The organism is Acinetobacter sp. ATCC 27244 (genome assembly GCF_000156555.1).
Taxonomy (GTDB): Bacteria; Pseudomonadota; Gammaproteobacteria; order Pseudomonadales; family Moraxellaceae; genus Acinetobacter; species Acinetobacter haemolyticus.
Genome location: NZ_GG665962.1, coordinates 196577 through 253548 on the forward strand (window position 1 = coordinate 196577; position 56972 = coordinate 253548).

Here is a 56972-nt window from a genome sequence, read left to right on the forward strand (position 1 = left end):
ATTGTTTAATCGTTGGGTGTGTTTTCCAACGTTGCATTTCCATGAATGGATACATATGTGGGTTTTCGTAAGATAAGTCTACGATCATACCCAAAGTCACTTGGTTGTTTTCAGCGTGATATAACCACCAACCGCCTGCAGAACCTGTCTCAGACAATGGCCAACCTGCACCGTGCATCACAAGACCAGGTTTGTGTTTCGCTGGATCGATTTCCCAAAGCTCTTTGATCCCGATACCGTAGTGTTGTGGATCAGCATCACGATCAAGTGCAAAACCAGCAATCAGGCGTTTACCTAGATGTCCACGGCAACCTTCTGCAAATAAAGTATATTTAGCATGCAATTCGTAGCCTGGAGCAAAGTTATGCGTTGGTTGACCATCTTTGCCGATACCCATATCACCAGTTTGAATCCCTTTTACCGTACCATCTTCATGGTAAAGGATTTCTGATGCGGTGAAGCCAGGGAAGATTGATACTTCTAATTCTTCTGCTTTTTGACCTAACCAACGAACTACGTTACCTAAAGAGATAACATAGTTGCCTTCGTTATGCATAGATTTTGGAACCATCCAATACGGCATTTTTTGTGCTTTCGTATCAGACAATAAGAAATAAGTTTCGTCTTCAGTAACAGGTACATTGAGCGGTGCACCTTCTTCTTTCCAATTCGGAAAGAGTTCATTCATGGCACGTGGTTCAAGTACAGCACCAGATAGGATATGCGCACCTACTTCAGAGCCTTTTTCAACAACACACACAGAAAGGTCAGGTAGGTTGTTTTCAATCGCTAGTTGACGAATTTTAATCGCAGCAGATAAACCCGCAGGGCCTGCGCCTACGATCACTACGTCAAACTCCATCGCTTCACGTTCGATGTGTTCCATGTAGGACTCCTCATATTTTATAGGGTGGCAACCGTAATGATGTAATTCGGTGCTGCCATGAGTATTCTCAATTACCAAACACAAATGCGACTAGTGTGCTTGCAAGTATTTGGGATAGTATAGTTTTAAACCTTGATCCCGCCAATTGGCTGAGCGGTCATATTTTTTCGTCAGCAAGGCATAAACTATGATAAATGAAAATGATTCTTCACAGAATACAGGAAAAATCGTGTTTTCTGATGATAAAAACTTAATGAACATTGCACAATACTTAAAAGATGTACAGCAAAGTCACAAAAGGTCAATTCCTCCGTTAGAGCAGTGGCATCCAAAGCATTGTGGCAAAATGGATTTGAAGATAAAAGCCAACGGTGAGTGGTGGCACGAAGGTCAATTGATTAAGCGACAGTCGCTACTTGACCTATTTAGTAAAGTACTCTGGAAAGAGGATGGAAAATTTTATTTAAAAACCCCTGTTGAGCAGATTGAAATTGAGGTTGAAGATGAGCCACTTTTGATTAACCAAGCTGATCAGGTCGAGATTGAAGGGAAGACCTATTTACAGCTTACGACAAGCAATCAAGATGTGGTGATTGTGGATGAACAGCATCCTATTTTTATGCGTGAGTTTGCGGGCGAATTACGTCCTTATGTTCATGTGCGATTTGGAATGAATGCATTAATTCAGCGACAAAGTTTTTATCATCTCGTTAACTATGGCAACTTGTCTGAAAATCAGCAAGGTGACACGGTTTTAACATTAAAAAGTGGTGATTTGGTCTTGCATTTAAGCACCTGAGGTTTAAGCTTGAAAGAGCAAATAAACCTATGTTCGTGTGTATGACAGCAGTGCAATTTTTAGCTCAATTACGTGACCCAATGCCGCAAGCATCAGCAGATGCACCGATTGGCATTTTTGACTCAGGGATCGGCGGACTATCGATAGCACAAGAAATTGCTCTGCATCTACCCAATGAGCGTATTCTTTATTATGCGGATACTGCACACGTACCGTATGGTGCGCGTTCAGATCAGGAGATACGGAATTTAACCGCACAAGCAATCGAATGGCTTTATCGGCAGGGATGTAAGGTTGCTGTAGTCGCGTGTAATACGGCTTCTGCATTTAGTTTGGACTATTTGCGAGATCATTACGGTGAGCGCTTTCCGATTATTGGATTAGTTCCAGCATTGAAACCCGCGGTGATTCAGACACAAACTAAGGTTGTAGCGGTATTGGCAACACCTGCGACATTTCGCGGGCGCTTGATTAAAGATGTCATGTTAAATTTTGCTGAACCTGCAGGGGTAAAAGTACTCACGGTGACCAATTTGGCATTGGTGCCTTTTGTTGAAGCTGGGGAGCAAATGAGCGAGGCATGTAAAGCGGTACTCAAACAGATCCTACAACCTGTCATAGAGCAGGGTGCTGATTTTTTAGTACTTGGTTGCACACACTATCCATTTCTCAAACCCGCAATTCGTCAGGTTTTTGATGAAAAGTTGAAATTAATTGATTCTGGACAAGCAGTTGCGAGACAAACAGCGTATATTTTGATTAAAAATGGGTTATTATTTGACAAAATACGTCATAATGTTTCACGTATTGAATGTTTTGTCAGCGGTAACAATGCTGCCGTACTAGAACCTGTACTTCAGCACCTTATACCCAAACAACTAACATGGACGATTCATAATTTGGGCGATGAAATACGTGAAAAAACGTAGTCAATCGAACTCTATATTTTACAGTTTATCGGGGTTGTCTTTTAATAAAAATCAAGATTAGAACTTGATGCTATTGATAAATAAATTGGGGCTTCGCCTATGCAAGATACTCGTTATCAAGTCTTTATTTCTACCTCTGGCAATGAAATGCAACCAGAGAGAGCGGTTTTAGCACAAACTTTAGTTGGTATGGGTTTTTTCTCTTGGGGGTTGGAGCAACGTACGCCATTAAGTACTTCGATTGCACGTCGTCAGATTGATGATTGTGATTATGTGGTGATCTTATTGGGTAGTCAGTATGGCGAGCAATCTGTTTCAGGTGTGGGTTATATGCATTTAGAGTATATCTATGCAATGACCAAGCAAAAACCTGTAATTGTATTTATGCATGAAGATCCAGAGTCTCGTGAAGCCAAATTGCATGATCATAAAGCCGAACTTAAAGAGAAATTCAAAGAGTTTAGAAAGCAGTTACAACATGAAGTCGATCAGGTTTTTTGTTACCGTAGCTTAAGAGATTTAGAGCTCGCAGTACGTTCAAGTATGCCGCAAATGTTAGAGCGCTACCCTGTGGTGGGTTGGGTACGTCCACAAAATACCCAAGTATTACGTGATGAGATAGACAACTTACGTGCCAAAGTCAAACAACTTGAGACAGAGTTGGGGAGCCGTGAGGCAGATCCTCTCACCAGTTTGCCTAAAGTTTCAATGTATGAGCTTTATTCTTTTGAATATCGTATGCATGCTTATCAAGATGGGAATTTTAAAGAGATTAAGCCACATCGTAAAATGACGTGGGCACAGTTATTACATGTCCTCGGTGCGACTTTTGTGGTTCCTACGCCTGAAGAATATTTTTCTAAACGTATGAATGAATATTTGAATGAAACGGGTTTGGATGATGCACGCAAAGAAATGCCCAGAGCACATGCGGTGTCGCGTGCGCAAGTGAATATTCGAGCTTTGCATGAAATCAAATTACAAATGCGTCAGAATGAATGGATTATCCCAACCGGCCGTGATGATCGTCAACGCATGTTATGGCAATTAACCGCAAAAGGTCAGAAACTTTTAGAGAGTAATGTTTTGGATAGTCATCGTGTTTTTCAGTTTAAGACGATGCATTAATTCAATTTAAAAAAGGGTGTGAAAACTGCTAAAGTAATTTAATAAATTCAGCTATAGCGGATGCGGTCTATGTCAGCGACACCAAAACCCAAAGTGACTGTGGTTCTGGCAAATCTAGGTACGCCAGATGAAGCCACTGCGCCAGCAGTACGTCGTTTCCTTAAGCAGTTTTTATCTGATACGCGTGTCATTGAAATTCCCAAATTGCTTTGGTGGATCATTCTAAATTTATTCGTGTTGCCATTTCGCCCAAAACGCGTTGCAGAAGCCTATGCTTCGGTTTGGTCAAATGACTCCCCAATGCGTGAAATCGTACTTGAGCAAACGCGCTTGATCAAACAACGTTTAGAAGATGAAAATCATCATTTTGATCTGACCGTTGTTCCTGCGATGACTTATGGGCAACCCAGCATATATGGGGTTTTGTCCCAACTTGAAAAATCACCACAAGAACATGTGATTTTGTTACCTCTGTTTCCGCAATATTCTGCAACTTCTACAGCACCGCTTTATGATGCCTTTGCTAGATGGATTCCAAAACAACGTCATTTGCCCGGTCTCACCATTATGAAGGACTATCACCAACATCCGATGTTTATTCAGGCATTGGCAGATAGTGTGTTGAATTATCAATCCCAGCACGGTAAAGCTGAAAAGTTATTGATGTCTTTTCATGGGATTCCACAGCCTTATGCAGATAAAGGTGACCCCTATGCGGACCGTTGTCGAGTGACGGCACGTCTAGTGGCAGAAGCGTTGCATTTAAATGAAGATGAATGGGTAATTAGTTTCCAATCCCGCTTTGGTAAACAAGAATGGGTGAAACCATATACCGATGTACTGCTTGAGCAATGGGGGAAAGCTGGTGTGAAATCGGTGCAGGTATTAAGCCCCGCATTTTCAGCAGATTGTTTGGAAACGCTCGAAGAGTTAGCGATACAGAATAAAGAAATCTTTCAACATGCGGGTGGTGGCGAATACGCCTATATCCCTGCTTTGAATACAGATCAAGCACATATAGATTTGCTTGCGAGTCTGGTTCAGGCTAATCTTGATGGCTTAACTCATACCTTAGCCCACCGTTAACTGCGTTTTAGCCAGAGGTTTTTATGCTGCAAGTCAAAATTGTTCCTGTTACTGCTTTCGCCCAGAATTGTTCCATCTTATGGGACAGTGAAACCAAAGAAGCGATTTTGATTGATGCGGGCGGTGATGCTGCTGTACTTAAAAAAGAAGTCGAGGATCTAGGCTTAAAGGTAAAAGCTTTATGGCTTACGCATGGCCACCTTGATCATGCTGGCGCAGTGGGTGAGCTTGCTGAAGCGTGGAAAATTCCAGTGATTGGCCCACACAAAGAAGATCAGTTCTGGTTAGACATGATTCAAGAAGTCTCAGCACGTTATGGCTTTCCGATTCCACAACCTGTCAAAGTAAATCAGTGGTTAGAAGGTGGTGAAGTACTGAAACTGGGTGAAGATGAGTTTGAAGTCCGTTTTGCTCCCGGACATACGCCAGGTCATGTGATGTTCTATAACAAGAAACATGGCTTGCTTTGGACAGGAGATGTACTGTTCAAAGGTTCAATCGGACGTACTGATTTTCCGAGAGGAAATCATCAGCAACTTTTAGATTCGATTCAACGTGAGTGCTTTAGCTTACCTGATGAGACTCAATTTATTTCAGGTCATGGTCCAATCAGTACCATTGGATATGAAAAACAATTCAACCCTTTTGTGGCGAGTAAAGCTGGTTAATGGGTTGAGTTATGCTTCTGTATCATCTCTATACAGAAGCATATCGATTGGTCAAATTGTTTCTAGCCATTTCTGATTGGCAAGACTCAAATCAAAATTCAAACTATTACAGATAGTTTGCAAGTCAAAAGATGCCCTATCTTCTGGAATCTCAATCAAAATCGGTAAGCGCGTGATTCCATTATCACCTGTTGGGAAGGCGTAGTGACGTTCTTTGTGATTGACCGAAATAAGTGATTCAAATTCTAAATAGACGATCAAGGAAGGGAATCGTCGTTGCATCCGAATAATTTCCTGATGAGCATTTCTCTTAATTTGAATCGTTTTTTCTTTTAACTTGATAATATTATCTTTAATTTTTTGCGGTTTATTTAACAACTTATTCAAAAATGAAACACTTTGCTTTAATAGGCGTTGATTTTCCTTAAGTTCAGAAAAGGCGTCTTTGTATTCCTGAAGAGAATTAAGACTAAGGTCTTTTAGGAGATTGGTGGGTTCTAATGCTTCGGCATGGTGTTGTTTCCATGCTTCATAGGAAAACACAGTGAAAATATCAGTATGTCTTTTTTGTAATAGGGTCGCGTAAGATTTTAGTCTAGCAATAAACAAGTGAACTTGTTTATTGAAAATAATGGATGGCTGGGATTGAAATTCCATAAAGTGTCGAATTAAATCATCCAGTATTTGTTTAATATTGATATATAAATAATGACACTCATCAGTGTGATGCACAGAATGTTTTAATGCATCTGCAATGGGTTCAAGTACATGATTAGATAGTTTTTGCTCAAAATCGATGAGCCGTTGATCTACTAACTTTTCAATAAAAATCCCCCTCGGATTGAGCGGTGCCATAAGAAAAGGAATCAACTCTTTGTGGCAATATAATTCGATATTACGCACGATATCAGATACATATTGGTTCACTTGTTTATCAATGGTTATGATGTGATTGATCTGCCATTCAAAGTGTTGCTGATGGACAGGATCATCTATTTTTTCAAGTATTAAGATCGCTGCATTGATGTAAATATTTTCACAGGCTTCGAATTTTTCTTCTTGTAAGAATCGTCGGATTGAAAACGTATTCACCATCCCTTCGGAGCTTGGAGCTAGTGCAAAAATATATTTGGATGTTTTTACAATATCGAGCTGTCTGGTTTTCTGTTGTTTATAAAGGAAATATTTAAGGATATGATTCTTTTCTTCTCTGAGTTGTTGCGAACGTAGGATATTAAAACTGTATTTCAAAAGTTGTTGTTTTAAGAATACTTCAGTAATAAAAGTTTTGATTACATCATTATTAATGTGACGGTGATTGATCGGTAAGGCAATATGATCTTTTTCAAGAATGATTTGTGCTGCCGCATAAATAAACTCTTTCAGAATCCTTTGCTTTTGTGCCTGTAAGTCAAGATCATCTTCAGTATCAATTTGATTGATTTGACCTAAAATATTTTCTAAATAATCAGATATTTGATAGATCTCATTATAGGTTTTCAATTTATCTAATGAGTCCGCAATTTGTTTGATTAAAATTTTGGTATAGGGAGAGAGCGTTTTTTCAATCAGTGAGTGAAAGTCATGTTGAGCAAGGTAGCAGAACGTATTCTCTTTTCTATTCCAGTGGATTTTCTTTTGTTGCAGAATATGTTGACAAATGATTTCACGCTGGTGAGGTTGTATTTCTGCAAATAAGCGTTGCAAGGTGATCTGCCAATTTTGATCTAAATTTGGATCAACTTGGGTTGCCAATAATTTTAGAGGGTAAGGAATATCATTATTCATTTTAACATCCTGTTGAATCTAAATATTTTTATTAAGGCTGATCGAAAATAATGATGATTGAATCAGCTGAATACTTTGGTTGTTATGCATTATCTGAAAGCTTAGTGACAGATAAAATTGTTTGAATAAGATTTGCACAACATCATGGAAAAGTAAATTACTGTGATGTAAGTCACACATTTAAAATATGTAAATTTTTATTAAATTTGAGTTGCGATTGAGTTTTGTTGATCAATGCTAAAAGTATGCTTTGTTAAATACTAAAATTTAGACAAAAATCACAATTATCGAACAATATCTTCAGTAGATACGGTCTACAAAGCTGAGTTTTTTATTTAGAATGAATTTTTGAATGCTTTATTTAAGTTGAATCAGGTGTTTAATCTCAGACGATAAATACTGATTGGAGACGATTTTATGCAATGGACGAAACCCGCTTTTACTGATGTTCGGATTGGTTTTGAAGTGACAATGTACTTTGAAGCACGTTAATTATTCACATTTTCATTTGTCATAAGCCCTAGTTATTTCTAGGGCTTATCTCTTTCTAATAAGAACTTCATTTTTATGCATATTTATATTTTAGGTTCAGCTGCTGGGGGCGGATTTCCTCAGTGGAATTGTAATTGTCCTAACTGTCATGGTGTACGTACAGGCACGATGAATGCCAAAGCTCGCACACAATCTTCGATTGCGATTTCTGAAAATGGAATGGATTGGGTTTTACTCAATGCTTCCCCAGATATTCGCCAGCAATTGTTTGATTTCAAGGCTGCACAACCTGCTCGACAGTTAAGAGATACAGGGATTCGCAGTGTTATCTTAATGGATAGCCAACTTGACCATACCACAGGGCTCTTGACTCTACGTGAAGGTTGCCCAATGGATGTGTGGTGTACTGACATGGTTTATCAAGATCTCACCACAGGTTTTCCAGTATTCAATATGCTGAAACACTGGAATGGTGGTCTTCAGTATCATCCTATTGATCCTAAAAAAGCGTTTAAAATTGATGGCTTTGGTTGTTTGGAATTTATCCCTTTTATTATTCAAAGTGCTGCACCGCCATATTCACCCCATCGCCACGATCCGCATGAAGGTGACAACATTGCCTTAATCATCAAAGATCATAAAACACAGAAACAGTTGTTCTATGCACCAGGGCTTGGAAAGATTGATGATCAAGTTATGCAGATTATGCAAAATTCTGACTGTGTCATGATTGATGGCACACTTTGGACGGATGATGAAATGCAGCAAACCGGTGTAGGTAAAAAAACTGGTCGTGAAATGGGGCATTTATATATTAGTGGTGAAGGTGGTTCGCTGTCTTATTTGAACCAACTCAGTACACCGAAGAAAGTACTGATTCATATTAACAACACCAATCCGATTTTAAATGAAGACTCTGCTCAATTTGCTGAATTAAAAGCAAATGGTGTAGAGGTTGCCTATGATGGCATGCAGATTGAACTCTAAGGTGAAACATGACTCAAACACCTGAAGCTTTAACAACTGAGCAATTCAAGCAGGCTATTATTGATAAGGGTCAGTACTATCATATCTATCATCCATTTCATGTAATGATGTATGAAGGGAAAGCTACTCAACAACAAATTCAGGCTTGGGTTGCCAACCGCTACTATTATCAGATCAATATTCCGTTAAAAGATGCTGCGATCATGGCAAATTGTCCTGATCAGCGTGTGCGTCAGGAATGGATTCAGCGCATGATTGATCAGGATGGTGAGTATCCTGATGGCGGTGGCCGAGAAGCATGGTTACGATTGGCAGAAGCAGTTGGGCTTAGCCGTGAACAGGTTATCTCTGAAGAATTAGTTTTGCCGGGTGTTCGCTTTGCGGTAGATGCTTATGTCAATTTTGCACGCCGTGCCTCATGGCGTGAGGCAGCGAGTAGCTCTTTAACCGAACTATTTGCACCTCAAATTCATCAGTCCCGTCTTGAATCGTGGCCACAACATTATCCTTGGATTGATGACAAGGGCTATGAATATTTTCGTTCTCGTTTAAGTCAGGCACGCCGAGATGTTGAACATGGTTTAACAATTACCCTTGATTCATTTACCACACATGAACAACAACAAAGAATGCTGGAAATATTACAGTTTAAACTGGATATTTTATGGAGCATTTTAGATGCGTTAACACTGGCATATGTACACAATCAAGCACCATATCACAGCGTGACCCAAGAACGTGTATGGCACAAAGGACTATTCAAATGAATAAAGAACAATTTGATGTAAATCTTGTGCCGACATGGCGACAAGGTTATCGCTTTCAATTTGAACCTACTCAAAATGGTTTTGTGATTTTATATCCTGAAGGCATGATTACTTTGAATGAAAGTGCAGGGGCCATTGGACAGTATATTGATGGAAAAAATAATGTTTCCGACATTATTACCCAGCTCAAACAGCAATTTGGCGATATAGCTGAAATTGACAATGATGTCATTGATTACATGTTAGTTGCCCAGCAACAACATTGGATTGATTTTAGATGACCCATGGTGTTGGTTTGCCTCTATGGCTATTAGCGGAGTTAACGTATCGGTGTCCGCTACAATGTCCATATTGCTCAAATCCTTTAGACTACGCACAACACAAAAATGAACTGACCACGCAAGAGTGGTTTGAGGTTCTTGATCAGGCACGTCAAATGGGGGCTGTCCAACTAGGGTTCTCTGGCGGTGAGCCTTTGGTGCGTCAGGATTTGGAACAACTGGTTGCACATGCACACCAACTTGGGTTCTACACTAACTTGATTACCTCTGGCATGGGACTTACCCAGCAGCGTATTTCTCATTTAAAACACGTTGGTCTAGATCATATTCAAATTAGCTTTCAAGCGAGTGATCCAGTCGTCAATGATGCTTTGGCAGGTTCAAAGCATGCTTTTGAACAAAAGTATGAAATGTGCCAACTGGTGAAGAAATATGATTATCCAATGGTCCTTAATTTTGTGATTCATCGGCATAATATTGACCAGATTGATAAAATTATCGAACTTTGCCTTGAACTTAATGCAGATACAGTCGAGTTAGCAATTTGTCAGTTTTATGGATGGGCTTTTTTAAACCGCCAAGGTTTATTACCGACACAAGAGCAATTGATCCGTGCTGAACGTATTACCAATGAATATCGGGAAAAGTTAAAAGCACAAAATCATCCTTGTAAACTTATTTTTGTGGTGCCTGATTATTACGAGGAAAGACCAAAGGCCTGTATGAATGGCTGGGGAAAAATCTTCTTTACGGTCGCTCCAGATGGTCTGGCGCTGCCTTGTCATGCAGCAAGACAATTACCGATTTCTTTCCCGAATGTTCGTGAGCAGAGCCTCTCTAAAATTTGGTATGAATCGACCGGTTTTAACCACTTCCGTGGCGATGCATGGATGCCAGAAGGTTGTCGTAGTTGCCCTGATAAAGATCGTGATTTTGGTGGCTGTCGTTGCCAAGCCTATATGTTAACCGGCGATGCAAGCAATGCAGACCCTGTCTGTGGCAAATCGCCGTATCATCAAGTGATTGAACAGGCACGTGCCGAGAGTGAACTTGATTCAACGCTAGAGAAATTGGTGTTCCGTAATACTAAAAATTCAAAGCAATTTACGGTTCAACAAAACATTCCTGTTCAAAATATTGCAGATGAATAGCGGTGAGAACGCAAATATGAACCATGGCACGTTTCCTGTTTTTGATGGCCATAACGATGTACTCACGCGTTTGTGGTTAAGCGATCATAGCAATCCTGCCCAAGCTTTTATCCACGATCGTTTAGCAGGACATCTTGATTTAACACGTTGCCAACAAGCAGGTTTTGTTGGCGGCATGTTTGCGATTTTCTTACCTCCATACAGCTATGTTCAGCAGCAGCATCCCAACAAACTATTTGACCAAACTGCCTCAGACTTTACACAACAGCAAATTGAACACATTTGTCTGGAACAACTCGATTTAGCAAAACAACTTGCTCAGTATTCTAACAATATCCAAATTTGCACAACGGTTCAGGATATTCAGCACTGCTTAACACAACAAAAGTTAGCAATTGTATTACACATGGAAGGTGCCGAAGCACTTCAGCTCAATCCAGATTTACTCGATGTATTTTATGAGGCTGGGCTTCGTAGTATTGGTCCACTTTGGAATAGACCTAGTCGTTTTGGACATGGTTTAAATGCCAAGTTCCCTCATTCACCGGATACAGGAGCAGGTCTTACTCACGAGGGCAAAGCATTTATAAAACGCTGTGCTGATAAAAAAATGGTGGTTGATGTTTCTCACATGAACGAACGTGCTTTTGGGGATACAGTTGACATTCTCCAACAACCAATCGTCGCGACCCATTCGAATGTCCATGCTTTATGTCCACAAGCGAGAAACTTAACAGACGCTCAGCTCAGTGCAATTCGAGATTCTAAAGGCATCGTCGGTGTAAATTTTGACGTCGCATTTTTGCGTAAAGATGGACAGCGGGATGCGAACACGCCCATTGATGTACTTTTAGAGCATCTCGAATATTTAATAGATCGAATGGGGGAGGATCATGTCGGTTTCGGCTCTGACTTCGATGGCGCACTGATTAGCACTGAAATTGAAGATGTTACTGGTCTACACGGACTTATCGAGCGAATGCAGGAACGTCGTTATTCAACAGAATTGATTACCAAAATTTGTTGGCATAACTGGTTGAATGTGTTGAATCGAATTTGGATGTAATCAAATGAGGACATTTAGTCCTCATAATCATCTTCACCACGTTTTAAATCCGCTTGAGGTGCATCTTGGGTTGGCAGTTTATATTCATCACTGGCCCAAGCACCTAGATCAATTAATTTGCAGCGTTCTGAGCAAAAAGGGCGAAATTCATTGCCTTCCCAAGTGCTGTTTTCGCCACAACGTGGGCAGGGGAATGTACGAGGCATAGAAAATTCCTAAAACATAAAACAAATAGATTAGGCAAAAGTAAGGTGAGTTGTTAGACTTATGCCGATTTAGAGATAGTTTGATGTGAATATGTCGATTCGTCAATTTCAAGCCCACCGAATGCAGGCACCTCGAGATTTTGTTGTGATTCCCAATACGCCGATTTGCGTTGAAATCGGTGCTGGAAAAGGTAAACATGCATTGTTGTTTACAGGGCTGAATCCACAAACAACACTGTATGCAATTGAACGAACCAAAGAAAAATTTTTAGCGATGCAAAAACAGCATCAGCTCGAAGTACGTGAACACCTATATCCGATTCATGCGGATGCTTTGCCTTGGATCGTACACGCATTATTCCCTGCTCAAGTAGAACAGTTTTTCATTCTTTATCCAAATCCAGAGCCGCATAACCCCGCACAGCGTTGGTTGAATATGCCTTTTTTTGAGTTTTTACTTTCGCGTCTTCGACCGAATGGTACGATTACCTTAGCGAGTAATATTCCTTCATATATTGATGAGGCGGAACAGCAGTTAATTCATGTATGGAAATTACCCTATGAGAAACAAAAAATTGCAGCGGATTCTGCAAGAACACATTTTGAAATTAAATATTTGGAACGTGGGGAACCTTGCCAACAGTTAGTCATCACAAAACCTGTTGCCTACTCAACCCGATTTGATGATTTTGCACCCTTACAAGGGCAAAATGAGCAAGAGCAACATGAAGTCTAAGCGTATTGCCATTATTGGAGCTGGGCCTGCAGGTTTAATGGCTGCGGAAGTTCTTAGTCAATATGGTTATGAAGTTGATGTGTTTGAACAAAAACCTTCAGCTGCTCGAAAATTTTTAATGGCGGGTAAAACAGGACTTAATATTTCTCATGCTGAGCCTATAAAGGCATTCATCCAACGTTATGACCGTGCTGAATGGCTAAGCCCTTGGATAACGCAATGGGATGCAAAGTGGATTCAAGACTGGATGAAAGGTTTGGGAATTGAATCTTATATCGGTAGTTCTGGGCGGGTATTTCCAATAGAGATGAAAGCAGCGCCGTTACTTCGCGCATGGTTAAAACGATTAGCTGTAGATGGGGTTAAATTTTATTACAGGCATCGCTGTGTGGGTTTATCTCAGAATCAACTGACCATCGAAAACCAAAGCCAACGCTTTACTGCAACTTATGATGCGATTGTACTAGCTTGTGGTGCTGTGTCGTGGACGCAATTGGGGAGTGATGGAGCGTGGCAGCAATGGCTGTCGAAAGATGAGATTACCCCCTTCCAAGCAAGTAATGTTGGTGTATTGAAAACATGGTCGCCATTTATGCAGGATTGTTTGGGGCAAGCGCTTAAACGTGTTGATGCTTGGGTTATACCTGAACGTAAGACACATGGCGATATTGTGATTACTCACTATGGTTTTGAAAGTGGCGTGATTTATAAATTAGGGCGTGATCTGAGATCGCAGCTTGCTCAAGATCAAAACTTGCAGCTTCATTTAGACTTATTACCTGATATCAGCCTTGATCAATTAACTAAAAAGTTACAAGGCAATAAGAAGCAGTCACTTACCAATCTTTGGCGAAAAGCAGGTTTGGATCATGTGAAAATTAATTTAATTCGCGAAGTGGTTGAGAAAAATTTATGGTCAGATGCGCATCAAATGGCAGAGCACATCAAAGGACTTATAATTCCTCTCAGTGGGTTTCGTCCAATTGAGGAAGCCATTAGTTGTGCTGGCGGAATTCAGCAAGCGGCATTGTCACCACGGTTACAATTACAGTCAAATCCTTATGTGTTCTGTTGTGGTGAAATGTTGGACTGGGATGCACCAACTGGGGGGTATTTATTGACCGCTTGTTTTGCAACAGGACGTGCCGTGGGTGAAGGGATACATCATCTATTGGCTTAGTTTTATTTAAGATGATGTTTTCTAAAGTATTGCTTATTTTTTATTTATTTTTCATGTTCTAAATATCCTTTATTTTTATTTGTTGGCGAGTTTTTTGCACTGTTGAGATTTATCTATTTATTGATGAATTTACAATGTGGCAAAAACTCAAATCCAGTTTATTTCTTCAGGTCGTTCTTGCATTAGTCCTTGGTATTATTATCGGGATTAGCTTTCATGATTTTTCTTTAGCATTGAAACCATTGGGTGATGGTTTTATTTCACTGATCAAGATGTTGATCGCACCGATTGTTTTCTGCGTGGTGGTACTTGGGCTGTATGGTGCCAATGACATCAAGAAAATGGGAAAGGTGGGGGCAAAAACAATTTTATACTTTGAGATAGTGACTAGTGTTGCGCTGATCTTGGGAATAATTGTTGCCTATGTATTCAAGCCTGGTGTGGGCATGAATATTGATATCACGAAACTAGACGGAAAGGATTTAAATGTCTATACGGAACGTGCCAACACAATGGATTCAGGCTCAGATTTTCTTCTACATATTATTCCAAAAACTTTTGTAGATGCATTTGCTAGTGGGGACATTTTACAAGTTTTACTGATTGCAATCCTATTTGGCATTGCTTTATTGCTGATCCCAAAACATATGGGGGATTTGGTTTGTCAGGCGCTCGAAGCATTTTCTGAAGTGTTCTTTAAAATGATGGGATTAATCATACGGCTAGCACCGATTGGCGTCTTGGGGTCTGTTGCCTATACCACCGCAAAATTTGGCTTGGACTCATTGATTCAATTGGGTTACTTAGTTTTGCTGTTTTATGTGACTTGTATCTTATTTGTGTTGATTATTTTAGGTGGGATTCTTCAAATCTCTGGCCTAAACATTTTTAAATTCTTAAATTATTTTAAAGCAGAACTGTCCATTGTGTTGGGTACAGCATCTTCTGATTCTGTGTTACCTCAAATTATGAAAAAGCTTAAAAATTTAGGTATCAAAGATTCCACCGTTGGCTTAGTCATTCCTACAGGCTACTCGTTTAATTTAGATGGTTTTTCTATTTACTTAACACTCGGCGTTATTTTTATTGCTCAGGCCTGCAATATTGATTTATCGATGCATGATCTTCTCGCAATTTTATTGGTGTCATTAATCACCTCAAAAGGTGCTCATGGTATTCCAGGCTCTGCATTGGTGATCTTGGCGGCGACATTATCAGTTATCCCAAGCCTGCCAATGATTGGGCTGGTTTTACTATTGTCTGTCGATTGGTTTATTGGAATTGTACGTGCCTGTACCAATCTAATCGGAAACTGCGTGGCAACAGTTGCGATCGCACATTGGGAAAAAGATATTGATCATGAACGCGCACGTGCCGTATTGGATCAGCGGATTTAGGTCATGATTCTTCTGTTGGAGGATTGCTTTCGTAAATTGAAAAGCGCGATCCAAATGCGATTCACAATTTGCGTGTTGTACAGATCTAGCCTATATTTTTATGTGAAAATTCATGAAAGGAATTAACAATGTCTCAGACTTCACCTGTATATCATGGTAGTTATTTATGTGATGGAATTCATTATGAGATTCATGGCGAAATAGGCGAGATCATTCAATGTCATTGTCAACGCTGCCGTAAAGCAAATGGAAGCGCTTTTGCCACGAATGCACCGATTAAAATAGCTGATTTTAAAATTACGAAGGGCGAACATTTACTAAAAAAATTTCAGTCTACTGACACGACACAACGTTGTTTTTGTATGGAATGTGGCTCCCCAATTATGAGTATAAAAACCGATACACCTGAGCATTATCGGTTGAGGATCGGCACCTTAGATACACCATTACAACAGAAACCAAGTCTGCACATTTTTACGACGTCTAAAGCGGAATGGGACAGCATCACTGATGATTTACCACAATACGCTGAGCGTCCTTAAAGTAGTCTTTAATTATGATTTTTGAAACAGCAAATTTACAAGCAAATGAAATCTATCGTTTGTTAAATGGCGGGGTTACGCCTCGTCCGATTGCTTGGATTAGTACCTTATCTGTGGATGGTGTAGCGAATCTGGCACCTTATTCCTTTTTCAATGTGGCAAGCTGCAACCCACCGATCCTTTGGTACTCACAAGTAAATCCGAGAACAGGGCAGGACAAAGATACTTTGCGGAATTTAATTGAAACCAAAGAATGTGTGGTGCATATCGTAAATACTCAGTTACTTGAGAAAATGAACTTGTCATGCGCGGCACTGCCATCCGAACAAAGTGAATTTGATTTTGCTGAAATTGAATCTTGTCCAAGTCATGGCGTAAAACCTTTATCGGTTAAAGGTTCTATGATTCGGTATGAATGTCATTTGCGAGAGGTGATTCAACTCAGCTCCTTGCCATCTGGTGGAACGGTTGTCTTGTTAGATGTGAAATCTATTTATGTCGATGATCGATTGTGGCAAGCCGATACAGGCATGATTGATCAACAGCAATTGGATAGTGTGGGAAGAATGGGGGGAGAGTTTTATAGCTTCACCACGGAATTACAAGCCCTCAAGCGACCATAAAATCAGATAGAAACAATAGGAGGTAAAATACCTCCTATTTTATTATTTTGCGACTAGTGCCTCACCTTCAAATTTCACACCATCCCAACCATTTTGCATAAATTGACGAATGTTTTGGTGGTCCGTTCCTTCTGGTGTTGCAAGCACAGAAGCGTAATGCTCAGCAAATAAACTTAAGGTATCTTCAGCATTTAAGCCTTCAATTTTAGCAAAAGAAAAAACTTTGGCACTGCCTTGATTTTCCGTTGCAGCATTAAATTGTGCGCCATTTTGAAAAGCAGTTGGGGTGTGTTGATAGCGTGCTTCAATAAATGCCAACACATCTGAAAATTTTGCTGAGCCATCTTTTAATTGTGCGAGTAAGCTTTGTGCCATGAGGACTTTCCCTTGTTATTTCGTCAGCGGACAATCATAACATGATGTATCTGTGGATAACTTTGCCTTTATACACAGATTAAAAGATTCATTGAGTTGTTTAAAAATTATGTTATTTTAGGGCAAAGGAGATGGCATTCCTCCTGTAACAAACCGCCATTGTGGCTAATGATGCCTACGTTACTCTAAACAGGGGCGTAGGATCGTGCGTGCTCTGTTCTTTATTTAGAGGGCTCGCAGATGCATACTATCGATAAAAAAATTGATCACACCATGTCTTATCTTTGTTGTACTCCACATTTGGTTTTGGAGTAATTATGTATTATTCCTTGATTTCAATTGCATTAGGTTCTGTGCTCGGCGCATGGTTACGTTGGTTTATTGGCTTAAAACTCAATCCAATTTTTCCGCATATTCCACTCGGGACCGTAAGTGTTAATTTGGTTGGTGGTTTTATGATTGGTTTTGCGATTTCATATTTTTCGCAAAGTGCTTTAAGTCCAAATTATAAGCTATTTGTGATTACTGGATTTTGTGGGGCACTCACCACCTTCTCAACCTTTTCCGCTGAGATTATTGCTCTGTTGCAAAGTGGTAAATTGGAATACGCAGCACTGACTATTTTGATCCATGTATTGGGATCATTGTTGTTTACGATTTTGGGTATGAGTCTACATCAATGGTTGAATGCTGCTTAGTCTGGGAGGGTTAGATCGATGAATGGATTTTTAATTAGCTTTTATACTGCGCAAAGTCGTCAGTATGATGGACAATCAATCGTTGACTGGTTGCTAGCGATTGCAAAGCAAATGGATCTACGTGGTGCGACAGTGATGAATGCCAGTCAAGGGTTGGATCATCGAGGGCAATTTCATTCAGCGGGTTTCTTTGAGTTAGCGGATCAGCCCGTACAGATCCAGTTTGCAGTCACTGAACAACAGGCCACAGCCTTACTTGACTATCTCAAGACTCAAGATATTTCATTATTCTATGTCAAAAGCCCTATTGAATTTGGCTTTATTGGCACTGCTTCTGCTTCGGATTAAACAATAATAATAAGTTTCAGACATAAAAAAAGAAGCCTAAGAGGAGGAGATTAGAGCCTTAGACTTCGAATTTTTTTACTTTAACTGCTCAACCTTAAAATAAGATTAAGCCTTACGACTAAAACGACCAAAACGTTTGTTAAAGCTTGCAACACGGCCTTCATTACTCGCCTGACGTTGCTCACCTGTATAAAACGGATGTGAAGCACTTGAAATATCAAGCGTCACATAAGGGTAAACTTGACCTTGATATTCTTTGGTCTGTTTGGTTTGAATGGTGCTACCAATCAAGAAATACGCATCTGCATTGGTATCATGAAAAAGTACTTTTTGATAAACAGGGTGGATATCTTTACGCATATTGAATACTCCTATGAATGATTGAAATGTTATAACATAACTTCAATTCCGTCAATCAGAGTACACTGTGTGTTGAGTTGTCAAAGCCTTTTCACGGCATGGGTACTAACTCTTCAAATAGATCATTTAGATTGTCATGTACCTTGAGATGAATAAGATTCCAGTAGTGACCAGAAATGGTACGGTTGACCATTAAGGTATCTGGCGATGGTTTAAAGACATCCCAATATTTCAATGATTTTTTAACCAGACGCATCCCATCATGATGTGAGGAGTTTTCTTCAAAGTCATAGTGCGTACTTAAAGGACGAAGCAGAATTTCGATCCATTGCAGATACAACTCACTTGGGAATTTCTGTTTTTCTGCAATTGAATGGAGTTCGACCAATAAATCTTCAACTTGATCAATGTCTTCTTGGCGAGCAGCATTCACCAGTGCTTTAAAGTGTTGAATAATTTCAGGTGAAAGGGTTTTGACGCTACCATAATCGTAGATGATGACACTTCCGTCGTTACGGAAGGCAAAATTTCCAGGATGCGGATCGCAGTGGAAACGTTTCAGGAAGAACATTTCCTGCCCTAAAGCACGAATCAAGCGACGACCGATCTGATTGCGAATATCAACTGACCACGTACTTGCCGTTTCAATCGATTCACCTTGTTCAAGACTTAAGGTCAATACGCGCCGTGAAGAGTATTCTTTATATACTGTTGGGATAATGATTTGGTCATCCAATTTTTCATGGAAGGTTTTAAAAACTTCGAGATTCAGTGCCTCGATTTCATAGTTTAATTCTGCTGATAAACTGTCTTGGATTTCTTGGAATAATTGGTCTTGTAGTTTTTTATCAATTTTGAGCACGCCCATCAGGCGTAAAGCAAGACGGACTTGTTTAAGATCACTCTCACATGCATCATCCACTCCAGGGTACTGAACTTTGACTACCACAGCTTGACCATTTGGAAGTACTGCACGGTGAACCTGTCCAATTGAGGCTGCTGCAAAAGGTTCTGCTTCAAATGAGCTAAAAATTTGATTTAAAGGCTTGCCGAGTTCTTTTTCAACTTGTTGTTGAATGGCTGAGAAAGGCATAGCGGGTGCTTGGCGTTGTAACTTGGCAATCGCTTTTGCAACTTCAGGCGGGAAAATGTCTTTGTATTGTGAGGCGATTTGCCCAACTTTCATGACTGCGCCTTTCATTTCTCCTAGTGTGTCAGCGATTTGCAAGCCAATGTCTTGGAACAGTTGGCTACGTGCTGCATTTTTTTGCTCTTCGTCAGCAGTGAAGTTGCGAATGGAGTTGGCGACACTTTTACTGGCAATGCTTGCGGTCATGCCAGCCAGTTTTAAAAAACGTTTACTGGGTGAGCTTGCATGTTTTGCCATTTTGCTTGACCTCGGGTGATCCGCTGTTATCGTGATACTTTGATCATAGGCGACAAAGCTTAAATTGCCTATAACAAAATGTTAAGTCCTGTAAGTATTAAGCCTTGCTGCCTTCATGATCATCATGAAACGTAATTTATGTGATCTCTGCTAAACGTTTATTATTTAAGTATAAGCGCCCAATTAAGAGTACACAGGCAATGCTTAAACCAATAATCAAACCGAGCCAAACGCCTGCGACGCCCCAAATGGTATAACGTGCTAAATATAAGCCAATCGGAAAAGCAATGACCCAATAAGCCATGAGGGTAATCCACATCGGTGCTTGGGTGTCTTGCATGCCACGTAGACAACCTGCTGCACCGACTTGCCAAGCATCCATGAGCTGATAAGCCATCGCAAACCAGAGTAAATACATCGCTACAGGAATAACATGAGGGTCTGTTGTATAGATCGCAACGATATATGGACGTGCAACTGCAATCAACAGCATGGTACAGATTGCAAAGAAAGTCGCACTCATTAGTCCGATTTTCTGAACTTGACGCATGGCATGCCAGTTTTTCTCTCCATAGTACATTCCAACACGAATCGTAAGTGCAATCGCGAGAGATAACGGAATCATAAATAAGACAGAGGTTACAGAGATTGCAATTTGATGTGCAGCAATCGCATTTTCCCCTAATGGACTTAATACCAATGCACCTGTGCTGAAGATACTCACCTCAAAGAAAATCGCCAAACCAATCGGCAGACCTAGCATCAAGATGCGCTTTGCCCACATTGGGTCAAGTTTTTCCCATGTCGTGAAGATCGGAGTTTTTTGATAGGCTTTGGCTTTAGAAATATAAATGGCCAAGGTGATAAACATCAACCATTGTAGAATTGCTGTTGCGAAACCACAGCCTGCACTCCCTAAAGCAGGAATCGGCCCAAAACCATACATGAAAATTAGGTTCAGTGGGATCAGTATCACAAGCGCGGCTAAACTAATGACGGTGACTGGACGAGGATGCCCCAATGCCTCTGAGTAACTGCGTAATGCGGCATACATCATCACTGCAGGCATCCCAAAACCAATTGCATGCAAGAATAAGCTTGCCTTGGGCAATAAGCTTTCAGGTACGCCAAACAATGGCAATAATAGTGGCATTACTTGCAAAATGAGCATAGCGATTACACCGAGAATGGCAGCAACCCACAATGATTGGCGTGCAATGGTGGGAATCTTCTCGGGTGTCTTGGCACCTCGTGCTTCGGCAACGAGAGGTGTCGTTGCAATCATAATGCCTGCAAAGAGCAGCATAATGGGCATCCACAATCCAACCCCAACGGCAATTGCCGCAAGATCACCTGCGGATAGATGCCCCGCCATAATGGTATCTATCAAGCCAAAACCAGCTTGAGCAAATTGGGTGATCAAAATAGGGAGCATTAAATGAGACAGTTGTTTGAGTTCAAACCGTGTGTTGGTAACGTGAGCCACTAAATATACTCTTCAAAAATTAACGCTGTAGTGTGAGTAAAACACCAATAAAAATGACAATACTGCCGAGTAGGCGTTGCCAATTCACGGGGATTTTTTCTGTGCCTAACCAACCAAAATGATCTAATAAAATTGAGATGGTGAGCTGACCAAAAATTACAAGACCTGAAAAAGTCAGAAATCCGAGTTTAGGCGCAGTATAGATACTCATACTGATGGCATAAACCCCAAGAAAGCCGCCAATCCATAGAAACCATGGAATTTGTGAAAGTTCACCTAAACTAGGTTTGGCTGTGCTTTGAAAGTAAACCAATAACGCCAAGATAATTGTACCAACTAAAAAAGATAAAAAGGCTGCTTGTAAGGGGGAATGAAGATGCTCTCTGAGTTGAGCGTTAATTGCAGTTTGAAATGCCATTGCCACGCCAACGCCGAGCGCTAGAGGAAGCATCAGAAGCAATTGGCTTGAAATTTTCATCATATGATTTGGTCTAATTGTTCTTTATTTTTACAGTCTAACTGAATCCAAGCATGATGATAAGCAATAGCATTGTTGCAACATGCAACCGACTTAAAGGGAGTCATGATAAAATAGAGGGGTTCTTTTATTGAGCCGCTATTTTGAGTCCGTTAAATCCAGCAAATATTCCTTTATCCTTATACATTCACATGCCTTGGTGTGTGCGTAAATGTCCTTACTGTGATTTTAATTCACATGCTGTTCCTGATGGGCATTTGTCTATGGATTTGGAACAGCAATATCTTGCAGCCTTAGTGGCTGATTTTGAGACGCAAATTGAAATGGCACAAGGGCGATCAATTCATAGCGTGTTTATAGGTGGGGGAACGCCATCGCTGATTTCGGCTCAAGGTTATCAGTGGTTATTTGAACAACTGAAAGCACGGTTGGGTTTTGAAGCTGATTGTGAAATTACCCTCGAAGCCAATCCCGGTACGGTTGAGCATGATCCATTTGCAGATTATCTTGCGGTTGGTATTAATCGATTATCGCTTGGTGTGCAAAGTTTCGATACAGAGCATTTGCAGCGTTTGGGACGTATTCATACCGCCAGCAATGCACTGGATGCGATTCATCAAGCACGTCAAGCAGGTTTTGAGCGCGTGAATGTTGATCTGATGCACGGTTTACCCCAGCAAACCGAACAACAGGCTTTAGCTGACCTCCAATTAGCTGTAGAGCATGGTGCGACGCATATTAGTTGGTATCAATTGACCATTGAGCCGAATACGGTATTTTTTAGAACTCAGCCTGTATTGCCGCAAGATGAAGTCTTAGAACACATCCAAGCGGAGGGTGAGGCATACTTAAAAGCCAATGGCTATGTAAATTATGAAGTTTCCGCATGGCGAAAGGAAAAGCCATCAGCACATAATTTGAATTATTGGCAATTTGGCGATTACCTCGCGATTGGAGCGGGCGCACATGGAAAGGTGACACATCCTGAAGGCGTCTATCGGTTTCAAAAAACCCGCTTGCCGAAAGATTATTTAGCTAAAGTTCCTGCTGAACATGTGCAAATGAAACGTATTGAAGCAGATGAGTTAGCATTTGAATTTATGATGAATGCTCTACGTCTCAATGATGGTGTTGAAGCGACTTTATATGAACAACGTACTGGTTTAAGTTTGGCGGAGTTAACGCCTATTTTGAACACATTGCGCGAGAAGAAACTTTTGGTGGCTGCTGCAGATCGTATTGCTTGTACCGAACAGGGTCATATCTTCTTAAATACGGTATTAGAAGCGTTTTTATAAATTATAATCTCGGGAAGGGAATCCCGAAGTTATGACATAGCTCTTGTCATCTTTTGGAAAGATATTCCATACAAAATAAAAAACCTCATCATAAATGATGAGGTTTTTTAGAATCTGGTGGGTCGTCCGCGACTCGAACGCGGGACCAACGGATTAAAAGTCCGCTGCTCTACCAACTGAGCTAACGACCCTGAAATAATTTTAGAGTAACACTCTAAAATTCTTGCAAGACAAGCGAAGCGCGTAGTCTTACAAATCTTGATAACTTTCGGTTATCAATCCTTTTCAGGAGTATCAAAACTTAAAGTGGTGGGTCGTCCGCGACTCGAACGCGGGACCAACGGATTAAAAGTCCGCTGCTCTACCAACTGAGCTAACGACCCTAAGCAAGTGTTTAAACATGCTACGCAAGAAAAACTAATCAGTTCTAAGTGCGTCTTCGTTTTGATGTTGCGTATTCTAGCAACTTATTCAGCTAACACAAGAGGAAATTTAAAAACATGTGCATGATTGTTTATAAAAAGCACGATTTCCTCTTGTTTAGTTAAAAAATAAACTAGAAACGGTATTGATAACTTTGAATATTATCAAATATCTCAGTGTTTACATCACAATAGCTTGATGCACCAGGTAATAAAACCAGTAAACGTTCAGAAGTTTTGCTTGGATCAAATGAATCTTCTTTCAGCTTATTTTTCTGGTATTTAAATGTACCTGTAGTTTCAACTTTCTCTTGTACACGTAAGAACACTGGAATTGCATAAGATGGTAGGCATTTTTTAAATACATTGACCATTTCGCTAAGATCGGTTTCAGTGAGTTCCTGTCCATCAACTAAGGTGATCGCTGCCATACCTGCGCGACCATTGGTATTTGGAATTTCTACACCATAAACAACTGCTTCTGCGATTTTTTCATATTCGCAGACCATGTTTTCAACTTCGGTGGTTGAAACATTCTCACCTTTCCAACGGAAAGTATCACCTAAGCGATCCACAAACTGTGCATGACGGAAACCGATATCACGAACTAAATCACCTGTGTTGAAGTATGAGTCGCCTTTTGTGAAGACATCTTTCAATATAACAGATTTGTTTTTTTCAGGATCAGTGTAGCCATCAAAAGGGGAGCGGCTGGTAATCTTCCCTACCAGTAAGCCAACTTCACCTGTTTTTACTTTCTTGCAATAGCCTTTGCTATCACGTACCAGTTCATTTTTCTCTTTGTCATATTCAACGATTGCATAAGGTGTTGGAGAAAAGCCAACGGTGTTGTCAAAGTTAAAGATATTACTAAAACCAACGTTACCTTCACTTGATGCATAAAGTTCAAGGACTTCTTGCACACCAAAGCGTTCTTTAAACTTGCCCCAAATATTTGGACGCATACCGTTACCAATCATTTTAGTGACACGATGTGCGCGATCAAGCTCAGTAACAGGTGCATCCATGAGGTAGCGACACAATTCACCAACATAGCCGATTGCTGATGCATTGAACTTTTGTACGTCTTTCCAGAATGCGCTGGTTGAGTATTTACGGCGTACCGCCAGTGTTGCGCTACCTGCAATCACACCACACCAACACACGACTACACCTGTGGCGTGGTAAAGCGGTAAAGTCACATACATGACATCATCTTTACCTAGATTGAGGATATGGCCATAGGTACCGTAAGCCAGTGTCCAGCGGCTATGTGTAAAGATCACAGCCTTTGGTAGACCTGTTGTACCTGAGGTATAAATGTAAAATAAACCATCTTTGCCTGTTACTGTACGTGTGGTCGATGGATTGAATTTTGGAAATTGATCAATTTGTTCGGCTAGATTGACGTAGTCCTGAGGCGCAGTCCCCGCATTCTTGCGTGTCTCTTGATCAGCAAACCAATGAAAACGGTCTGGCGCGACGGTTAAGTCTTGACGAATTTCATCAATTACAGCGCGAACTTCTTCACCAGCAATCACTGCAATTGGATTGACTAGATTAATACTATGCGCGAGTACTTTACCAATTTGTGAAGTATTAACGAGTGCAATGGTTACCCCTATTTTTGCCAAAGCAACAATCGTTGCAATAAGCTCAGGACGATTCTCAACCATTACCGCAATTACATCACCTTTTTTTGCGCCGATTGAAAGGTAGTAGTGCGCAATTTGGTTGGCCCATTCATTGAGTGCCTGATAGCTATAGCTTTGCTCTTCAAATAATAGTGCTGTGCCTTGAGGATTACGTTTTACAGCTTTTTCAAAAGCGATGCCTAAACCTGCTGGTGAAGTCGGAGTGCGTATATACGCCTGCTTAAGTCCATTGAGGATATGAGGTACTTTGGTGATGAAGTTCGGGAGTCGAGTCGCGACATCACTTAGGGTAATAATATCGGTTTGTGTAGTTTGGCTCATATCAATCCTATTTATTTTTTGATCAATCCAAAATGGTTATCTATTGGAACACAACCATTTACATCACTGTTGTTGATGCTGTTTTTAATGGTAAGTTCCTAGAGCAATCAACCTAATTTTGACAAAATAACAAAAAAGCCCAGTCATCGAAATGACTAGGCTTTTGTTTATTGTGCGCAATTTAGCAAATTATTCATTGCCAGGCGTACTTTTCTTCGGCGGACGTCCACGCGGGCGGCGCGGGCGACTTGATTTTTCTTTTTCAATTTTAGCAGCTTCGTCTTCCTCAGCTTCAGTTGCTTCCGTTTTTTCTACAGCTTCAGCTTTTTCAGTCACTTTTTCTGCTTTGGTTGCTTTTTCTACAACCTCTTTCGCAGGCTTAGGCGCTGGTTGTTGAGGTTCTGGTTGCGTTTCTTCAACAACGGCTGTAACTGTTTCTGTTTCAGCGGCTTCTACTGCTGTAGCTGCAAGTTCCAAAGGTTGTTGCTCTGGTACTGGTGTTGCCTCTACTGAAGGTTCTTCAAGAGGTGCGGTTTCTTTCACCTCTTCAGCAGCGACTTCAGTGTTCTCTACAACAGCAGGTGTGGCATTTGAAGCAAGATGTGCTTCTTTTGCTTGTTCTGCAGCAAGTTTTGCTAAACGGCGACGCTCACGAGGATCGTTTGCGACACGAGCAGCGGATGCTTTAGGCGGTGTTAGGTCTAACACTGGCGCAGGTTCTGCTTCTTCCATTGCCTTTTGAGTTGGAAGTTCTGCATCTCGTGTTACAGGACGCTTTTCTTCAACAACTGTATTTTCCACAACAAGTGTGCTTGCATATTGTTCAGTGAACTTTTGCAAAGCACGATTGAAAGTGGTGATTAAACCAAACTGCTCAATCAAGATTTTGCAATCTTCACCGTATACATGACGGATTAAGCTGCCAAGCGTGTATTGTCCCAATGTTGGGATTTGTGACGGCGCTATTTTAACGGAAGCTTCTTTAGCAACAGCTTGACCACCACGTTGGCGACGGCGTGAACGTGGATCATTGCTGGCACGTTTCGCTGGAGTTTGAGTTGCTTCAGTCTCAGCTTCTTGTTCAATAACTACTGGCTCGGCTTCGGCAGTTGGAGTCACCTCAGCTTTTTCCACAACAGCAGGTACAGCTTCAACTTTAGTTGCTGGTGTCGTTTTTTGTTGCGGATTCAGTGCAATAATTTCACTTTGTCCTTGATCGATATTAACGACCAATGCAGTGTTCATCGGTTCAGTGCGAGGAGCATCGATCACATCTACTTTGACCTGTTGAGGGTTAACCGCAGTTTCAGTGACAACTGGTGCTTCATTTAAAACGCTTTGATCGCGGTGGCGATTTGGGCGATTTGGACGCTGTTGATTACGCTCACGACGTGGAACAGGAGCAGACTCATTGCCTTGTGCAGCATCGTGATGCTGTTGCTGGTTTTGAGGCTCTTGTGTTTGCTGACGTTTTTGTTGACGTTTTAGCTCACGTTGCTCATGGCGTTGTTCTTGGCGCGATAGTTGTACAACTTCTTCATGCACTTGATTTTGTTGTTCATGGGCATGTGCATGTTGTTCACGTTGCTCTTTATGCTTGCGCTTCTTCTGGTTTTGATTTGGACGATGTGTTTTTTCGTCTTTTTCAAAGCTTTCGCGCGCTTCATGTTTCACAGGGTTTTGTGAAATATAGGCATTGTTCGTTGTTGACGCAGGTGCTGGTGTTTCAGTGACAACAGGGGTGTTGACTTGACCAAATTGACCGCGGCTGACAGCACCACCATTGACCAATTGCTCAATCGCTGCTGCCGCATTTTGTGCAGAACGAGATTGATCAATCGTCTGTGCTTGTTTTTGAACAAATAGATTTTCTAACCAAGCACAAGGACTTGCTGACTTCTGTGCAGGCACTTGTGCTTGCTTCGGTTGAGCAGCCTGTGGCTGAGCAGTTTTTTTCTGTGGAGCGGCAGTTTGAGCTTGTGCTGGAGCAGCATGAACGTGTTCTGCATCTTCTAAATGCCATTCAGATGACTCATAGCCCAGTTCTTTTTCACTTGAACGTGTTGCTTCGGTACGTTCATAGCTTGAAGGTGCAAAGCCTGCTGGATTGTATTGGATTTGGTAATGTGGTGTTTCTAAATGCGGATGAGGCAATACAGTGACACGTACATTTGAAGTTTGTTCAAGATAAACAAGGCTATGACGTTTTTCATTCAATAAGAAGGCTGCGATTTCTACAGGAACTTCAACTTGAACTTCACCTTGGCGCTCACGTAATGCAATTTCCTCGACCTTACGCATGATCGATAGTGAAAGTGAACGTAAGTCACGTACCATACCTGTACCATGGCAACGAGGGCATACATAACCAGTTGCCTCTTCTAAGGAAGGGCGTAAGCGTTGACGACTCATTTCCATGAGGCCAAAACGTGACAGTTGACCAAACTGGATACGTGCACGATCGCTTTGTGTTGCTTCACGAAGTTTCGCTTCAACCATGCGTTGATTACGGTCTTTGGTCATGTCGATGAAATCGATCACAACCAAGCCACCAATATCACGTAAACGAAGTTGACGTGCAATTTCTTCAGCTGCTTCTAAGTTGGTATTTAAAGCGGTTTCTTCAACATCATGACCACGTGTTGATTTTGCTGAGTTGATATCGATTGAAACCAATGCTTCAGTTTGGTCAATCACGATAGAACCACCAGACGGAAGTTTTACTTCACGTTCATAAGCGGTTTGGATTTGGCTTTCAATACCAAAATGAGCGAATAACGGTTCATTTAAAGTATAGGTTTTTAATTTGTCGAGTTGACGTGGCATTACTGCTTTAACAAAGTTATACGCTTCGTTATAAGCTTGTTCGCTATCAATTAAAATTTCACCCACATCATCGCGTAAATAGTCACGAATCGCGCGCGTAACAACACCAGCTTCTTGATGAACGAGCATTGGTGAAGGACCCGTGCTTGCAGAGCTTTGGATTTGTGCCCAAAGGTCAAGTAAGTGTTGTAGGTCGAGTTGTAACTCTTCTTGCGTACGCCCGATACCTGCAGTACGAACGATGACGCTCATGCCACGAGGGATGTTTAGTGTCGCTAAAATTTCTTTAAGCTCTTCACGGACTGAACCCGAAATTTGACGACTAATACCGCCACCTTTCGGATTGTTTGGCATAAGAACTAAATAACGACCAGCAAGTGAAATAAATGTCGAAAGCGCAGCACCTTTGTTGCCGCGCTCTTCTTTTTCAACTTGAACTAATAATTCAGTGCCTTCAGTAATGAGTTCACGAATATTAGAAGTTTGGCGAGGATCCGCTTTGAAATATGAGTTTGCGATTTCTCGCATAGACAAAAAGCCTTGACGCTGTGCGCCGTACTCAACAAAAACCGCCTCTAAAGATGGCTCAACGCGAGTGACATGGCCTTTATAGATATTTGATTTTTTTTGTTCACGAGTACGATTTTCTAAATCGAAATCGTAAAGACGATTACCAGTGATAAGTGCAACGCGGACTTCTTCTGCGTGGGTTGCATTAATCAACATACGTTTCATGGGTGTGACACCTAATAGTGATGCACACAAACAACTGGCCCAATATTTTTGAGCAAACATCAAATTGGCGCGATCAAGACTCAGAAGCAACTATATTTCGGATGCTCTGAAACCACTGACTGTAAATCCAGCTTGGGCTTTGATACGGTTGTTTCGATGTCAGCAATACTGCTTTAATCTTCGATCTATTGACATTTCATTCATGTCTTACATCTGTGAAATATCACTAGATCCGACATAATCAAAGTTTCCTGTACGCTTCACTGGCGGGTGAGCGGTGCATTGGATGGTGACTTTCACTGTCATTAAGCATTGAAGTCGATCCATCTGGAAGTCTTGATACGGAATGATCATCGTATCTCTGCTTAGCAGTTCCAATGCATCAACGCTTTAGCCTGAATGCGACATCAGGGAGCAAATTGTCTGATGTGGATCAGTTTACGTTTAATAACCAACAAGAGTTGGCGACATATTTTTTCTGAACAAACTGTATGTGCAGATGCACAATTAAACGCAACAGTTTGTCATTTTGCCGATATAATAAGCCTTCGGCGTCGGCATAATTCTTTAGGACCTATCCGAGCTGTTGGTGAATATCTCATCGATTTAAAATTTTATCTAAATAAAATTTTTGATTTGATGCTCACTTACGGTGGTATCCGTGCGCTGAATATATCAAACCTTGTGGCATCTGCCTATGGGCTAAGTTTAGGTTTCTTGTGAAATAACTTAGCTAAATGATCATTTTTTAATCATATTTAGCAAATCTTGGATAAATCGAGCGTATGAATTCTACACAACAATGGCAAAGTGTCACTTGGTTTGACGTGGATGAGCATCAAGACGGGCAGCGAATAGACAACTTTTTATTTACCCGATTAAAAGGTGTCCCAAAAAGTCGAATCTATCGTTTGATTCGTGAAGGACAAGTACGTGTCAATAAAAAAAGAATAAAAGCAGAAACACGGTTGCAGATTGGTGACCAGATTCGTGTTGCACCGATTCGTTATGAGCAAAAAGATGAAACGGCTGCGCCTGTGAGTGATAGCGTTGCTCAAAGCTTATTGAGCCGTGTCGTCTATGAAGATGAAGGTTTATTGGTAGTTAATAAGCCTTCCGGCATTGCAGTACATGGCGGTAGTGGTGTCGCATATGGCTTGATTGAGGCTTTGCGTGCGGCGACAGGAAAAAAATATTTAGAACTGATTCATCGTATTGACCGAGATACTTCTGGCTTGGTGATGATCAGTAAAAAGCGTAGTACCTTAAAATTGCTACAAGACCTACTGCGTGAGCATAAAATTCAAAAAACCTATGCTGCGATTGTCAAAGGACAGGTCAGCTTGGATAAGCAGTTGATTGACGCGCCTTTATTGCGTTATGAACTGGCCAATGGTGAACGCCGTGTGCGTGTCACCAAAGAAGGTAAGCCAAGTAAAACAGAATGGAAGGTGGCTGAACGTTTTAAAACAGCAACTCTGGTGCATGCTTCGCCTTTGTCAGGTCGTACCCATCAAATTCGTGTACATGGTTTAAGTATTGGTCATCCACTGATTGGTGATGATAAATATGGTCACAATACAGCGTATTCAGGGCCTGAGGCGAGACGTTTGTGTTTACATGCCATGCGTTTAGAGATTCCAAATTATCCAACCATTGAAGCACCTATGCCTGAAGATATGCAGCAGTTAATTGATGAGTTGAGAAAGCAATCATGAATCAAATTGAGAACATCATCATGCGTCAAAATGTGGAATTGGTGATTTTTGATTGGGATGGAACCTTGTTTGATTCTGTTGGGCAAATTGTGGCAAGTTTGCAGCATGCTGCACAACAATTTGAACAGCCGCTGAGCAGTGATGCTGCGAAAAGTATTATTGGTTTGGGCTTGCCTGAGGTTATGCAAATCTTATTTCCACAGGTACCCCATTTACAGCAGGATATTTTGCAATGTTATGCGGATCATTATGTGGCAAACTCGAAGGGTGATGTCTGGTTTAATGGCGTTGCTGAACTACTCACTGATTTAAAGCAACAAGGTTTGAAACTTGCTGTTGCGACGGGCAAAAGCCGTAAAGGCTTGGATCGAGTGCTTGGACAAACCAATAGCCATGACATTTTTGATATTACCCGTGCGGCGAGCGAAACAAGATCGAAACCAGATCCATTGATGTTAAAAGAAATCATTTCAGAGATGGATGTGGCTGTGGATCGCGCCATTATGGTGGGAGATACCAGTTATGATCTTGAGATGGCACAAAATCTGAATATGCCAAGAATCGGCGTCAGTTATGGCGTGCATAGTGTTGAAACGTTACAACGTTATCAACCGCTTACGATTGCGGATAATGTGCAACAATTGCATGGTTATTTGCAAGGGATGATACAATCGACGGCACTCTCAGAGAGTTAAGTGGTTTAAGCATTACAGCAAGGTGGGGGAGTATGCTCTCCCATCAAAAAATAATAACAAAGCAATAGGGAAGCCATGAGTCGCTCAATTCGTTTGCTCAATCTTTTGCAATTATTAAGAGAATATCGATATCCAGTAACAGCAAAGGTACTGGCGGAACGTTTACGGATCAGTCAGCGTAGTGTTTATCGTGATATTGAGAGTTTGCGAGAGCAAGGGGTAAATATTGATGCTGCTGCGGGTCTAGGTTTTCAACTTAAAGAAAACTTCTTACTTCCACCGATGACATTAAATGAAACCGAAATTGAAGCTATTTTCTTGGCATTAAACTGGTTAAGTGAGATTCCTGATCAAGCCCTAAAATCAGCATCAACTTCTGTATTGGCAAAACTGAATGCGGTACTACCCGCGCATTGTCAGCATCTATTACAACAAACCACGCTAAGATCAATTCAAACATGGTTGCCTGTAGATGAGCAGTTGGTCGAGCAGGTTCGAATCGCGATTCGTCAACAAGTCAAAATCATGGTTGATTATGTCGATGAGCAGCAACGAGTCAGTTCAAGAGTATTGTGGCCATTTGCATTAGGATATTTTAATGATCGTATCGTTTTAGCAGCATGGTGTGAACTGCGTAATGGATTTCGACATTTCAGAATAGATCGCATACAGCAATTGAGTTTAAGCCAAGAATTATATCCTCATTTTAAACAACAACTTTTTCAACAATGGTGGATACAAGAAGTTTGCCATTCGACTACTGACAAAAACTGACAATCACAAGTATTAAATTTAAATAAGACCAAATAAACAAGGAAATATCAAAATGGCTCTAAAACTATATACAAATTCTTTTTCACGTGGTGTTGTTGTCGATTGGTTGTTAATCGAACTGGGTATTGAATGTGAACGCATTGAAGTTGCTTTTGATACGGAAATGAAAACACCTGAATATTTAAAAATTAATCCTTTTGGGAAAGTACCTGTTCTAGTTGATGATGATGTGGTGATCTATGAGTTGGGGGCTATTTGCGCTTATTTGACCGATAAGTTTGCAGAGAAAGGCTTAGCGCCAGCGTTAAATGATCCGCAACGTGGTGTTTATTATCGTTGGCTATTCTTCATTTCTGGACCATGGGAAGCTGCTGCAACCGACCGTATGCTTGGTGTAGGGGTGAATCCTGAACAAAAGTCTTCAGTTGGCTATGGCGACTATGATGATGCTTATAATGCCTTTGTGATTGGCGTGGGTGAAGCTGCACCTTATTTATGTGGTGAGCAGTTTACAACGGCGGATGTGTTGGTGGCAGCTATGTTATTTTGGCAACTGAAAATGGAAGAAATACAACCTCATCCAGCAATAGCGCGTTATTTGGATCATGTGAGTAAGCGTCCTAGTTATGAGAAATTTGCTGAATTTTTTAGTCATGCTGGTTAAGGATATAGAATTGTTAGAAACAGTCGCTTGATGCGGCTGTTTTTTTATGTGGTAAGGACATTCGTGAAAATGCCCGTGTATATCATCTGGAATAAAATCAACCACCAAACCGTATGATAACGACGTGAAAATGGTATTGACTCGGTCAAAGAAAATCAGCATAACTAACAGCTTATGTTAGGATCAGAGCATCATTAAATTTTCTGAGATTGATACTTTTTGTATATGAGAAAAGCTTGGATTGACTTGATACTTAAAGCCTAAAGATCGAAATATTCCTATTATCCCATGCGATTGGATTTCACCATAGAAGACGTACATGAAAGATAAGCCGACATTAACCTATCAATTGCCGACACAATCTTGCTTGAGCCATACATGGATGAAGCCTCCATTTCCGCATGAGGCATCTGAGCATAGTGGTCTTGATCGTTTCTACAATCTAGAGCGTCCTTTGTCACCACTAGGTCGTAAAGGCTTGGTGAAATGGCTTGCCACACGGAAGTCCTTTACATGGCAGGTTGATCGTGCTCATGAGTTGAATCAGCGTAATCAAATTTTGGAGTTTCCCCAAAACCGTCCGCATGCAGATCTGAATGATTGGCAAATATGGTTTGTGGGGCATGCGACTGTTTTGATCCAAATAGGTCCGTATAACTTTTTAACAGATCCTGTTTGGAGTGAATATGCAAGTCCACGGCAAGGACGTGGTCCACAGCGTGCGTGTACAGCTGGAATTGCTTTAGAGCATCTGCCTTATATTCATGGTGTGCTATTGAGCCATAATCATTATGATCATCTTGATTTGGCGACTTTAGAATGGCTTCATCAGAAGTTTGAAATGCCGATCTATACGGGTTTAGGCAATGGTTATTATATGCCTGAACATTTGCATGTGATTGAAATGGATTGGTGGCAAGAAATTCCATTTCATGATGAATTGAAAATTGCGTATACACCTGCACAGCATGCCTCTGGGCGTGGATTGAGAGATCAGAATCGCGCATTGTGGGGCGGATTTTCGTTGCTCGCAAAAACAGGACATTGTTTTTTTGCTGGTGATACAGGATATGCTGGGCACTTTAAACAGATTCATGAGCGTTATGGTGATGCGAGAGTGGCATTGTTACCTATAGGCGCTTATGAGCCTCGTCATTTGATGCGTTATGTTCATATGAATCCACAAGATGCATTCCATGCACATTTAGACTTACATGCCCATCGATCTCTCGCAATACATTATCGAACTTTTCAGCTCACGGATGAAGATCGTGATGCACCAGAACAAGAGCTGATGCATGAGATGAAAGCATCCTCAAAATTAGTGAGCCCATTTTATTGTATTCGTGAAGGGCATTTTATTCGAGCTTGAGCTCTTGGAGGGTATCAATACACCACAATGCAATAATTGAAAGGCTAATCAGTCCGAGATTCATGACGACAGGATTAAATGCTTGATAGATTTTATTTGGGTAAATCAATAAAACGAAAATGAATAACCCAATCAAACTGATAATATTTAACCTGTGTAAATATCGATGTGTAAATAATAAAAACATAAAACCGAAGCTAATTTCAGCGATCCCCGAAAGTGAAATTATCCAGAAGATATACTCTGAAGCTAAGCCCATGTATTGCCAAAAGTATTGTTCATCCTCTACTTTAAAAATTAATTTTGGAAATAAACCCTGATAAATCCATAGCAAGCCAATCATGACCTGACTTAACTTCAAAATACGTTGATGGGTTTGGATTAAGGTATTCATGAAACCATATCATTAGTTAAAAAATGAGCCGCGATTTCAGGTGTCATTCTGTAGCATTGTTCAGTTTTACCAAAAAGAAGATAGCGGTTGAGGGCAACACGTCGGTATCCAAAATCTCGGATCACTTTGGGAATAAATTGAGTGTACTTAAGTGTTGAATATGGAAATGATAAGTGTTTAATGATTCTGATAAATGCAGTTGATTCTGTATATAGTTTTCCACGTTCCACTAATACCATTGTTTCAAAATGATCAGTAGGAAGTTGATACATCGTTAAAATACGTTGACCTATTGGTGACTGAACTGATGCTAACTTGAATTGAAGTTGAGGATCATTTTTCACCATGAAATCCGCCCATGCAGAGCATAGTACACAATGAGCATCAAACAAGATGATATTACTGTCTTGGATTATATGATTGAGTGAAGTGGTCATTGTTATTATTTTCCAGATTCATTGTTGTGATCATAGTTCAAAATCCAGCATAAAAAAATGAAGAACCATAAAAGGTTCTTCATTTCTCCATTTTAAGAGGATTTAAGCAAGATCAAAACGATCTGCATTCATCACTTTGACCCAAGTTTTCACAAAGTCTTTGACGAATTTCTCTTTGTTATCATCTTGAGCATATACTTCTGCATAAGCACGTAGAATTGAATTTGAACCAAAAACTAAATCCACACGGCTTGCTGTCCATTTAACTACACCGCTGTCACGTTCGACGATGTCATAACTATTGCGGCCTGTTGGCTTCCAGTTATATTTCATGTCAGTGAGATTTACAAAGAAATCGTTACTAAGTACGCCAACACGATCCGTCAAGACACCTTGCGGGTTGTTACCATAGTTCGCACCGAGTACACGTAGGCCACCAACCAATACTGTCATTTCCGGTGCAGTAAGTCCCATGAGTTGTGCTCGATCTAATAGCAGCTCTTCTGGCATTGTTGCATAGTGTTGCTTCTGCCAGTTACGGAAACCATCATGTAACGGTTCTAATGGTTCAAATGAATAAACATCAGTTTGTTCTGCGGTTGCATCACCACGACCTGGGGCAAATGGTACAGTGATCTGTACACCTGCTTTATGCGCAGCTTGTTCTACGGCAGCCGTGCCTCCAAGTACGATTAAATCAGCAATACTGACTTTTTTGCTTAAACTTGCTTGGATTGACTCCAATACACTTAACACACGTTGTAAACGCTCAGGTTCATTGCCAACCCAGTCTTTTTGAGGTGCTAAACGGATACGGGCACCATTCGCTCCACCGCGGAAATCTGAACCACGATAAGTACGTGCACTGTCCCAAGCAGTTGTAATTAAATCTGAACTAGATAAACCACTTGCAAGTAACTTCGCTTTAAGCTCTGCAATTTCGCTATCTGTCAAAGTATAGTCAACAGTTGGAATTGGATCTTGCCAAATTAAATCTTCTTGAGGAACATCTGGACCTAGATAACGGCTCTTTGGCCCCATGTCACGATGGGTCAACTTAAACCATGCGCGCGAGAATACTTCCGCTAAATAAGCTGGATCACGATAAAAACGTTCTGAAATTTTACGATATTCAGGATCGATTTTGAGTGCCATGTCGGCATCGGTCATGATCGGATTACGACGGACATTTGGGTTGTGGGCATCGACAGGCTTGTCTTCTTCTTTAATGTTAATGGGCTCCCACTGATGAGCACCTGCTGGGCTCTTGCGCAACTCCCAATCATAAGTGAAAAGTAGATAGAAAAATTCGTTATCCCATCGAGTTGGATGAGTGGTCCAAGCGCCTTCGATACCACTGACCATTGTATTTGCACCATTACCCGTTCCTTCAGAGTTATGCCAACCTAAACCTTGGAATTCAACATCTGCACCTTCAACGTCAGCACCTAAATTCTCTGCTTTACCATTTCCGTGTGCTTTACCGACAGTATGACCACCTGCAGTTAATGCGACGGTTTCTTCATCATCCATTCCCATTCGATCAAATGTGGTACGCATATCTTGAGCTGTGCGTAAAGGATCAGGTACACCATCAACGCCTTCAGGGTTGACATAAATGAGGCCCATTTGAACTGCTGCAAGCGGATTTTCTAAAGATTCACGGTCTTGATCATTGTCATAACGGTTTTTGGTTGCATCTAACCATTTTTTTTCGCTACCCCAGTACACATCTTTTTCGGGTGCCCAAATGTCGACGCGACCGCCAGCAAAACCAAATGTTTTCAGTCCTGCAACCTCATAAGCGACTGTACCTGCAAGAACAATTAAATCGCCCCATGAAATTTTATTGCCATACTTTCTTTTGATTGGCCAAAGCAGACGACGGCCTTTATCGGTATTGACGTTATCAGGCCAGCTATTTAGAGGTGCAAAACGTTGGTTACCAGTATTTGCGCCACCACGCCCGTCCTGTTTACGGTAGCTACCGGCAAGGTGCCATGCTGTACGCACCATCATACCAACATAACTGCCCCAATCGGCAGGCCACCAGTCTTGGCTCGTATTGATGAGTTCTCGTAAATCTTGCTTGACGGCTTCTAAATCAAGTTCTGAAAAAGCTTTTGCGTAATCAAAATCAGGATCCATTGGATCAGTTTTTTTATCATGTTGATGTAAAATATCGAGATTTAAGGCATTTGGCCACCAAGCCATGGGGCCGCCTTGCATTTCTGTATTGCCGCCGTGGAGAACAGGGCATTGTCCTGATGTCGTATTGATTTGTGATTTATCGTTCTGGCTCATGATTCTTCTCCATCGAGATAACGCCTGAGTAACGTAATCTCGACTATTGGACCGTTCAAAGATATGAATGTGTAACCGCCGCATTGACAAAATCGGTATCGAAATCTCAGATGCCTAAATTGATGTGCAATGACTAAGTTCGCATCCTTTGTATTTTTACTCTAGGTTGATGACGTTTTTTTTTCCAATGGATTAAAGTTGATGTCTTAAGTGCTTTATTCGATTGAAACTGTTTAAAGCTTAAACAGGAATAGGAGATTTGTGGATGTGAAAATTGTTAAAAATGATAAAAAATGTTGAAAAATAAAAAGCTTAATTCATTTTTAATTTTTTATATAAAAAGTCGTTGTAATGATTAATGACCTAACTAAAAATAGATGAAATCGGTAAAAAAGCATGAAATAGACCTGTTGCAGTTATGTAAAAATAGTGAATTTATGCATATTTTTCTACACTTATTTTAATAAAGAGGCTCATTTAAGTTTCTCAATGAAATGCTAGGTAGGAGATATGTAAGTCACAAGAATTTGCAGGTTTACTATGATATTTTTAATTTTATCTTTTGAGGAGATTAAAAAATAATGAAAGCATTCGCAATAGGACTCGGTCTATCATTAGCAGCACTTGCAGGTTGTACATCTATGCCTGAAACAGATGGAGGCAAAGCAAACTCGTTACAATCACTCAGTGTTGAGTTTGTGGGGCAAGGAACTTATGGCGTCTCGCCACAGCAAGGTACAGCAAGTTTGTATGCAGTAGATAGTCGTATGGCTGATGCGCCAGCAACGTTGATTCAGAAAAAGAAAGTTCAAGTTTCTCAGATTCCTTTTACAGTGGATTTTACAATACCAGCAGATCATAAAAAGCTGATTCAACCAGCGGTTCGAGCGGATGCTGAAATTACGTATTATGTGACATGGGAATCTGATCGTAAAAATCTTGCAGCTAAAGATACGATTGTGATTGACTATGATCGTCAATTTCCTCGTGTGAGCTTAAATCAAGGTAAGCAGCAAGTTTATCTTCGTGCTGCAAAATAATTAGATTGATAAAGGGGACTCTGTCTGAACAGCATCCCCTTTGATGATGTTGCGTTTAGGCGCCGACTAAACGATTCGATTTGACCATATCAGCTAAACCATGGGTTCTGAAATAGTGTTCTAACCAACTTTTAATGACTAAAGGGTTATTCATTTGCAGAACGTCATCCAGTAGACGCTTCGCGTCACTCATTGGGACATGGCAAATCGCTTTGCGTACTCTTAAAATATTACTTGAACTCATTGACAGTGTGTCAAAGCCCATTGCAATTAATAAAATAGCGGTTAATGGGTCACCTGCCATTTCTCCACAGACACTCACTGGTTTTTGGTGTGCCTGACAGTCGAGCGCTAAGCGCTTTAATGCTCTGAGGACTGATGGGTGATAATGTGAATAAACGTTGGCAACATGAGGGTTGTTACGATCAACAGCGAGTAAATATTGAGTTAAATCGTTTGAACCCACAGAGAAAAAATCGACTAATTCTGCAAACTCATCAATTTGAAAGAGTACACTTGGGACTTCAACCATAATCCCAATTTTAGGTTTATTGATTTTGACTTGTTCTTCTTCTTGAACTGCAATCCAGTCACGTTCCAATAAATACAGAACTTCCTCAACCTCACTGACACTGGTCACCATCGGCAAGAGGATGTGTAGATTGTTTAGACCAATACTTGCCTTTAGCATTGCCCGAATTTGAGCTGAGAAAATTTCTGGGTGGTCGAGTGTAAAACGCAGACCACGCCAACCTAAAGCGGAGTTTTCTTCTTCAATGCTAAAGTATGGTAGATCCTTATCTGCACCAATGTCGAGAGTTCGCATGGTGACAGGTTTATTGGCAAAATGGCTGAGCTGTTGACGATATATTGCTCGTTGTTCTTCTTCACCAGGAAAGCGATCACGGAGCATGAACGGGATTTCACTACGGTATAAACCAACGCCTTTTGCACCACGTTGCACGCCACGAACTACATCAATCATTAAACCCGTATTTACAAATAGCGGAATCGCAACGCCATCTGGGGTAATCGCATCTTTGGTTTCGTATTGCTTTAAATCTTTCGCAATTTGTTCTTCTTCTTTTTGGACTTCTTTATAGCGTTGACGTAAACGTCGTGGTGGATTAACGAAGATACGTCCTTGATAAGCATCGACAATCATCTCAATGTCATCAAGTGTGGTAATCGGTAATTCAGTCACCCCGACAACGGTTGGAATACCCAACGCACGTGCAACAATCACCATATGTGAATTGGCAGCACCTTCTGAGGTTACAATCGCCGCGATATTGTCAACAGGTAGTTCAACTAATGCAGCAGTACTGATTTCTTCACCGATCAGGATACTATCTGGGCTCAACTCTCGATGACTTGTATCGTTTTCTTGTAAACAAGCGAGGATTCGACGGCCTAGATCTTTTAGATCAGATACGCGTTCACGCAAATAATCATCTTCCATTTGTGCAAATAGAGCAGAGTGCTTGTCGATGACTTTTCGTACGGCACCTTGTGCCCAGCTACCATCACGAATATGATCTTTGATCTCACTTGGAAGTGCATTTTCATCTAGCATTCGTAAGAACACACTAAACAGTGCTCGTTCTTCCGACATCAATGAATCTTGCATCTTTTCATCAAGTGATTGGATTTCTGCGCGAACAGCAACGATTGCTTGATCCAAGAGTTCCAGCTCTTCACTGATATCATCAGCCTCACGATCTGGAATCGCAGTGAGATCTGCGGGTGGATACAATACGATAGCACGTCCTAAGGCAATTCCCCCCAGCACCCGAAACACCTTGGAAGGTCTTGTAGCTAGGGCCATTACTTGGTTTACGGAATACATCAATATTTCCCACCGCATGCGCATGGGCAATAACACCTGAGAGCTGTGCACAAAGCGTAACGAGAAAAGATTCAGCCGCTTCACTAAAGTCTTGGGGCTCTTTCTTTTGTACAACGAGAACGCCCATTACCTTACGACGGTACATGACGGGAACGCCGAGGAAGGAGTTAAATAACTCTTCACCTGTTTCGGGTAAATAAGCAAAACGATCATGTTTTGGTGCATTGTCTAGGTTGACGATTTCTTCGCGTTGACCGACTAAGCCAACAAGTCCTTCACCTACATTTAATGCAACTTGACCAACAGATTCTGGATTTAGACCTTTAGAGGCCATGAGCACATAACGCTTATTACGCTCATCCAGTAAATAAATCGAGCACACATCCACATCCATTGCTTCTGCAACATGGTTGACCATAATGTCCAAAGAATCATGCAAACTGACGGACGCATTAATTTCTTGGACAATGCGTCTAAGGGTGTCGAGTTGCATGTTTGACATGGATGTTTACTCCAATTTATAAATCGTTATTGCCTAGTTATAACAGCTCTCTTGTCAAAAATCATTGCTTAAAGTGATGATTTATTAACGTTTAACGCTGAGGTAATTGTAAACACAACTCCATCATGGCCTTACGGTAAACATCACGTTTGAAGTTGACCACTTGACCCAAAGGATACCAATAACTCACCCATTGCCATTCGTCGAATTCGGGTGGGTCAGAGAGGTTTAACTGAATATGATGTGGCGATGCCGTCAGCTTCAGTAAAAACCACTTTTGCTTTTGTCCAATACATACCGGATCTGAATCTGACCGAATGTACCGATGTGGCAAACGATAACGCAGCCAACCTTTTGTTTGCGCTATAATTTGGACGTGTTCGGGCAATAAACCGACTTCTTCTCTCAGTTCACGATAAAGTGCCTGTTCAGGGGTTTCTCCAAACTGGATTCCTCCTTGTGGAAATTGCCAAGCATTGTGACCAATGCGTTTTGCCCATAAGACGTGTCCGTCATCGTTTGCCAAAATGATCCCGACGTTGGGTCGGAAACCTTCTGAGTCGATCATTTGGCTACCTAAATTTTGTCTATATCGTTGACTTTGATCTCGGGGACAGTCACGCTTGCACGTCCAACTCGTAAAAGATCAAAGTAAAATGTTTAAAATTGCTATGATCTTAACGAATTTTTAGTGACTTACGGAAATAGATTTACGTTTTTTTTCTTTAATTTGCATTTAAATGAGCATTTATATGAAATTGGCTTTGTTTGATTTAGATCATACCCTGTTAAATACCGATTCTGACCATTCGTGGGGTGAATTTTTGGTCAATGAAGGTTTAGTTGATCCAGTTCATCATCGTCAAATGAACGATAAATTTTATGAAGATTACAAAGCAGGGCAACTGGATCCGATTGCTTATAATGAGTTTGTTTTTGAGTTTTTAACCAAGCATGACAATAACTACTTAACCGATCTCCATCAGTTGTTTATGCAAAAAGTTATTCGCCCTAAAATGCGCCCCAAAGGTTTTGATACCATTAAAAAACATCAGGATCTGGGACATGCGATTGTGGGAATTACCGCGACCAGTGACTTTATTACGGCACCAATTTTCCGTGAATTTGGTATTACTGAAATTATTGCGACCAATGCAGAAATATCCGACGGCAAATACACAGGCAAGGTGACGGGAATTCCGTGTTATCAAAAAGGCAAGCTTGCACGTTTAGATCAATGGTTAGCAGGACGTACGGTGAGTGAGTCTTGGGCTTATTCCGACTCAATCAACGATCGGTTCTTACTTGAATATGCGACCCATGCCATTGCGGTAAATCCTGATGATCGTTTGGAAAAACTTGCACAAGAACAACAATGGGACATTCAGGATTGGTCGATTTAAGTCATCATTTGGATCAGTTCCTCAGCCGCTTTGGATTGGATTCGTGCTGGATGCCAAACCATGCCTAGCTGGCGATTCATGTTTAGATTCAAATCTAAGCGGGTGAGTTCATGATTGAGTAAGGTTTTTGGCAAGACTGACCAGCCTAAACCGATCGAAACCAGCATTCTGATGGACTCTAAAGGATTATTACTCATGGTAATTCTGGGTTTTAATCCTTTTTTCTCAAACTCAGCCAAAGTGATTTGGCTGGTATAGGTATGAGCCGCAGGTAATAGACTCGGATAAGCAATCAAATCCTCAAGTTGAAGATCATGTTGTTGGGCCAGTGGATGAAATGGTGCGGAGACGAAAACCAAAGGATCTTCCCAGATCGTGACATAATTAAGACGATCATCGCCGACAGGCGGCAAGGTCAGAAATGCCAGCTCCAATTCTCCAGCCAGTACTTGTTCATGAGCCTGTTCAGAATCAACAAAATGAACATCTAAAGTGACTTTGGGATAATGTTGCACAAACTTTTTTAATGGTTCGGCAAGATGATGCAGGCCAATATGATGGCTGGTACCGATCTTGAGGCGACCCTGAACTTGGGCTTGCTCATGGCTCAATGTATGATGAATCTCACCGAGTTCATTTAACCATGTTTTGACTTTGGGTAATAATGAGTGAGCAGCATGAGTAGGCTGAATTCCTCGTCCAGCCGATTCAAATAGTTTGACGCCAAAATAATCCTCTAAACTATGAATTCGTTTAGTGACCGCTGGTTGAGTAATGAAAAGCTGTTCAGCAGCAATTGAAATTGAACTTGTTTCCATAACTTTAACAAACGCTTCAAAGGCGGCAAGATTCATAATTTAGGCTCGAAAATCATTAAAATTTAGATGTTTATTTTTGATGGCTAAGCATATACAGCAAACTATTTTAGGCAAAAGCGGTGAACAAAGATAGTTTAAGCTGTATATGTATAATTAAAAGTTAGGCTTTTTGTTCGGTTTTATTCCAAATTTTTTCATGGAAGAAGTAGGCAAATGCTTGTACGGTTGGTTCAAGTAAACTCAAAGTTACCGCCATGATGAGATTTCCAGTGACTACATAAGCGACCAACATGGCCACTGTGATATGCATGAAGTAGTAGCTTAAGGTTTTTTTTAAAGTTCGCTGATTTTTAATCACAAACTGTTGGATATTAGCCATGCTGTCACCGTCTTATCAAATTAGATTTATATAAATAATAATCATTATCATTAAAAATGTAAAAAAGAAATTTCAATTGCTGATGATTGGTTTTATGAATCGTGGTTGAAGAGAATATTATTATAAAAACAAATTATTCCAAAAAGTTTGTTAATTTATAAAAATGATAAATTAGATTTATGTGAAACGGTTGTTATAATCAAGCTAAGATTACAAATACCCAGTCCTATGGCAAGCATCACGGAGAGCGATGACATGGCAGGCAAGACATTGTATGACAAATTATGGGATGACCATTTAGTCACTGAGCGTGATGATGGATCGTGTTTAATTTACATTGATCGTCATTTATTACATGAAGTGACTAGTCCACAAGCATTTGAGGGTTTACAGCTTGCAGGACGTCAACCATGGCGTTTAAGTGCCAATGTCGCAACACCTGACCACAATGTACCGACCTCTAAAAAAGAGCGTGAACAAGGCATTGCAGGGATTGAAGATGATACTTCTCGTATCCAAGTTCAAACCTTAGATGATAACTGTAAGACCTTTAATATCGTTGAATTTGGTATTAATGATATCCGTCAAGGGATCGCGCATGTGGTTGGACCAGAACAAGGTTTAACATTACCTGGGATGACGGTGGTATGTGGTGATTCGCATACGGCAACGCATGGTGCTTTCGGTTGTTTAGCGCATGGTATTGGGACATCTGAAGTTGAGCATGTATTAGCGACACAATGCTTGGTACAGAAAAAATCGAAGAATATGCTTGTTCGCGTTGATGGTGTCTTAGGCAAAGGTGTGACATCGAAAGATGTGGTTTTAGCCATCATTGGTAAAATCGGTACAGCGGGTGGCACAGGTTACGCAATCGAATTTGGCGGTCAAGTATTCCGTGATATGTCGATTGAAGGTCGTATGACTGTTTGTAATATGGCGATCGAGGCTGGCGCACGCGTGGGTGTGGTGGCTGTCGATGATAAAACTATTGCTTATGTGAAAGATCGTAATTATGCACCTAAAGGTGAACAGTGGGATCAAGCAGTAGAATATTGGAATACTTTGCATTCGGATGATGATGCTGAGTTTGATGCAGTCGTGGTGTTAAATGGTGCTGAGATTGAACCACAAGTATCATGGGGAACTTCTCCAGAAATGGTGATTCCTGTTTCACAGGCTGTTCCGACATTAGAACAAGCCAAAGATGATGTACAACGCAATGACTGGACACGCGCATACCAATATATGGGCTTAAATGCAGGTCAAGCTTTGGCAGATATCCAATTAGATCGAGTGTTTATTGGTTCTTGTACAAACTCACGTATCGAAGATATTCGTGCTGCTGCTGAAGTTGTAAAAGGCCGTAAAGTCGCTTCAAGTATCAAACAAGCGATGATCGTTCCAGGTTCTGGTTTGGTCAAACAGCAAGCAGAACAAGAAGGTTTAGATCAGATTTTCTTGGAAGCAGGTTTTGAATGGCGTGAACCAGGTTGCTCAATGTGTTTGGCAATGAATGCTGATAAATTGCAACCAGGTGAGCATTGTGCATCGACTTCAAATCGTAATTTTGAAGGTCGTCAAGGTAATGGTGGTCGTACGCATTTGGTTAGTCCAGCAATGGCAGCAGCGGCAGCAATTGCAGGGCATTTTGTTGATGTTCGTTCATTCTAAAGGAGCTAAACCATGGAAAAATACACTGTAGAACAAGGTATTGTTGCACCTTTAGATCGTGCCAATGTCGATACAGACTTAATTATCCCAAAACAGTTTTTGAAATCAATTAAGCGTACTGGCTTTGGCGACAACTTATTTGATGAATTGCGTTATTTGGATGAAGGTTATTTAGGGCAGGATATTAGTAAGCGTCCGAAAAATCCAGATTTCGTTTTAAATAAACCACGTTATCAAGGTTCAACGATTTTATTGGCACGTACCAACTTTGGTTGTGGTTCAAGTCGGGAACATGCACCTTGGGCGTTAAACGAGTATGGTTTCCGTACTGTGATTGCGCCAAGCTTTGCAGATATTTTCTTTAACAACTGTTTTAAAAACGGTATGTTACCTGTGATCTTGTCTGAAGAGATTGTTGATCAATTATTTAAAGAATGTGCTGAAGCCGAAGGCTATCAACTCACCATTGATTTGGAAGCACAAGAAGTGCGTACGCCGAAAGGTGATGCATTCAAATTTGAAGTTGATCCATTCCGTAAACATTGTTTATTGAATGGTTTGGACGATATTGGTTTAACTTTGCAGGTTGCTGATGAGATTCATGCATATGAAGCTAAAGCAAAACAAGCGCGTCCTTGGGTATTTGCCGAAATCAAAGCCTAATTGTTTGAATACATTTTGAACATAGACATAGCATAGCGATACAACTCTTGCTAACATGCAAACAAAGATTATTTTGCTTGCATGTTGCTATGACATGAGGACTGGGCCTGAACAATGAGAAGGATATTGGCACGCAATATTTTGTTGTGTTTATCTGTTGGAACAATTTTAGCTGGATGTCAAAACACAACTAATGTGGTTGATCAAGTTCGTATTGCTCAAAATACACTAGAGCAAAAAGCGAATAATGCAACCTTACATTGTTCAGGCGTAGAGAATTGTGAGTTTGCTCGAATTAATGATATTGAGGTCATTAATGCAACGTCACATCGTATAAGTCGACAGGCGATGGAACGTGGCATTGTCAGATTACAGGGTTCTGTATTCAGCCGAAAACAGCAAGTTTATCTCAGTGTTCCCGCGAAAGAATATGAAATCGTGATCCGTTTCTATCCGATTTCTCTTGATCGTGCGGAAACCTTTCATGTCATTCATGAGTTTAAACCGTATTTACGCTATACCTTCAAAATGTATCGTGATCGCACTTCTCGTTCAGGTAGCTTACTAACCGTTTCTGCACCTGATCCTTTATGTGTTGATTTACAGCAAGAGCAACAAACAATTCGCCGTTTTTGCAGATCTTATGATGTCAGCAAAGGCTTAGGTGAATTTATTGAAAAAAAGATTTAATTCGCTTGCAGTGAGAACTGCGCATATCAAACTGGAAAAATAGATGTCTAAACATATTTTAATTTTAGCGGGTGATGGCATTGGTCCTGAGATTGTTGGCGCTGCTGAAAAAGTACTAACTAAGGTCAATGATAAATTTAATTTAGGTTTGACATGGGAGCATGGTTTACTCGGTGGCTCAGCGATTGATGAACACGGTGAACCTTATCCAGCCATCACGAGCGAACAAGCCAAAAAAGCTGATGCAATTTTATTGGGTGCAGTGGGTGGACCGAAGTGGGATACCATTGAACGTTCTATCCGTCCTGAGCGTGGACTATTAAAAATTCGTAGTGAACTCAATCTATTTGCAAATCTACGTCCAGCAATTTTATATCCACAATTGGCTGATGCTTCGAGCCTTAAACCAGAAATTGTTTCGGGTTTAGATATTTTGATTGTTCGTGAATTAACGGGTGGGATCTATTTCGGTCAACCACGTGGTATTCGTGAACTCGAAAATGGTGAGAAACAAGGCTATAACACGGACGTTTATTCAGAAAGTGAAATCAAGCGTATCGCAAAAGTAGCATTTGAACTTGCAGGATTGCGTGGCGGAAAAGTTTGCTCAGTGGATAAGGCCAATGTGCTCGAAGTGACTGAGTTGTGGAAGCAAACTGTTACTGATTTACAGCAAGCACAATATTCAAATATTCAGTTATCACACATGTATGTTGACAATGCTGCGATGCAATTGGTACGCGCGCCTAAACAGTTTGATGTGATTGTGACTGGTAATCTATTCGGTGATATTTTATCGGATGAAGCGGCGATGTTAACGGGTTCAATTGGTATGTTACCTTCTGCATCGTTGGATGAGAATGGCAAGGGAATGTATGAGCCTTGTCATGGTTCTGCGCCAGATATCGCAGGTCAAAATGTCGCAAACCCGCTTGCAACCATTCTCTCTGTAGCGATGATGTTGCGTTATACCTTCCGTGAAGAGGCTGCTGCCAAAGCAATTGAAGATGCTGTTGGTCAAGTATTGGATCAAGGTTTCCGTACAGCTGACATTATGTCAGAAGGTATGAGCAAAGTAGGTACCGATGCGATGGGTGAGGCGGTAGTTTCTGCACTCAACTAAATGCTTATAAATAAAAAAACGCAGCTAAGGCTGCGTTTTTTATTTGGGATATCGCTTTAGCAAGCTTTGCCTTCATAGCGAATTGAGCGCGCAATTTGTTGCTGATCGAGCTCAAAAATAATATGGCAGTAAAAATTGACATCATAAGACTGTTGTCGGGTAGAGGCTGAGTTCAATCGCACTGAACCTCCCATATTCGGCCCTGAACCACCTATAGACTCGGCAATGGGTATAGGAATGTTAATTGGTCGCAAAACCGTATACGTCAAGGTATCTGTTGTCATTTGAGGATGTTTAAGCGTTTGAAAGCCTAAGTCATTCAAGTTGAGATTCTGTTGAATGTTCTGAGCAGATTGCCCGATGTAAGGTTGGAGATAGTCTTGTAATTGAATAGACTGCCATTTGGGTGTTGCACAGCCTTGCAATAGTAATGCGAAGAAAATAATAAAAAATTTATAATGCATTGCGACTATTTCCTTATTTTTGGAATAAATAATTTTTTATATTTGATCGAAGAATATGAGATGCGTATACAAATCTATCGGTTCTGGAGACGATATTATATTACAGTAATAATTACTATCGCTCTAAACAACTAAGTGAGTGTTAGATCATTAAATAGCGTATTCGCTTATAGCTTATAAAAAAAGCCACATGAGTTGTGGCTTTTTTGCATTCACGAATTCTTAGCGCGCACGATAAGTAATACGACCCTTTGTTAAATCATAAGGTGTCATTTCAACTTTTACGCTGTCGCCTGTCAAAATACGGATATAGTGTTTACGCATTTTACCAGAAATGTGAGCAATAACTTCGTGACCGTTTTCTAAACGTACACGGAACATAGTATTAGGAAGCGTTTCGGTGACAACGCCTTCGAACTCGATGAGTTCCTCTTTATTGGCCATGGCCTACCTGATGATCAAATTGGAAAGGCGCAAATTATAGTCAATTTATTTAAAATTTACAAGATGAAGTCACGATAAGGCAGCCAGATATTAGCCGAAAGAAATTGTTAGACAATTCTTAAAATTTTTTTTACAAAAGAAGCAGAATATTGTTGTCAGTTTGGTCAATCAACGTTAATCTAAATTTATTGTTCATTGTCACAATAACGTACTTACAGGGAAGGGCACTGCGTGGGTCAGCTAACAGATGCATCAGTTGTATTGCGCTTTGGTTATCAGGCAATTCGTAAAGCAGGATTACCGACAGAAGAGATTTTAACCAAGGCTGGAGTGGCTCTCAATCAAGTTGATACCAATGCACGAACGCCATTAAGTGCACAGAATGCATTTTGGATCGCTGCACAAGAAGTAAGTAACGATCCTGATATTGGGCTACATCTTGGTGAGCATTTGCCTTTGTATAGAGGGCAGGTCATTGAACATTTGTTTATTAGTAGCGAAACTTTTGGTGAGGGGCTAAAGCGTGCTTTGGCTTACCAACGTTTAATCAGTGATGCTTTTGATGCGAAATTGATTATTGAAGATGGTCGTTGTTATCTCAGTAATGGCGAGCAATATTGGCCAGATAACTTGGTGAATCGTCATTTTTCTGAATGTGCGATGTCGGGTATTCTACGGTTCTTTAAGTTTATTACTGAAGGTCAGTTTCAGCCGATTTATATTGATTTCAATTTTAATGAAGGTGCTGACGATGATGAGTATTTTCGTGTTTTCGGTTGTCCTGTGAGCTTGGGTCAAAAAGAGACTCGACTTTATTTTGATGCAACTGTACTAGATTATCCATTATGGCAAGCTGAACCAGAACTATTGCAGCTCCATGAACAATTAGCGATTGAAAAATTACAAGAGCTAGCCCGCTATGATTTAGTAGGTGAGGTGCGTCGTGCCATTGGTTCAACCTTGGAAAGTGGTGAGACCACTTTGGAGACAGTTGCCGCACAATTGAACATCACACCTCGTCGTCTAAGAACTCAATTGAGTGAGGCAAATACCAGTTTTCAGCAAATTCTTTCTGATTATCGTTGCCGTTTAGCCAAAAAGTTATTGGCAAACACCAATGAGAGTGTAGAACGTATTGTGTATTTAACTGGATTTTCAGAGCCAAGTACTTTTTATCGCGCATTTAAGCGCTGGACCAATGAAACCCCTGTTGAATATCGTAAAAGAAAGCAACGTTAAAAGTTTCCAAAAACCTTATCAATCAGATAAGGTTTTTTTATTCAGGAAGATTCAACCAATGCGGTCCCAATGGTGATTGTGGGAGATCAAACTGTTCAGGATACTCTGCTTGAATGAAGTACAGTCCATCGGCAGGTGCCGTAATACCAGCGGCTTTGCGGTCTTGTGCAGCGAACATGTGATCAATATGGTCGATTTCATACATCCCTTGTCCAATTTCAAGTAAGCAGCCCATAATATTTCGCACCATATGATGCAAAAAACCATCCGCTTGAATATCAAGAACTAGATAGCGGCCATGTTCAAACAAACGACAATGTTTGACGTGGCGTACAGGTTGATTGGATTGGCATGCTGCAGCGCGGAAGGTCTCAAAATTGTGCGTGCCTTCAAATTTTGCAGCAGCAGCAATCATTTTCTGTACATCAAGGGTTTGATAGAGATGGGTTACTTGCTTATACAATAATGCGGGGCGAGTTGGGGCGTTATAAACGATATAGCGATAGCGTCTTGCGCGAGCTTTAAAGCGAGCATGGAAGCTTTCATCCATGCGTTTAATCCACTGAAGTGATATATCCTTCGGAAGTTGGCTGTTTGTCCCCATGAGCCAACCACGATCTGGGCGGATTGCGGTAGTATCAAAATGCGCAACCATATTGGTTGCATGTACTCCTGCATCCGTACGTCCAGCACCATGCAATATAATAGGGTGATCTGCAATCGTGCTTAAAACTTTTTCAATGGTTTCTTGAACACTTGCAACGCCTGCTTGTTGTGTTTGCCAACCACGGTATTGAGTACCGCAAAATTCAATACCAATTGCATAACGTTGCATGTCTTAACCTCAGAATTAGTGTTGCTGCCAATGTGTGAACCATTGATCGTGGGTCGGGTATTTTAAATACATTTGCAGGGCTTTTGCATATAAATCGGCATGGCTATGACAATCATTGAGCAAAACTTTGGCAGAATGAATCCATGAACTAACTGCATAACGTTGATCTATTTGCCCGAAGGTGACTTGAGTACTAACAATGGTGAGGCATTGGCGCTGATAGAGGGCTTCAAATAACGATAGTATCTCATCATTGACAGCAATATTGCCCGTCCCAAATCCTTGTAAAATTAAAAAGTGAGGTGGGTTTGCAAGAATATTCTTTAGCTGTAGGGTGAGCTGCTCTTGCGCGATGGGTTGTAACATCAAGTTGAGTACGCTGAGCTGTGTGGCTTGTTCAAAATGTTCATTTTGGACCACAAAATAATCGGCGACAGTCAGACATTCTTGAGTTGCTGCAACACCTGCAAATGCATTCAATTCAGTCGTATGAACTTTTAGTGCTGTTTGTGCATGGAAAATCTGTTGATGAAAGGCAAGATAGACACCAGCAGGGAGTCGAAGGACTTGCTCACATGCGAGAGTTAAATTACTCAAGGCATCAGTAAACTCTCGGATGTCATTTGCATCAATGTTGAGTAGAGGATACTGGCTACCTGTAATCACGACATGGCAAGAATGCCCTATGAAACGCGCAAGTGTTGCTGCTGCATAGCTTAGAGTATCTGTACCATGGATGATGACAAAATGCTGAAAACCGTCAAGTTGTAGTTGCTGAACTTGTTGTATAAGTTTGAGCCAGTCTGTTGCAGTACAAGCGCTACTGTCTTTGATACTTGGTGCAGCAAAACACTCTACCGAGAAATGTGTAGGGATTACTTTTTTCAGTGCAGGTAAAAAGCTGTGTTCAGGCATCGGCATCAAAGGATCACCAACGCAGCCAAAGGTTCCACCCATATAAATTAAAGCGATTGTTTTCATAATAGAAATTTTTTCATCATAAAAAAGCAGTCATGGAGACTGCTTATTTTAGACCGATCTGCTTTATGACGCTATTTGATTCAGTAATTTTTGTGAACGTTGTTGTTGTTCAGCATTAAACTGAGATTGGCTACTTTGTAGCAATACTTGGGCAGACTCGTATGCCCCAAGTTCGATGTATTGCTCAGCAAGATCTAAGTTAAGTTGAGCTTCATCTAGCTGCTGCAAATCTGGAAAAGATTGGGCAAGTGGATCAGTTAGCGTAACAGCTTCTGGTACGACCTGTGCAGGAGAATTTGCTGCTAAATCAACATTTGTTTCGGTAGTACCAAAGTCCAATTCAGCTTTTTCTAGTTCAACTGGACTGTCTTCAAATGCCACTTGTTCAGGTGCGAGGTTCGGGGATAGATCCGTTTTAGATTGAGTCTCCTCAACTTCATCTAAAGGTTGAGTGGGTGCTAACTCTAAATTACCAAAGCTAAAATCTAGGGCTGGTTTTTCTTCAGGCTGTTTTGTTTCTTCGATACTTGGTGTTGAATCAATACTTGGGGTAAATGCCAGCGCTTGCTGGTCTTGAACATCTACAGCAGTAGTGTCAGTTTTGGCTGTTTCTTTTTGCTCGAAAGAGAAGTCAAAATCTAAAGGTTCAACGGCTGATTTCGGCTCTGCAATCTTTTCTTGTTCAGCAGGTGCAATATATTCAGATTGCAAGTCATCAAAACTTTGGGGAGTATCTTGTGCTAAGCCATCAAACTCAGATTTTTGCTCTGATGTCGTGTCTATCGTAGGGGCACTAGCTTGATGGTCGAACTCAATACTGTCAAATGAAGTCGCTTTTAACCCTTCTTTTTTCTTAACTTCAGCAGCTTGAGCAATATCGGCTAACTTTAATGCATGCAAATGTTTGATCAATTGATCAATTGCGAACTCATCTTTTTGTGCTAAATGAATATCTGCTAAAAATAAATATAATTCATGTTGAGCATTATCTTGTTTTAACGCTTGGTTAATCTGTGCTTCAGCAGTCAGATAATTACCCTGTTGAATTTCATGACTCAGTCTTTGACGCAGACTTTCCGAGATTGGTGTTGTCACTGCTGGGGCAGGTACATGCTCTTCTTGAACCAATGTAGTACGCGATGAAGCTTTTTTCACAGTTTTGCTAGCAGTTTTTTTTGCTGCGGACTGCTTTTGCTGACCTTCACGCTTTTTAAGAACGATTGCTACAATCAAAACGATGACGAGCAATACGATTATTATAGTTGACATGATCTATACCCCTTAAAGCCAGAACCGCTTTATACAAATCTATAAATGTTTTCGTAACTTAGTGCGCTGAATTCTTCGCTTCCTTTTGCGCTTTCAACTGATCTTGTAGTGCAGCGAGTCGAGCATTGAGCAGTTGAATCCGTTGTTCCTTTTGGCGTAAAGCCAATTCTAACTGCGTTACGTTTTTTTGTAATGTAACGGTTTTTTCTCGTGCTGTCATAACTTTTAATGACAAGTCTGCAGTGCTTTTTTGCTGTAATGTGTCTTTTTTGGCACTTCCAGTGCTTGAATCTTGATTGCTTTCCGCAACTAAGGTCATTTCAGCCTGTTGCAAGCGATATTTCGCTTTCTCAGCTGGTATACGTGATTGTGCAGTTATAGTTGATGTTGGTGGTGTTTTTCTCACTGGAACTGAGTTGAGATTGAAGTTTAAATGAGAACCTTGTCTTAAGCGATTGGCATTGCCGCCGATAAAAGCATGTTCGTTCTGTTGCTTAATTTGATGCATCACTTGATGTAATGGTTGTTGCGTCTGCGCTGAAATGCGTTGGGCAATACTCCAAAGTGACTCATTTCGTTGTACGACATGCTGTTGAGCATTGGCTGATGCTGCTGGTTGTTGATTGGTTGGCGCTTTAGGCTTTGTTGCCTCTTTTAACGGCAGTTCTTGGGCCTTTTCAGATGCTTGTTCTATTTTTACTTCTGCTTGGGCAGTTTCTATTTTGCTTTCATTTGCTGTGGTATTGCTTTGCGTAATGTCTTCATCTGTAGCAGTTTGAGTTGCTAACGTATTTGTATTGGCTTGATTTTTAGCTGTAGAGTTGATTTCTTCTTTTATTTGAGCTTGCTCAATAGTTGCAGTTGCAGTTGCAGTTGCAGTTGCAGAATGACGTGTCTCTGAAATATTTAAGACAGGAGGGAGTACAAAAGGGGCGTTTAAGAGCTTTTCTTGTTTCAAACTGGGCTGGGTTGTTGTATTAAATTGAGTACTTTCAGGCAGGTTTAAAGCAATGTCTTTTTCACTTACGATGAACTTGGGTGTCAAAGATTTTTCATAGCTGCTTTTAGCATTGTTTGCGACTTTGGCATTTTGTCGAATGGGTTGTCGAATATGCTTTAAATGTGAGGCACTACCTTCTTGTATTTTTAGAATAATATTTAGCTCAGGATCGAGCATTGGGCGAGTAGAGGTAACAACGATAACACCCTCACCGCGATTATTACGACGTGTAAAAAAATTGAGATGTGCAGGTGGTTGATGTGTTGCACCTAACATACGCAAGTCATCTGGTGTTGCTAGTGAAACCTCTAATCTTGCATTTGAATCTGCTTGATGAAAGCTCATTTCAGCATAAAGTAATTCACCAGGTGCAGATTGAATTTGCAGCGGGTCAAAGGTAATCGCATAAAGAGATTGCGAAGATAAAATGGCTAAAATGGCAATTTTTAATTTGTTATTAACAGTCATCTCGATCCATGAATAGTGGTGTTGTAGTCAGGTCTAGGGCCCGTTGATATTTCAGCCATGGTGAAATGCCAACACTAGCTGAGTATACATTACCGTGATGTAAATGGATTGTAAATTCCTTATCTACGGTAATAAAAAAAGCCGATCAAATGTGATCGGCTTTTGTTTTTTATCAGTTTTTGCTTACGCGTTCTTGAATTCCACAAGAATGCGTAACATACGACGTAAAGGTTCAGCTGCGCCCCAAAGTAGTTGGTCTCCTACCGTAAATGCACCGAGGTATTCTTTACCCATGTTCAGTTTACGTAAACGACCAACAGGTACAGTTAAAGTACCAGTAACTGCAACAGGGGTCAGATCGGTCATTGACGCTTCGCGTGTATTAGGAACAACTTTAGCCCATTGACTCGAATTACGGATCATATCCTCGATCTCATCAAGCGGTACATCTTTTTTCAATTTCAAAGTAATTGCTTGAGAGTGACAACGCATCGCACCGATGCGGACACAATGACCATCGATAGGAACAATTTGTTGATTACCTAAAATCTTGTTGGTTTCAACTTGACCTTTCCATTCTTCTTTTGACTGACCACTTTCGAGTTGTTTATCGATATAAGGGATCAATGAACCTGCCAATGGCACGCCAAAGTTAGCTTTAGGGAAGCCTTCACCACGTTGTAAGTCAGCAATTTGACGATCAATATCAAGAATTGCAGACTTAGGGTCATCTAATAATTCTTTAGTATTGTTGTACAAATAACCCATACCTGTAATGAGTTCACGCATGTTTTGAGCACCAGCACCAGAAGCTGCTTGGTAAGTCATAGAGGTCGCCCACTCAACCAAATTATTTTGGAAAAGTGAACCTAAGCCCATCAGCATCAATGAAACGGTACAGTTACCACCAACGAAAGTCTTTGTTCCGTTGACTAAACCATCTTTGATCACATTTAAGTTTACTGGATCAAGAACAATGATCGCATCATCTGCCATACGTAGTGTAGATGCAGCATCAATCCAGTAACCATCCCAACCCTCGGCTTTAAGTTTTGGGAAAACTTCAGAGGTGTAGTCTCCACCTTGACAGGTCAAAATGACATCCATTTGCTTCAGACTATTAATGTCCGTTGCATCCATAAGTGCTGGGGCAGTCTTACCACCAAATGAAGGTGCTTCGCCACCTGCATTACTGGTAGAGAAATAAAATGGCTCAATGTGAGCAAAATCATTCTCTTCAACCATACGTTGCATAAGGACAGAACCTACCATCCCACGCCAACCGACCAGACCTACTTTCATGTCATTTTGCCTCGGTATCTAAAAAACTTTAAGGGGCTTGAGTGTATCAAAAGTGAACGCAACTGCAAGCGTTACATGAATAAAACAGTTGATTTATTGTGTGGAATTATTTGTTTGTGTTAGATGGAAAACTGATAAAGCCACAACTTTATTTAAAATTTATCACCTCCCAAGAGAAAAATGAACATGATATGGATTCAGGTTGGTGCGGTACTGGTTATATGGCTGACGTTTTGGTCACTGATCCCACGAGATGAATGGTGGTTTCGAGGAACGGATTTCCCTCGATTGCAAATCTTAGCCGTTGGTCTTCTTATTTTCTGTGCGATGTTATTTGTAGTCGCAGATTGGACGATCTGGAGTGAGGTGCTGTTTGTTCTATTAGTTGCCGCAATTGCTTATCAATTAAAAATGGTTTTGCCGTATACGCCATTGTGGAAAAAACAAGTGCTTAAAGTGAAGACTGGCCAATTAAAGTCTGAACAACAAATCTCATTATTGGTGGCTAATGTTTTAACACCTAATGATCAATATCATTTGCTGTTAAAACAGATTGAAAGTTTAAAACCTGATGTTGTGCTAACACTTGAATCTGATGCAGTGTGGCAGCAAGCATTGAGTTCAATTGAAAAAGATTATCCTTACCGTGTTCCTGTTCCTCTGGATAATTTATATGGTATGCATTTATATAGTCGTTTGCCACTCAGCCATAGCGAAGTTAAATTTATTTTAAGTGATGAAATTCCATCGATTCACACGACTTTAACTCTGCCATCAGGTTTGCATGTGCAATTATATTGCTTGCATCCTAAGCCCCCAAGTCCAACTGAAGCAAAAGATTCAACGTTGAGAGATGCTGAGTTACTTATTGTTGGGGACCAGATTAAAGATCTGGATCAATCTTGTATTGTGATGGGCGATTTAAATGATGTTGCGTGGTCCAGAACAACACGATTATTTCAAAGAATTAGTGGTTTACTCGACCCACGAGTTGGTCGCTATTTTATGAATACTTTTCATGCTGATTATCCTTTGCTGCGCTGGTCTCTCGACCATATCTTTCATAGCACCGATTTTGGTTTGGTTGAAATGAAAAGACTTGCTCATATTGGCTCTGATCATTTTCCTATCTATGTAGTTTTGCAAACAGATCGCATTTTTGAGCAGCAACACCAAGAGTTAGAGCAAAGTGCAGAAGATGAGCAGGATGCAAAGGAAGCGATTCAGGATGGTATAGAAAAAGCTGAGAAAGAAGAGAAAATAGTTGTAGATGAGTTGGCTCAGCCACATAAACGTGAGATGGAAAGTGAAAATAGACAAGGTGTATTGTAAGCATTATCGTACAGGAATTTAGGTCTACAGCGAATAGT

At 40.8% G+C, this 56972-nt stretch carries 56 protein-coding genes, 2 tRNA genes, 1 pseudogene and 1 riboswitch (1 of these 60 cut by a window edge); of the genes and pseudogenes, 33 read left to right on the forward strand and 26 right to left on the reverse strand.

Annotation, left to right across the window (positions count from 1 at the left end; all coding sequences use genetic code 11):
* Positions 1-886, reverse strand: partial view of an electron transfer flavoprotein-ubiquinone oxidoreductase gene (locus tag HMPREF0023_RS12915; RefSeq protein WP_008942297.1) — the 5' portion only. The gene continues 827 nt to the left of window position 1, outside the view; 886 of the gene's 1713 nt are visible here — the first part of the coding sequence; the start codon lies at positions 884-886; the stop codon falls past the left edge of the window.
* Between the two features lie 187 nt (positions 887-1073).
* Here HMPREF0023_RS12915 and HMPREF0023_RS12920 point away from each other — a divergent pair, with 187 nt between their 5' ends.
* From HMPREF0023_RS12920 to HMPREF0023_RS12940, 5 genes are all read left to right on the forward strand, one after another.
* The gene (locus tag HMPREF0023_RS12920; RefSeq protein WP_004637740.1) at positions 1074-1685 is read left to right on the forward strand and encodes a DUF1285 domain-containing protein; all 612 of its coding nucleotides are present in this window, start codon (positions 1074-1076) and stop codon (positions 1683-1685) included.
* A 41-nt stretch (positions 1686-1726) separates the two neighbouring features.
* Positions 1727-2614, forward strand: coding sequence for a glutamate racemase (gene murI / locus HMPREF0023_RS12925; protein WP_008942298.1), 888 nt, complete (start codon positions 1727-1729; stop codon positions 2612-2614).
* A 99-nt stretch (positions 2615-2713) separates the two neighbouring features.
* Positions 2714-3742, forward strand: a complete 1029-nt coding sequence (locus tag HMPREF0023_RS12930) for a DUF4062 domain-containing protein (RefSeq protein WP_004637742.1) — start codon at positions 2714-2716, stop codon at positions 3740-3742.
* A 69-nt stretch (positions 3743-3811) separates the two neighbouring features.
* Positions 3812-4828 (forward strand): ferrochelatase, encoded by a 1017-nt coding sequence (gene hemH, locus HMPREF0023_RS12935; RefSeq protein WP_004637743.1) that lies wholly within the window; start codon positions 3812-3814, stop codon positions 4826-4828.
* 23 nt (positions 4829-4851) lie between these two features.
* Positions 4852-5496 (forward strand): MBL fold metallo-hydrolase, encoded by a 645-nt coding sequence (locus HMPREF0023_RS12940; protein ID WP_004637744.1) that lies wholly within the window; start codon positions 4852-4854, stop codon positions 5494-5496.
* Between the two features lie 51 nt (positions 5497-5547).
* On the opposite strand, the gene HMPREF0023_RS12945 is transcribed toward HMPREF0023_RS12940, so the two are convergent.
* Positions 5548-7284 carry a hypothetical protein gene (locus tag HMPREF0023_RS12945; RefSeq protein WP_008942299.1) on the reverse strand — a complete coding sequence of 579 codons (1737 nt, stop codon included), beginning with the start codon at positions 7282-7284 and terminating at the stop codon, positions 5548-5550.
* A gap of 417 nt (positions 7285-7701) precedes the next feature.
* On the opposite strand from HMPREF0023_RS12945, the gene pqqA reads away from it, so the two are divergent.
* The 6 genes from pqqA to HMPREF0023_RS12970 all read left to right on the forward strand — a co-directional run bounded on the left by pqqA (position 7702) and on the right by HMPREF0023_RS12970 (position 12028).
* Positions 7702-7776, forward strand: a complete 75-nt coding sequence (pqqA, locus tag HMPREF0023_RS16355; RefSeq protein WP_075316535.1) for a pyrroloquinoline quinone precursor peptide PqqA — start codon at positions 7702-7704, stop codon at positions 7774-7776.
* A 75-nt stretch (positions 7777-7851) separates the two neighbouring features.
* On the forward strand, positions 7852-8763 hold the full coding sequence (pqqB, locus tag HMPREF0023_RS12950) for a pyrroloquinoline quinone biosynthesis protein PqqB (RefSeq protein WP_004637746.1): 912 nt from the start codon (positions 7852-7854) through the stop codon (positions 8761-8763).
* An 8-nt stretch (positions 8764-8771) separates the two neighbouring features.
* Complete coding sequence (gene pqqC, locus HMPREF0023_RS12955; RefSeq protein WP_004637747.1) at positions 8772-9530, forward strand: pyrroloquinoline-quinone synthase PqqC; 759 nt, start codon at positions 8772-8774, stop codon at positions 9528-9530.
* On the forward strand, positions 9527-9811 hold the full coding sequence (gene pqqD / locus HMPREF0023_RS12960) for a pyrroloquinoline quinone biosynthesis peptide chaperone PqqD (protein ID WP_004637748.1): 285 nt from the start codon (positions 9527-9529) through the stop codon (positions 9809-9811). The genes pqqC and pqqD overlap by 4 nt, the downstream gene beginning before the upstream one ends.
* A complete protein-coding gene (pqqE, locus tag HMPREF0023_RS12965) occupies positions 9808-10962 on the forward strand; it encodes a pyrroloquinoline quinone biosynthesis protein PqqE (protein ID WP_004637749.1) in 1155 nt (384 codons plus the stop codon). Before pqqD ends, pqqE begins: the two co-directional genes overlap by 4 nt.
* Positions 10963-10978: 16 nt before the next feature.
* Positions 10979-12028 carry a dipeptidase gene (locus HMPREF0023_RS12970; protein ID WP_026056292.1) on the forward strand — a complete coding sequence of 350 codons (1050 nt, stop codon included), beginning with the start codon at positions 10979-10981 and terminating at the stop codon, positions 12026-12028.
* Between the two features lie 14 nt (positions 12029-12042).
* Here the strand turns inward: HMPREF0023_RS12970 and HMPREF0023_RS12975 are convergent, their stop codons facing one another.
* Positions 12043-12234: a DNA gyrase inhibitor YacG gene (locus HMPREF0023_RS12975; protein WP_004637751.1), complete on the reverse strand. Its 192-nt coding sequence runs from the start codon at positions 12232-12234 to the stop codon at positions 12043-12045.
* An 85-nt stretch (positions 12235-12319) separates the two neighbouring features.
* On the opposite strand from HMPREF0023_RS12975, the gene HMPREF0023_RS12980 reads away from it, so the two are divergent.
* The 5 genes from HMPREF0023_RS12980 (at position 12320) to HMPREF0023_RS13000 (ending at position 16712) form a co-directional block, all read left to right on the forward strand.
* Entirely contained in the window at positions 12320-12970 is a 651-nt protein-coding gene (locus HMPREF0023_RS12980) for an SAM-dependent methyltransferase (RefSeq protein WP_171057899.1), read from the forward strand.
* Positions 12960-14150 (forward strand): TIGR03862 family flavoprotein, encoded by a 1191-nt coding sequence (locus tag HMPREF0023_RS12985; RefSeq protein ID WP_008942301.1) that lies wholly within the window; start codon positions 12960-12962, stop codon positions 14148-14150. The genes HMPREF0023_RS12980 and HMPREF0023_RS12985 overlap by 11 nt, the downstream gene beginning before the upstream one ends.
* 134 nt (positions 14151-14284) lie before the next feature.
* Complete coding sequence (dctA, locus tag HMPREF0023_RS12990; protein ID WP_005088091.1) at positions 14285-15547, forward strand: C4-dicarboxylate transporter DctA; 1263 nt, start codon at positions 14285-14287, stop codon at positions 15545-15547.
* 128 nt (positions 15548-15675) lie between these two features.
* Positions 15676-16089: a GFA family protein gene (locus HMPREF0023_RS12995; protein ID WP_008942302.1), complete on the forward strand. Its 414-nt coding sequence runs from the start codon at positions 15676-15678 to the stop codon at positions 16087-16089.
* A 14-nt stretch (positions 16090-16103) separates the two neighbouring features.
* The gene (locus HMPREF0023_RS13000) at positions 16104-16712 is read left to right on the forward strand and encodes a flavin reductase family protein (RefSeq protein WP_005088095.1); all 609 of its coding nucleotides are present in this window, start codon (positions 16104-16106) and stop codon (positions 16710-16712) included.
* 42 nt (positions 16713-16754) lie between these two features.
* On the opposite strand, the gene HMPREF0023_RS13005 is transcribed toward HMPREF0023_RS13000, so the two are convergent.
* On the reverse strand, positions 16755-17087 hold the full coding sequence (locus HMPREF0023_RS13005; RefSeq protein ID WP_005088096.1) for a HopJ type III effector protein: 333 nt from the start codon (positions 17085-17087) through the stop codon (positions 16755-16757).
* 118 nt (positions 17088-17205) lie between these two features.
* A riboswitch (Fluoride riboswitch) is annotated at positions 17206-17272 on the forward strand.
* A gap of 132 nt (positions 17273-17404) precedes the next feature.
* Between HMPREF0023_RS13005 and crcB the strand changes: the two genes are divergently transcribed.
* Entirely contained in the window at positions 17405-17785 is a 381-nt protein-coding gene (gene crcB, locus HMPREF0023_RS13010) for a fluoride efflux transporter CrcB (protein ID WP_005088098.1), read from the forward strand.
* Between the two features lie 18 nt (positions 17786-17803).
* Positions 17804-18133 (forward strand): DUF190 domain-containing protein, encoded by a 330-nt coding sequence (locus HMPREF0023_RS13015; protein WP_004637763.1) that lies wholly within the window; start codon positions 17804-17806, stop codon positions 18131-18133.
* A gap of 105 nt (positions 18134-18238) precedes the next feature.
* Here the strand turns inward: HMPREF0023_RS13015 and HMPREF0023_RS13020 are convergent, their stop codons facing one another.
* The 4 genes from HMPREF0023_RS13020 to HMPREF0023_RS13035 all read right to left on the reverse strand — a co-directional run bounded on the left by HMPREF0023_RS13020 (position 18239) and on the right by HMPREF0023_RS13035 (position 21847).
* A complete protein-coding gene (locus tag HMPREF0023_RS13020) occupies positions 18239-18493 on the reverse strand; it encodes a type B 50S ribosomal protein L31 (RefSeq protein ID WP_005083719.1) in 255 nt (84 codons plus the stop codon).
* Positions 18494-18584: 91 nt separating this feature from the next.
* On the reverse strand, positions 18585-19880 hold the full coding sequence (locus HMPREF0023_RS13025) for an ABC1 kinase family protein (protein ID WP_004637765.1): 1296 nt from the start codon (positions 19878-19880) through the stop codon (positions 18585-18587).
* 136 nt (positions 19881-20016) lie between these two features.
* On the reverse strand, positions 20017-21366 hold the full coding sequence (locus HMPREF0023_RS13030; protein WP_004637766.1) for an MATE family efflux transporter: 1350 nt from the start codon (positions 21364-21366) through the stop codon (positions 20017-20019).
* A 19-nt stretch (positions 21367-21385) separates the two neighbouring features.
* Positions 21386-21847, reverse strand: a complete 462-nt coding sequence (locus HMPREF0023_RS13035) for a DMT family transporter (protein ID WP_004637767.1) — start codon at positions 21845-21847, stop codon at positions 21386-21388.
* A gap of 140 nt (positions 21848-21987) precedes the next feature.
* Here HMPREF0023_RS13035 and hemW point away from each other — a divergent pair, with 140 nt between their 5' ends.
* A complete protein-coding gene (hemW, locus tag HMPREF0023_RS13040) occupies positions 21988-23142 on the forward strand; it encodes a radical SAM family heme chaperone HemW (protein WP_004637768.1) in 1155 nt (384 codons plus the stop codon).
* A 115-nt stretch (positions 23143-23257) separates the two neighbouring features.
* On the opposite strand, the gene HMPREF0023_RS13045 is transcribed toward hemW, so the two are convergent.
* The 4 genes from HMPREF0023_RS13045 to HMPREF0023_RS13060 form a co-directional block, all read right to left on the reverse strand.
* A tRNA-Lys gene (locus HMPREF0023_RS13045) sits at positions 23258-23333 on the reverse strand.
* Between the two features lie 116 nt (positions 23334-23449).
* Positions 23450-23525, reverse strand: a tRNA-Lys gene (locus HMPREF0023_RS13050).
* A 173-nt stretch (positions 23526-23698) separates the two neighbouring features.
* Positions 23699-25540, reverse strand: a complete 1842-nt coding sequence (locus tag HMPREF0023_RS13055; RefSeq protein WP_004637769.1) for a long-chain-acyl-CoA synthetase — start codon at positions 25538-25540, stop codon at positions 23699-23701.
* A 189-nt stretch (positions 25541-25729) separates the two neighbouring features.
* The gene (locus HMPREF0023_RS13060) at positions 25730-29101 is read right to left on the reverse strand and encodes an Rne/Rng family ribonuclease (protein WP_026056291.1); all 3372 of its coding nucleotides are present in this window, start codon (positions 29099-29101) and stop codon (positions 25730-25732) included.
* A gap of 426 nt (positions 29102-29527) precedes the next feature.
* Between HMPREF0023_RS13060 and HMPREF0023_RS13065 the strand changes: the two genes are divergently transcribed.
* The 6 genes from HMPREF0023_RS13065 to HMPREF0023_RS13090 all read left to right on the forward strand — a co-directional run bounded on the left by HMPREF0023_RS13065 (position 29528) and on the right by HMPREF0023_RS13090 (position 34324).
* Positions 29528-29824, forward strand: a complete 297-nt coding sequence (locus HMPREF0023_RS13065) for a hypothetical protein (protein WP_026056290.1) — start codon at positions 29528-29530, stop codon at positions 29822-29824.
* A 62-nt stretch (positions 29825-29886) separates the two neighbouring features.
* Entirely contained in the window at positions 29887-30819 is a 933-nt protein-coding gene (locus tag HMPREF0023_RS13070; protein WP_004637773.1) for an RluA family pseudouridine synthase, read from the forward strand.
* A gap of 20 nt (positions 30820-30839) precedes the next feature.
* Complete coding sequence (locus HMPREF0023_RS13075; protein ID WP_026056289.1) at positions 30840-31514, forward strand: HAD-IA family hydrolase; 675 nt, start codon at positions 30840-30842, stop codon at positions 31512-31514.
* Positions 31515-31589: 75 nt separating this feature from the next.
* Complete coding sequence (locus HMPREF0023_RS13080) at positions 31590-32288, forward strand: helix-turn-helix transcriptional regulator (protein ID WP_004637775.1); 699 nt, start codon at positions 31590-31592, stop codon at positions 32286-32288.
* Positions 32289-32340: 52 nt separating this feature from the next.
* A complete protein-coding gene (locus HMPREF0023_RS13085) occupies positions 32341-32952 on the forward strand; it encodes a glutathione S-transferase family protein (protein ID WP_005083699.1) in 612 nt (203 codons plus the stop codon).
* Between the two features lie 319 nt (positions 32953-33271).
* Positions 33272-34324, forward strand: coding sequence for an MBL fold metallo-hydrolase (locus tag HMPREF0023_RS13090; protein ID WP_004637777.1), 1053 nt, complete (start codon positions 33272-33274; stop codon positions 34322-34324).
* Here HMPREF0023_RS13090 and HMPREF0023_RS13095 read toward each other — a convergent pair.
* The 3 genes from HMPREF0023_RS13095 to katG form a co-directional block, all read right to left on the reverse strand.
* A complete protein-coding gene (locus tag HMPREF0023_RS13095) occupies positions 34311-34718 on the reverse strand; it encodes a DoxX-like family protein (RefSeq protein WP_005088109.1) in 408 nt (135 codons plus the stop codon). The two genes, HMPREF0023_RS13090 and HMPREF0023_RS13095, sit on opposite strands and share 14 nt — an antisense overlap.
* Positions 34715-35155: a thiol-disulfide oxidoreductase DCC family protein gene (locus HMPREF0023_RS13100; protein ID WP_005088111.1), complete on the reverse strand. Its 441-nt coding sequence runs from the start codon at positions 35153-35155 to the stop codon at positions 34715-34717. Before HMPREF0023_RS13100 ends, HMPREF0023_RS13095 begins: the two co-directional genes overlap by 4 nt.
* A 102-nt stretch (positions 35156-35257) precedes the next feature.
* Complete coding sequence (gene katG, locus HMPREF0023_RS13105; RefSeq protein ID WP_005088112.1) at positions 35258-37459, reverse strand: catalase/peroxidase HPI; 2202 nt, start codon at positions 37457-37459, stop codon at positions 35258-35260.
* A gap of 581 nt (positions 37460-38040) precedes the next feature.
* Between katG and HMPREF0023_RS13110 the strand changes: the two genes are divergently transcribed.
* Positions 38041-38499 carry a hypothetical protein gene (locus HMPREF0023_RS13110; RefSeq protein ID WP_005088113.1) on the forward strand — a complete coding sequence of 153 codons (459 nt, stop codon included), beginning with the start codon at positions 38041-38043 and terminating at the stop codon, positions 38497-38499.
* Between the two features lie 55 nt (positions 38500-38554).
* Here HMPREF0023_RS13110 and ptsP read toward each other — a convergent pair.
* Positions 38555-40850: pseudogene (gene ptsP / locus HMPREF0023_RS13115) on the reverse strand (phosphoenolpyruvate--protein phosphotransferase).
* 91 nt (positions 40851-40941) lie between these two features.
* A complete protein-coding gene (locus HMPREF0023_RS13120; protein WP_004637784.1) occupies positions 40942-41418 on the reverse strand; it encodes an RNA pyrophosphohydrolase in 477 nt (158 codons plus the stop codon).
* A 184-nt stretch (positions 41419-41602) separates the two neighbouring features.
* On the opposite strand from HMPREF0023_RS13120, the gene HMPREF0023_RS13125 reads away from it, so the two are divergent.
* Positions 41603-42253 carry an HAD family hydrolase gene (locus HMPREF0023_RS13125; RefSeq protein WP_005088114.1) on the forward strand — a complete coding sequence of 217 codons (651 nt, stop codon included), beginning with the start codon at positions 41603-41605 and terminating at the stop codon, positions 42251-42253.
* Here the strand turns inward: HMPREF0023_RS13125 and HMPREF0023_RS13130 are convergent.
* Both HMPREF0023_RS13130 and HMPREF0023_RS13135 read right to left on the reverse strand, forming a co-directional pair.
* Entirely contained in the window at positions 42250-43107 is an 858-nt protein-coding gene (locus HMPREF0023_RS13130) for a LysR family transcriptional regulator (RefSeq protein WP_005083683.1), read from the reverse strand. The genes HMPREF0023_RS13125 and HMPREF0023_RS13130 overlap by 4 nt on opposite strands.
* A gap of 124 nt (positions 43108-43231) precedes the next feature.
* Complete coding sequence (locus tag HMPREF0023_RS13135) at positions 43232-43450, reverse strand: DUF2061 domain-containing protein (RefSeq protein WP_005083680.1); 219 nt, start codon at positions 43448-43450, stop codon at positions 43232-43234.
* A gap of 255 nt (positions 43451-43705) precedes the next feature.
* On the opposite strand from HMPREF0023_RS13135, the gene leuC reads away from it, so the two are divergent.
* The 4 genes from leuC to leuB all read left to right on the forward strand — a co-directional run bounded on the left by leuC (position 43706) and on the right by leuB (position 47600).
* The gene (gene leuC / locus HMPREF0023_RS13140) at positions 43706-45124 is read left to right on the forward strand and encodes a 3-isopropylmalate dehydratase large subunit (RefSeq protein WP_017396556.1); all 1419 of its coding nucleotides are present in this window, start codon (positions 43706-43708) and stop codon (positions 45122-45124) included.
* Between the two features lie 12 nt (positions 45125-45136).
* Positions 45137-45787: a 3-isopropylmalate dehydratase small subunit gene (gene leuD / locus HMPREF0023_RS13145; RefSeq protein ID WP_008942309.1), complete on the forward strand. Its 651-nt coding sequence runs from the start codon at positions 45137-45139 to the stop codon at positions 45785-45787.
* Positions 45788-45901: 114 nt separating this feature from the next.
* The gene (locus HMPREF0023_RS13150; protein ID WP_004637791.1) at positions 45902-46477 is read left to right on the forward strand and encodes a hypothetical protein; all 576 of its coding nucleotides are present in this window, start codon (positions 45902-45904) and stop codon (positions 46475-46477) included.
* Positions 46478-46520: 43 nt separating this feature from the next.
* Positions 46521-47600, forward strand: coding sequence for a 3-isopropylmalate dehydrogenase (gene leuB / locus HMPREF0023_RS13155; RefSeq protein WP_005088120.1), 1080 nt, complete (start codon positions 46521-46523; stop codon positions 47598-47600).
* Positions 47601-47656: 56 nt separating this feature from the next.
* Here the strand turns inward: leuB and HMPREF0023_RS13160 are convergent, their stop codons facing one another.
* Together HMPREF0023_RS13160 and infA are read right to left on the reverse strand one after the other, a co-directional pair.
* Complete coding sequence (locus HMPREF0023_RS13160) at positions 47657-48064, reverse strand: hypothetical protein (RefSeq protein WP_008942310.1); 408 nt, start codon at positions 48062-48064, stop codon at positions 47657-47659.
* Between the two features lie 222 nt (positions 48065-48286).
* Entirely contained in the window at positions 48287-48508 is a 222-nt protein-coding gene (gene infA, locus HMPREF0023_RS13165) for a translation initiation factor IF-1 (RefSeq protein WP_001284370.1), read from the reverse strand.
* 231 nt (positions 48509-48739) lie between these two features.
* On the opposite strand from infA, the gene HMPREF0023_RS13170 reads away from it, so the two are divergent.
* A complete protein-coding gene (locus HMPREF0023_RS13170) occupies positions 48740-49747 on the forward strand; it encodes an AraC family transcriptional regulator (RefSeq protein WP_004637794.1) in 1008 nt (335 codons plus the stop codon).
* A gap of 37 nt (positions 49748-49784) precedes the next feature.
* On the opposite strand, the gene truA is transcribed toward HMPREF0023_RS13170, so the two are convergent.
* The 5 genes from truA to asd all read right to left on the reverse strand — a co-directional run bounded on the left by truA (position 49785) and on the right by asd (position 55602).
* A complete protein-coding gene (gene truA, locus HMPREF0023_RS13175) occupies positions 49785-50582 on the reverse strand; it encodes a tRNA pseudouridine(38-40) synthase TruA (RefSeq protein ID WP_004637795.1) in 798 nt (265 codons plus the stop codon).
* 15 nt (positions 50583-50597) lie between these two features.
* A complete protein-coding gene (locus HMPREF0023_RS13180) occupies positions 50598-51563 on the reverse strand; it encodes an asparaginase domain-containing protein (protein ID WP_008942311.1) in 966 nt (321 codons plus the stop codon).
* A 63-nt stretch (positions 51564-51626) separates the two neighbouring features.
* Positions 51627-52832, reverse strand: a complete 1206-nt coding sequence (locus HMPREF0023_RS13185) for a FimV/HubP family polar landmark protein (protein WP_008942312.1) — start codon at positions 52830-52832, stop codon at positions 51627-51629.
* Between the two features lie 58 nt (positions 52833-52890).
* Positions 52891-54300, reverse strand: a complete 1410-nt coding sequence (locus HMPREF0023_RS13190; protein ID WP_008942313.1) for a hypothetical protein — start codon at positions 54298-54300, stop codon at positions 52891-52893.
* Positions 54301-54483: 183 nt separating this feature from the next.
* Positions 54484-55602, reverse strand: coding sequence for an aspartate-semialdehyde dehydrogenase (gene asd, locus HMPREF0023_RS13195; protein ID WP_004637799.1), 1119 nt, complete (start codon positions 55600-55602; stop codon positions 54484-54486).
* Between the two features lie 186 nt (positions 55603-55788).
* Between asd and HMPREF0023_RS13200 the strand changes: the two genes are divergently transcribed.
* Complete coding sequence (locus tag HMPREF0023_RS13200; protein ID WP_017395204.1) at positions 55789-56934, forward strand: endonuclease/exonuclease/phosphatase family protein; 1146 nt, start codon at positions 55789-55791, stop codon at positions 56932-56934.
* Positions 56935-56972 lie beyond the last annotated feature (38 nt).

Excerpts from the sequence above, each read along its gene's own strand:
- HMPREF0023_RS12920 (WP_004637740.1), top strand. The coding sequence starts at position 1,074 with ATGATAAATGAAAATGATTCTTCACAGAATACAGGAAAAATCGTGTTT.
- murI (WP_008942298.1), top strand. The coding sequence starts at position 1,727 with ATGACAGCAGTGCAATTTTTAGCTCAATTACGTGACCCAATGCCGCAA.
- HMPREF0023_RS12930 (WP_004637742.1), top strand. The coding sequence starts at position 2,714 with ATGCAAGATACTCGTTATCAAGTCTTTATTTCTACCTCTGGCAATGAA.
- hemH (WP_004637743.1), top strand. The coding sequence starts at position 3,812 with ATGTCAGCGACACCAAAACCCAAAGTGACTGTGGTTCTGGCAAATCTA.
- HMPREF0023_RS12940 (WP_004637744.1), top strand. The coding sequence starts at position 4,852 with ATGCTGCAAGTCAAAATTGTTCCTGTTACTGCTTTCGCCCAGAATTGT.
- HMPREF0023_RS12945 (WP_008942299.1), bottom strand. The coding sequence starts at position 7,284 with ATGAATAATGATATTCCTTACCCTCTAAAATTATTGGCAACCCAAGTT.
- pqqB (WP_004637746.1), top strand. The coding sequence starts at position 7,852 with ATGCATATTTATATTTTAGGTTCAGCTGCTGGGGGCGGATTTCCTCAG.
- pqqC (WP_004637747.1), top strand. The coding sequence starts at position 8,772 with ATGACTCAAACACCTGAAGCTTTAACAACTGAGCAATTCAAGCAGGCT.
- pqqD (WP_004637748.1), top strand. The coding sequence starts at position 9,527 with ATGAATAAAGAACAATTTGATGTAAATCTTGTGCCGACATGGCGACAA.
- pqqE (WP_004637749.1), top strand. The coding sequence starts at position 9,808 with ATGACCCATGGTGTTGGTTTGCCTCTATGGCTATTAGCGGAGTTAACG.
- HMPREF0023_RS12970 (WP_026056292.1), top strand. The coding sequence starts at position 10,979 with ATGAACCATGGCACGTTTCCTGTTTTTGATGGCCATAACGATGTACTC.
- HMPREF0023_RS12975 (WP_004637751.1), bottom strand. The coding sequence starts at position 12,234 with ATGCCTCGTACATTCCCCTGCCCACGTTGTGGCGAAAACAGCACTTGG.
- HMPREF0023_RS12985 (WP_008942301.1), top strand. The coding sequence starts at position 12,960 with ATGAAGTCTAAGCGTATTGCCATTATTGGAGCTGGGCCTGCAGGTTTA.
- dctA (WP_005088091.1), top strand. The coding sequence starts at position 14,285 with ATGTGGCAAAAACTCAAATCCAGTTTATTTCTTCAGGTCGTTCTTGCA.
- HMPREF0023_RS12995 (WP_008942302.1), top strand. The coding sequence starts at position 15,676 with ATGTCTCAGACTTCACCTGTATATCATGGTAGTTATTTATGTGATGGA.
- HMPREF0023_RS13000 (WP_005088095.1), top strand. The coding sequence starts at position 16,104 with ATGATTTTTGAAACAGCAAATTTACAAGCAAATGAAATCTATCGTTTG.
- HMPREF0023_RS13005 (WP_005088096.1), bottom strand. The coding sequence starts at position 17,087 with ATGGCACAAAGCTTACTCGCACAATTAAAAGATGGCTCAGCAAAATTT.
- crcB (WP_005088098.1), top strand. The coding sequence starts at position 17,405 with ATGTATTATTCCTTGATTTCAATTGCATTAGGTTCTGTGCTCGGCGCA.
- HMPREF0023_RS13015 (WP_004637763.1), top strand. The coding sequence starts at position 17,804 with ATGAATGGATTTTTAATTAGCTTTTATACTGCGCAAAGTCGTCAGTAT.
- HMPREF0023_RS13020 (WP_005083719.1), bottom strand. The coding sequence starts at position 18,493 with ATGCGTAAAGATATCCACCCTGTTTATCAAAAAGTACTTTTTCATGAT.
- HMPREF0023_RS13025 (WP_004637765.1), bottom strand. The coding sequence starts at position 19,880 with ATGGCAAAACATGCAAGCTCACCCAGTAAACGTTTTTTAAAACTGGCT.
- HMPREF0023_RS13035 (WP_004637767.1), bottom strand. The coding sequence starts at position 21,847 with ATGATGAAAATTTCAAGCCAATTGCTTCTGATGCTTCCTCTAGCGCTC.
- HMPREF0023_RS13055 (WP_004637769.1), bottom strand. The coding sequence starts at position 25,540 with ATGAGCCAAACTACACAAACCGATATTATTACCCTAAGTGATGTCGCG.
- HMPREF0023_RS13060 (WP_026056291.1), bottom strand. The coding sequence starts at position 29,101 with ATGAAACGTATGTTGATTAATGCAACCCACGCAGAAGAAGTCCGCGTT.
- HMPREF0023_RS13065 (WP_026056290.1), top strand. The coding sequence starts at position 29,528 with ATGTGGATCAGTTTACGTTTAATAACCAACAAGAGTTGGCGACATATT.
- HMPREF0023_RS13070 (WP_004637773.1), top strand. The coding sequence starts at position 29,887 with ATGAATTCTACACAACAATGGCAAAGTGTCACTTGGTTTGACGTGGAT.
- HMPREF0023_RS13075 (WP_026056289.1), top strand. The coding sequence starts at position 30,840 with ATGCGTCAAAATGTGGAATTGGTGATTTTTGATTGGGATGGAACCTTG.
- HMPREF0023_RS13080 (WP_004637775.1), top strand. The coding sequence starts at position 31,590 with ATGAGTCGCTCAATTCGTTTGCTCAATCTTTTGCAATTATTAAGAGAA.
- HMPREF0023_RS13085 (WP_005083699.1), top strand. The coding sequence starts at position 32,341 with ATGGCTCTAAAACTATATACAAATTCTTTTTCACGTGGTGTTGTTGTC.
- HMPREF0023_RS13090 (WP_004637777.1), top strand. The coding sequence starts at position 33,272 with ATGAAAGATAAGCCGACATTAACCTATCAATTGCCGACACAATCTTGC.
- HMPREF0023_RS13095 (WP_005088109.1), bottom strand. The coding sequence starts at position 34,718 with ATGAATACCTTAATCCAAACCCATCAACGTATTTTGAAGTTAAGTCAG.
- HMPREF0023_RS13100 (WP_005088111.1), bottom strand. The coding sequence starts at position 35,155 with ATGACCACTTCACTCAATCATATAATCCAAGACAGTAATATCATCTTG.
- katG (WP_005088112.1), bottom strand. The coding sequence starts at position 37,459 with ATGAGCCAGAACGATAAATCACAAATCAATACGACATCAGGACAATGC.
- HMPREF0023_RS13110 (WP_005088113.1), top strand. The coding sequence starts at position 38,041 with ATGAAAGCATTCGCAATAGGACTCGGTCTATCATTAGCAGCACTTGCA.
- HMPREF0023_RS13120 (WP_004637784.1), bottom strand. The coding sequence starts at position 41,418 with ATGATCGACTCAGAAGGTTTCCGACCCAACGTCGGGATCATTTTGGCA.
- HMPREF0023_RS13125 (WP_005088114.1), top strand. The coding sequence starts at position 41,603 with ATGAAATTGGCTTTGTTTGATTTAGATCATACCCTGTTAAATACCGAT.
- HMPREF0023_RS13130 (WP_005083683.1), bottom strand. The coding sequence starts at position 43,107 with ATGAATCTTGCCGCCTTTGAAGCGTTTGTTAAAGTTATGGAAACAAGT.
- HMPREF0023_RS13135 (WP_005083680.1), bottom strand. The coding sequence starts at position 43,450 with ATGGCTAATATCCAACAGTTTGTGATTAAAAATCAGCGAACTTTAAAA.
- leuC (WP_017396556.1), top strand. The coding sequence starts at position 43,706 with ATGGCAGGCAAGACATTGTATGACAAATTATGGGATGACCATTTAGTC.
- leuD (WP_008942309.1), top strand. The coding sequence starts at position 45,137 with ATGGAAAAATACACTGTAGAACAAGGTATTGTTGCACCTTTAGATCGT.
- HMPREF0023_RS13150 (WP_004637791.1), top strand. The coding sequence starts at position 45,902 with ATGAGAAGGATATTGGCACGCAATATTTTGTTGTGTTTATCTGTTGGA.
- leuB (WP_005088120.1), top strand. The coding sequence starts at position 46,521 with ATGTCTAAACATATTTTAATTTTAGCGGGTGATGGCATTGGTCCTGAG.
- HMPREF0023_RS13160 (WP_008942310.1), bottom strand. The coding sequence starts at position 48,064 with ATGCATTATAAATTTTTTATTATTTTCTTCGCATTACTATTGCAAGGC.
- infA (WP_001284370.1), bottom strand. The coding sequence starts at position 48,508 with ATGGCCAATAAAGAGGAACTCATCGAGTTCGAAGGCGTTGTCACCGAA.
- truA (WP_004637795.1), bottom strand. The coding sequence starts at position 50,582 with ATGCAACGTTATGCAATTGGTATTGAATTTTGCGGTACTCAATACCGT.
- HMPREF0023_RS13180 (WP_008942311.1), bottom strand. The coding sequence starts at position 51,563 with ATGAAAACAATCGCTTTAATTTATATGGGTGGAACCTTTGGCTGCGTT.
- HMPREF0023_RS13185 (WP_008942312.1), bottom strand. The coding sequence starts at position 52,832 with ATGTCAACTATAATAATCGTATTGCTCGTCATCGTTTTGATTGTAGCA.
- HMPREF0023_RS13190 (WP_008942313.1), bottom strand. The coding sequence starts at position 54,300 with ATGACTGTTAATAACAAATTAAAAATTGCCATTTTAGCCATTTTATCT.
- asd (WP_004637799.1), bottom strand. The coding sequence starts at position 55,602 with ATGAAAGTAGGTCTGGTCGGTTGGCGTGGGATGGTAGGTTCTGTCCTT.
- HMPREF0023_RS13200 (WP_017395204.1), top strand. The coding sequence starts at position 55,789 with ATGATATGGATTCAGGTTGGTGCGGTACTGGTTATATGGCTGACGTTT.